The organism is Gilliamella sp. Nev3-1, from assembly GCF_001690435.1.
Classification (GTDB): Bacteria; Pseudomonadota; Gammaproteobacteria; order Enterobacterales; family Orbaceae; genus Gilliamella; species Gilliamella apicola_C.
Map to the genome: position 1 here is coordinate 1 of NZ_LZHN01000057.1, position 57,671 is coordinate 57,671.

At 33.5% G+C, this 57,671-nt stretch carries 52 protein-coding genes, 2 tRNA genes and 1 pseudogene (1 of these 55 running past the window's edge); 29 read left to right on the forward strand and 26 right to left on the reverse strand.

The window, feature by feature from the left end; translation table 11 throughout:
• On the forward strand, nt 1-1,008 hold a 1,008-nt coding region (locus A9G40_RS15010), incomplete at its 5' end, for a phage tail fiber protein (protein WP_218057982.1).
• On the opposite strand, the gene A9G40_RS08055 is transcribed toward A9G40_RS15010, so the two are convergent.
• The 8 genes from A9G40_RS08055 to A9G40_RS08090 form a co-directional block, all read right to left on the reverse strand.
• Nucleotides 1,009-1,227, reverse strand: coding sequence for a hypothetical protein (locus A9G40_RS08055; RefSeq protein WP_141675229.1), 219 nt, complete (start codon nt 1,225-1,227; stop codon nt 1,009-1,011).
• Nucleotides 1,228-1,233: 6 nt separating this feature from the next.
• Complete coding sequence (locus tag A9G40_RS08060; RefSeq protein ID WP_065582625.1) at nt 1,234-1,455, reverse strand: hypothetical protein; 222 nt, start codon at nt 1,453-1,455, stop codon at nt 1,234-1,236.
• Between the two features lie 91 nt (nt 1,456-1,546).
• Nucleotides 1,547-1,753, reverse strand: coding sequence for a hypothetical protein (locus tag A9G40_RS08065; RefSeq protein ID WP_065582626.1), 207 nt, complete (start codon nt 1,751-1,753; stop codon nt 1,547-1,549).
• Nucleotides 1,740-2,015, reverse strand: a complete 276-nt coding sequence (locus A9G40_RS08070) for a hypothetical protein (RefSeq protein ID WP_065582627.1) — start codon at nt 2,013-2,015, stop codon at nt 1,740-1,742. Before A9G40_RS08070 ends, A9G40_RS08065 begins: the two co-directional genes overlap by 14 nt.
• Entirely contained in the window at nt 1,994-2,875 is an 882-nt protein-coding gene (locus A9G40_RS08075; RefSeq protein ID WP_065582628.1) for a tyrosine-type recombinase/integrase, read from the reverse strand. Before A9G40_RS08075 ends, A9G40_RS08070 begins: the two co-directional genes overlap by 22 nt.
• Nucleotides 2,876-2,923: 48 nt before the next feature.
• On the reverse strand, nt 2,924-3,490 hold the full coding sequence (locus A9G40_RS08080) for a hypothetical protein (RefSeq protein WP_065582629.1): 567 nt from the start codon (nt 3,488-3,490) through the stop codon (nt 2,924-2,926).
• Between the two features lie 1,347 nt (nt 3,491-4,837).
• Entirely contained in the window at nt 4,838-5,152 is a 315-nt protein-coding gene (locus A9G40_RS08085; protein WP_218057983.1) for an NINE protein, read from the reverse strand.
• 126 nt (nt 5,153-5,278) lie between these two features.
• Nucleotides 5,279-5,860: an IMPACT family protein gene (locus A9G40_RS08090; protein WP_065582630.1), complete on the reverse strand. Its 582-nt coding sequence runs from the start codon at nt 5,858-5,860 to the stop codon at nt 5,279-5,281.
• A gap of 53 nt (nt 5,861-5,913) precedes the next feature.
• Between A9G40_RS08090 and nfi the strand changes: the two genes are divergently transcribed.
• The gene (gene nfi / locus A9G40_RS08095) at nt 5,914-6,585 is read left to right on the forward strand and encodes a deoxyribonuclease V (RefSeq protein WP_141675230.1); all 672 of its coding nucleotides are present in this window, start codon (nt 5,914-5,916) and stop codon (nt 6,583-6,585) included.
• Between the two features lie 70 nt (nt 6,586-6,655).
• Nucleotides 6,656-7,324: a tRNA1(Val) (adenine(37)-N6)-methyltransferase gene (locus A9G40_RS08100; protein ID WP_176700463.1), complete on the forward strand. Its 669-nt coding sequence runs from the start codon at nt 6,656-6,658 to the stop codon at nt 7,322-7,324.
• 26 nt (nt 7,325-7,350) lie between these two features.
• Here A9G40_RS08100 and A9G40_RS08105 read toward each other — a convergent pair whose 3' ends face one another.
• From A9G40_RS08105 to lolB, 5 genes are all read right to left on the reverse strand, one after another.
• Entirely contained in the window at nt 7,351-8,760 is a 1,410-nt protein-coding gene (locus A9G40_RS08105) for a basic amino acid/polyamine antiporter (RefSeq protein WP_065582632.1), read from the reverse strand.
• A 46-nt stretch (nt 8,761-8,806) separates the two neighbouring features.
• Nucleotides 8,807-9,577, reverse strand: coding sequence for a dimethylargininase (gene ddaH / locus A9G40_RS08110; RefSeq protein ID WP_065582633.1), 771 nt, complete (start codon nt 9,575-9,577; stop codon nt 8,807-8,809).
• Nucleotides 9,578-9,865: 288 nt separating this feature from the next.
• Nucleotides 9,866-10,417, reverse strand: coding sequence for an adenine phosphoribosyltransferase (gene apt, locus A9G40_RS08115; RefSeq protein WP_065582634.1), 552 nt, complete (start codon nt 10,415-10,417; stop codon nt 9,866-9,868).
• 241 nt (nt 10,418-10,658) lie between these two features.
• Entirely contained in the window at nt 10,659-11,501 is an 843-nt protein-coding gene (gene ispE / locus A9G40_RS08120; RefSeq protein WP_176700465.1) for a 4-(cytidine 5'-diphospho)-2-C-methyl-D-erythritol kinase, read from the reverse strand.
• A 9-nt stretch (nt 11,502-11,510) separates the two neighbouring features.
• Nucleotides 11,511-12,131 (reverse strand): lipoprotein insertase outer membrane protein LolB, encoded by a 621-nt coding sequence (gene lolB / locus A9G40_RS08125; protein WP_065582636.1) that lies wholly within the window; start codon nt 12,129-12,131, stop codon nt 11,511-11,513.
• Nucleotides 12,132-12,295: 164 nt separating this feature from the next.
• Here lolB and hemA point away from each other — a divergent pair, with 164 nt between their 5' ends.
• From hemA to A9G40_RS08190, 13 genes are all read left to right on the forward strand, one after another.
• A complete protein-coding gene (gene hemA, locus A9G40_RS08130; RefSeq protein WP_065582637.1) occupies nt 12,296-13,567 on the forward strand; it encodes a glutamyl-tRNA reductase in 1,272 nt (423 codons plus the stop codon).
• 35 nt (nt 13,568-13,602) lie between these two features.
• Nucleotides 13,603-13,860, forward strand: coding sequence for a DUF1289 domain-containing protein (locus A9G40_RS08135; RefSeq protein WP_065567531.1), 258 nt, complete (start codon nt 13,603-13,605; stop codon nt 13,858-13,860).
• Between the two features lie 119 nt (nt 13,861-13,979).
• Nucleotides 13,980-14,222, forward strand: coding sequence for a zinc ribbon domain-containing protein (locus A9G40_RS08140; protein WP_065567530.1), 243 nt, complete (start codon nt 13,980-13,982; stop codon nt 14,220-14,222).
• A gap of 100 nt (nt 14,223-14,322) precedes the next feature.
• Nucleotides 14,323-14,409 (forward strand) — tRNA-Leu (locus A9G40_RS08145).
• A gap of 510 nt (nt 14,410-14,919) precedes the next feature.
• Nucleotides 14,920-15,855, forward strand: a complete 936-nt coding sequence (locus A9G40_RS08150; protein ID WP_065582638.1) for a WYL domain-containing protein — start codon at nt 14,920-14,922, stop codon at nt 15,853-15,855.
• Between the two features lie 66 nt (nt 15,856-15,921).
• Nucleotides 15,922-17,016, forward strand: coding sequence for a chemotaxis protein (locus tag A9G40_RS08155; protein WP_065582639.1), 1,095 nt, complete (start codon nt 15,922-15,924; stop codon nt 17,014-17,016).
• A 285-nt stretch (nt 17,017-17,301) separates the two neighbouring features.
• Complete coding sequence (locus A9G40_RS08160) at nt 17,302-18,891, forward strand: hypothetical protein (protein WP_218057984.1); 1,590 nt, start codon at nt 17,302-17,304, stop codon at nt 18,889-18,891.
• The gene (locus A9G40_RS08165) at nt 18,873-19,154 is read left to right on the forward strand and encodes a YkgJ family cysteine cluster protein (RefSeq protein ID WP_218057985.1); all 282 of its coding nucleotides are present in this window, start codon (nt 18,873-18,875) and stop codon (nt 19,152-19,154) included. The genes A9G40_RS08160 and A9G40_RS08165 overlap by 19 nt, the downstream gene beginning before the upstream one ends.
• Before the next feature lie 109 nt (nt 19,155-19,263).
• Nucleotides 19,264-20,067: a DUF3944 domain-containing protein gene (locus tag A9G40_RS08170; RefSeq protein WP_065582641.1), complete on the forward strand. Its 804-nt coding sequence runs from the start codon at nt 19,264-19,266 to the stop codon at nt 20,065-20,067.
• Between the two features lie 70 nt (nt 20,068-20,137).
• Nucleotides 20,138-20,347, forward strand: coding sequence for a hypothetical protein (locus A9G40_RS08175; RefSeq protein WP_065582642.1), 210 nt, complete (start codon nt 20,138-20,140; stop codon nt 20,345-20,347).
• A 676-nt stretch (nt 20,348-21,023) separates the two neighbouring features.
• Nucleotides 21,024-21,251 (forward strand): integrase core domain-containing protein, encoded by a 228-nt coding sequence (locus A9G40_RS14325; RefSeq protein WP_081302203.1) that lies wholly within the window; start codon nt 21,024-21,026, stop codon nt 21,249-21,251.
• Between the two features lie 1,024 nt (nt 21,252-22,275).
• The gene (locus A9G40_RS08185; RefSeq protein ID WP_065582644.1) at nt 22,276-22,542 is read left to right on the forward strand and encodes a helix-turn-helix domain-containing protein; all 267 of its coding nucleotides are present in this window, start codon (nt 22,276-22,278) and stop codon (nt 22,540-22,542) included.
• Nucleotides 22,543-22,641: 99 nt separating this feature from the next.
• Nucleotides 22,642-23,256 carry a hypothetical protein gene (locus A9G40_RS08190; protein ID WP_065582645.1) on the forward strand — a complete coding sequence of 205 codons (615 nt, stop codon included), beginning with the start codon at nt 22,642-22,644 and terminating at the stop codon, nt 23,254-23,256.
• 248 nt (nt 23,257-23,504) lie between these two features.
• Here the strand turns inward: A9G40_RS08190 and A9G40_RS08195 are convergent, their stop codons facing one another.
• The 3 genes from A9G40_RS08195 to cmoA form a co-directional block, all read right to left on the reverse strand.
• Complete coding sequence (locus A9G40_RS08195) at nt 23,505-29,480, reverse strand: alpha-2-macroglobulin family protein (RefSeq protein WP_065582646.1); 5,976 nt, start codon at nt 29,478-29,480, stop codon at nt 23,505-23,507.
• 604 nt (nt 29,481-30,084) lie between these two features.
• On the reverse strand, nt 30,085-31,053 hold the full coding sequence (gene cmoB / locus A9G40_RS08200; RefSeq protein WP_065582647.1) for a tRNA 5-methoxyuridine(34)/uridine 5-oxyacetic acid(34) synthase CmoB: 969 nt from the start codon (nt 31,051-31,053) through the stop codon (nt 30,085-30,087).
• A gap of 36 nt (nt 31,054-31,089) precedes the next feature.
• Nucleotides 31,090-31,821 (reverse strand): carboxy-S-adenosyl-L-methionine synthase CmoA, encoded by a 732-nt coding sequence (gene cmoA, locus A9G40_RS08205; RefSeq protein ID WP_065582648.1) that lies wholly within the window; start codon nt 31,819-31,821, stop codon nt 31,090-31,092.
• Nucleotides 31,822-31,893: 72 nt separating this feature from the next.
• Here cmoA and A9G40_RS08210 point away from each other — a divergent pair, with 72 nt between their 5' ends.
• The gene (locus A9G40_RS08210) at nt 31,894-33,048 is read left to right on the forward strand and encodes a metallophosphoesterase (protein WP_065582649.1); all 1,155 of its coding nucleotides are present in this window, start codon (nt 31,894-31,896) and stop codon (nt 33,046-33,048) included.
• 24 nt (nt 33,049-33,072) lie between these two features.
• A complete protein-coding gene (gene rnd, locus A9G40_RS08215) occupies nt 33,073-34,155 on the forward strand; it encodes a ribonuclease D (RefSeq protein WP_065582650.1) in 1,083 nt (360 codons plus the stop codon).
• 31 nt (nt 34,156-34,186) lie between these two features.
• On the opposite strand, the pseudogene A9G40_RS15310 reads toward rnd, so the two are convergent.
• Together A9G40_RS15310 and mtnN are read right to left on the reverse strand one after the other, a co-directional pair.
• Nucleotides 34,187-34,809, reverse strand: a pseudogene (locus tag A9G40_RS15310) (TRIC cation channel family protein).
• The gene (gene mtnN, locus A9G40_RS08225) at nt 34,806-35,498 is read right to left on the reverse strand and encodes a 5'-methylthioadenosine/S-adenosylhomocysteine nucleosidase (RefSeq protein ID WP_065582651.1); all 693 of its coding nucleotides are present in this window, start codon (nt 35,496-35,498) and stop codon (nt 34,806-34,808) included. The pseudogene A9G40_RS15310 and the gene mtnN overlap by 4 nt, the downstream one beginning before the upstream one ends.
• Before the next feature lie 74 nt (nt 35,499-35,572).
• Here mtnN and A9G40_RS08230 point away from each other — a divergent pair, with 74 nt between their 5' ends.
• Genes A9G40_RS08230 through A9G40_RS14725 form a run of 3 tightly spaced genes read left to right on the forward strand, consistent with a single transcriptional unit; the run spans nt 35,573 to nt 37,468 of the window.
• Nucleotides 35,573-36,364, forward strand: a complete 792-nt coding sequence (locus tag A9G40_RS08230; protein WP_065582652.1) for an SDR family oxidoreductase — start codon at nt 35,573-35,575, stop codon at nt 36,362-36,364.
• Between the two features lie 27 nt (nt 36,365-36,391).
• On the forward strand, nt 36,392-37,261 hold the full coding sequence (locus A9G40_RS08235; protein ID WP_065566975.1) for a co-chaperone YbbN: 870 nt from the start codon (nt 36,392-36,394) through the stop codon (nt 37,259-37,261).
• 12 nt (nt 37,262-37,273) lie between these two features.
• Nucleotides 37,274-37,468 (forward strand): hypothetical protein, encoded by a 195-nt coding sequence (locus A9G40_RS14725; protein ID WP_075538717.1) that lies wholly within the window; start codon nt 37,274-37,276, stop codon nt 37,466-37,468.
• Between the two features lie 44 nt (nt 37,469-37,512).
• On the opposite strand, the gene map is transcribed toward A9G40_RS14725, so the two are convergent.
• Nucleotides 37,513-38,301: a type I methionyl aminopeptidase gene (map, locus tag A9G40_RS08240; RefSeq protein ID WP_065582653.1), complete on the reverse strand. Its 789-nt coding sequence runs from the start codon at nt 38,299-38,301 to the stop codon at nt 37,513-37,515.
• A gap of 211 nt (nt 38,302-38,512) precedes the next feature.
• Between map and rlmC the strand changes: the two genes are divergently transcribed.
• Complete coding sequence (rlmC, locus tag A9G40_RS08245) at nt 38,513-39,679, forward strand: 23S rRNA (uracil(747)-C(5))-methyltransferase RlmC (protein ID WP_065582654.1); 1,167 nt, start codon at nt 38,513-38,515, stop codon at nt 39,677-39,679.
• A 439-nt stretch (nt 39,680-40,118) separates the two neighbouring features.
• Here rlmC and A9G40_RS08250 read toward each other — a convergent pair whose 3' ends face one another.
• Entirely contained in the window at nt 40,119-40,535 is a 417-nt protein-coding gene (locus tag A9G40_RS08250; RefSeq protein ID WP_065582655.1) for a hypothetical protein, read from the reverse strand.
• A 284-nt stretch (nt 40,536-40,819) separates the two neighbouring features.
• Between A9G40_RS08250 and gshA the strand changes: the two genes are divergently transcribed.
• Nucleotides 40,820-42,391 (forward strand): glutamate--cysteine ligase, encoded by a 1,572-nt coding sequence (gshA, locus tag A9G40_RS08255; RefSeq protein WP_065582656.1) that lies wholly within the window; start codon nt 40,820-40,822, stop codon nt 42,389-42,391.
• A complete protein-coding gene (locus A9G40_RS08260) occupies nt 42,384-43,163 on the forward strand; it encodes an endonuclease/exonuclease/phosphatase family protein (RefSeq protein WP_065582657.1) in 780 nt (259 codons plus the stop codon). Before gshA ends, A9G40_RS08260 begins: the two co-directional genes overlap by 8 nt.
• On the opposite strand, the gene A9G40_RS08265 is transcribed toward A9G40_RS08260, so the two are convergent.
• From A9G40_RS08265 to rnhA, 3 genes are all read right to left on the reverse strand, one after another.
• Nucleotides 43,144-44,397 (reverse strand): transglycosylase SLT domain-containing protein, encoded by a 1,254-nt coding sequence (locus tag A9G40_RS08265; protein ID WP_065582658.1) that lies wholly within the window; start codon nt 44,395-44,397, stop codon nt 43,144-43,146. The two genes, A9G40_RS08260 and A9G40_RS08265, sit on opposite strands and share 20 nt — an antisense overlap.
• A gap of 23 nt (nt 44,398-44,420) precedes the next feature.
• Entirely contained in the window at nt 44,421-45,149 is a 729-nt protein-coding gene (gene gloB / locus A9G40_RS08270; protein WP_065582659.1) for a hydroxyacylglutathione hydrolase, read from the reverse strand.
• A 73-nt stretch (nt 45,150-45,222) separates the two neighbouring features.
• Nucleotides 45,223-45,696 (reverse strand): ribonuclease HI, encoded by a 474-nt coding sequence (gene rnhA / locus A9G40_RS08275; RefSeq protein WP_065582660.1) that lies wholly within the window; start codon nt 45,694-45,696, stop codon nt 45,223-45,225.
• 238 nt (nt 45,697-45,934) lie between these two features.
• Between rnhA and dnaQ the strand changes: the two genes are divergently transcribed.
• Together dnaQ and A9G40_RS08285 are read left to right on the forward strand one after the other, a co-directional pair.
• Nucleotides 45,935-46,672, forward strand: a complete 738-nt coding sequence (gene dnaQ, locus A9G40_RS08280) for a DNA polymerase III subunit epsilon (RefSeq protein WP_081295793.1) — start codon at nt 45,935-45,937, stop codon at nt 46,670-46,672.
• 111 nt (nt 46,673-46,783) lie between these two features.
• A tRNA-Asp gene (locus A9G40_RS08285) sits at nt 46,784-46,860 on the forward strand.
• A gap of 744 nt (nt 46,861-47,604) precedes the next feature.
• Here A9G40_RS08285 and A9G40_RS08290 read toward each other — a convergent pair.
• Complete coding sequence (locus A9G40_RS08290) at nt 47,605-48,654, reverse strand: dihydroorotate oxidase (protein WP_065582661.1); 1,050 nt, start codon at nt 48,652-48,654, stop codon at nt 47,605-47,607.
• A 533-nt stretch (nt 48,655-49,187) separates the two neighbouring features.
• Here A9G40_RS08290 and A9G40_RS08300 point away from each other — a divergent pair.
• The 3 genes from A9G40_RS08300 (at nt 49,188) to A9G40_RS08310 (ending at nt 54,631) form a co-directional block, all read left to right on the forward strand.
• The gene (locus tag A9G40_RS08300) at nt 49,188-51,959 is read left to right on the forward strand and encodes a flavocytochrome c (protein ID WP_065582663.1); all 2,772 of its coding nucleotides are present in this window, start codon (nt 49,188-49,190) and stop codon (nt 51,957-51,959) included.
• A 31-nt stretch (nt 51,960-51,990) separates the two neighbouring features.
• Nucleotides 51,991-52,956, forward strand: a complete 966-nt coding sequence (locus A9G40_RS08305; RefSeq protein WP_065582664.1) for an FAD:protein FMN transferase — start codon at nt 51,991-51,993, stop codon at nt 52,954-52,956.
• Between the two features lie 214 nt (nt 52,957-53,170).
• On the forward strand, nt 53,171-54,631 hold the full coding sequence (locus A9G40_RS08310; protein ID WP_065582665.1) for a DASS family sodium-coupled anion symporter: 1,461 nt from the start codon (nt 53,171-53,173) through the stop codon (nt 54,629-54,631).
• Between the two features lie 54 nt (nt 54,632-54,685).
• On the opposite strand, the gene A9G40_RS08315 is transcribed toward A9G40_RS08310, so the two are convergent.
• Both A9G40_RS08315 and ppk1 read right to left on the reverse strand, forming a co-directional pair.
• Nucleotides 54,686-56,176, reverse strand: coding sequence for a Ppx/GppA phosphatase family protein (locus A9G40_RS08315; protein ID WP_081302204.1), 1,491 nt, complete (start codon nt 56,174-56,176; stop codon nt 54,686-54,688).
• Nucleotides 56,177-56,248: 72 nt separating this feature from the next.
• Nucleotides 56,249-57,671, reverse strand: partial view of a polyphosphate kinase 1 gene (gene ppk1 / locus A9G40_RS08320; RefSeq protein WP_065567215.1) — the 3' portion only. It continues 635 nt past the right edge of the window; 1,423 of the gene's 2,058 nt are visible here — the last part of the coding sequence; its start codon lies beyond the right edge, outside the window — the gene reads right to left on this strand; the stop codon is at nt 56,249-56,251.

The following is a 57,671-nucleotide window of genomic DNA, read 5'->3' on the forward strand; positions in this document are numbered from 1 at the left end:
GCAACATTAGTTAAAAAATCAGGCGATGAAATGACTGGAACATTGCGAATCAACGACGGAGATAAATCAGCAATACAATTACAAAACGCTGCTGGGCAAATCTGGCAACAGCGCACATTTGCGGACGGCAGTTTTTGTCTTGAGCGATATAATTCTGTTTTAAATCAGTGGATTAGGTTTTTGAGGTACGTAGAGCCTGAGAATTCATGGAAATTTGAAAATATTGATGATGTCACAATTAATAATAAGTCTGTGTTAAAAAGTGGTGATTATGGTGTTGGGGCTGTTGTTGGTGCGATAGCTGAAAATTTTGATGGTCATCTTGCAGGCGGTTTTTATCAATGTAGCACATCTGATTTCTCTGATTTGCAATTTACGGGCGATAGTGCAGCGACACTATTAACGTATCCGAGCAATAGCAAATCGTGGAAAGTTGAGCAGTTATCAGTAGTTAGTAGTAAAACGCCGAAAATCTATTATCGTTGCGATACGCGAGATGGCAAACAGAAATGGTACGAAGCGATCACAACAGCGAATTCAACTGTAGATAGCAATGGTTTTCTGAAAAAAGCGTCGCCAATTTTGCGGTTGTTTGCGACTGAAAATATTGATGATGTTGATGATTTTAAAAAATCGGGCTGTAGTTTAGTGAATGATTTGGCCGCTGGCGTGACAGCTAAACGAATTGATATTGGTCATTACGAAATCAGCGGTAGTTTAGGTTTTGCAAAAGAGGGGTGGTATATAACGCTACCCGAGGACGCTAACGGCAATAAAAAATTTTTTGCTGAGTACTCAACTGATGAAAACAACATCATCACAGTTAAAACATACACACGAAAATTCGATTTTGAGAGCTGTCAAATCGTTGCTGGTGAGCCAATTGACATAACTGAGGGACGCTGGATAGACATTCGATTAGAAATGCCAGTTGTTGAGGTAATTGAGAATGAAGAGCCGATACCGAGCACACTAAATCCAGTCATTATTAACAATGATGAAAACTAACTAACAAACCACACTATCAATTTTCAACTTCACATACTCAACAGCATCATCTAGCATCACAAAATCAGCTATATCATATAGTGTTTTTGCTGTTTGATAGAACACGAAATTGTGATCTTCGTCGCTGTTGATAATGTAGCATTCGCCCGTAATTTCATTTTCGAAATCCTCGGGCGACATGCGTATGTAAATTGGTAGTGTGTAGTTTATTGTTATCACTGTCTGTTATGCATAAATATATTCAATTTCAATGTTCAACAACTGGCATTGCTCAACAGTCAAAATAATACCTTCGACATGCGAATATCTAGCTGAAAATTGACTGTTAACTGGATAAACACCGTCTACATCCATCTGATCAACTCTCTCGCCGTCATTAATATATAAAATATCCACATTATCGTCGTTTCTCATTCGACCAAAAACTTCATTTAATTTTGCTAACATAACATGTTCCTCTATCGGAAAGCTGGAACCCGTCCAGCGCGGTGTCATTATTGACTTTATGAGATAATTATATATAGGGCGTCCTATACAGTCAACTATTATTTTTGCCTTTTTGTGCTTTTTTTAATAGAGACAATCCTTCAAAAATTGCCTCTTTTTTTGAGCCATAAATTTTACTCATTTCTAGTAATAATTCATTTTCCTCATCTGTTATATAACTAGCTGGCAACCTAGGTAATCCTCGTCGTTGCTCGTCTTGTCTCTTGTTTGCTCTTTTTTGAGCGTCAGTTATTGCCATCACATATTTCCATTTTTTCGTCAAAATAATCGCGATCTCCAGCTACTGATTGATAGCGATATGCGTTTATTTGTCTGTTGTTTTTTGACATTAATAACAGATGATTTTTATCAAACTGCAATTTGTATAATTCTAAAAACGCTAATTTAGCCACGCTAAAAAACGGGGTTTTGGTGCTGAGTGATTTGATTATTTCGCTACCGCCACGCCGTTGTTTTATGATGTAAATTCTATATATATCTAAATTTTCAGATATCTCCATTCTCGACCCCTACTATCATGATATTTATCTGTCATTTTTTGTGATTTATGCCCTAATAACGTCATCGTGTCAAGTCCTTGCTCTCTATATAGTCGCTCAGATAGCGATCTCAGCTCATGAAAAGATGCGGGGTCGCCACTCCATTTTTTACGATCATAAAAAACTATGTCGCGAAGCTCAGCAAAATATCGAGTTAATGAAAATGGCTGAACTTGTTGTCCGTTATTCTCAATCAAATAAATGTTACCAGTACAAATGTTTTTAATTGCATATTCTAGCGTCATATTCATTTTTTCACAGTACAGATTTAATGGTAATGCTATTTTTTCATTAGTTTTGTATTGCTCAATAAATAAAAAACCATTTTTTATATCAGATCGTTTCATTTTTGCTATATCAGAGCGTCGTTGCCCAGTCAAAACGGCTAAAATCATTGCTTGATAAATATACTGTTGATTCGCTTTTTTTGCGTGATTTAAAATTTTTTCAAATTCATCAAATGTTAATCGACTGCGCTTAACTGGAGTTTTTGGATTGCGCAATGGTATTGTTGGATCATGTTCAATCCACCCATTAAAATATGCCTCTCTAAAAACTTCTTTTAACAGTAAATACATCGACTTAGCCGCACTATTTGTACCTCGGTTTATGTATTGATTTATAATATCAGCCAATTCTAATGTTTTTATTGATTGTATCGACTTGCGACCTAGTCGAATGCGCAAAACTTTGATTAGTGAATTCTTGTTATCTAATGTGTGCTGTTTTAGCTGTTTATTTTTCTGTATGCATTGAAATTCATTCAGCCATTCGTTTAATGTTTTTTTATAAAAAATATTTAAAATAGACTTAATCATCATTTTATCTCTCAGAGTTAATATTTAAATTCAATTACAGCATGAGCGCAATTAGCGCTCTAACTCTGCAATTCTGGCTGTGATTCTAGCTAGTTCTGTTTTTAATCTTGCTAATTCAGCCGATTTGTCCTCTGTTTCTGTTTGAATGATTTTGTATTCTATAGCGTCACATTCATCTAAAAATTTAATAGCTCCCTCATACAAATCTAGAATTCTAAAAACAGCACCCTCTTTAATTTCAGTTGTCCAATATTTAATTGAACCGCCTGACACTGCTGATTTTTTTGTGAATATAATTTTTTCACCATTTCTAGCACCACCATCTCGACTATTAGCCTGAGCTATGATTCGACCAGCCAAATAAATCGGACCTAGCTCTGCCTTTATTGTTTTTTTAACAGTAATCTCTACATCGACACATGATTGATCGTAACCATCAGTTCCAAAAACAGATAACAATTCAGCAGTAACAATATTGGCGATTCGGCTATCAAAAATCCATGATTTTTCTTCAAAATCAAATTTGCCACCAATTCTTTTAGCCACTTCAGTGAAATCAGGGTTATATTGAGTTTTTACTTGAATTGTGTTTTTAATGTTTTGAGTTGATACAAACATATTGCGTTCCTCTATCGGAAAGCTGGAACCCGTCCAGCGCGGTGTCATTATTGACTTTATGAGATAATTATATATAGGACGCCCTATATAGTCAACTATTATTTTTGTCTTTTTGTGCTTTTTTATTATGAGCAATAATTAATGGGTTTTATTTGTTATGAATGATTTTTTGATTTGAATGAGTGATGTGAAAATCACTGTAATGATGTATAATTAGTGCGTCTAAGTTCCAATCTAAGCCCTCGATTATTTCACGGTATAGAGGGTTTGTTTTATAAAATACGTAAAAATTTTTGGTCGGTATTTTTGACGGTATTTAAAATAAGTTAATGTTAAATATTTATATTGTTCAATTAGTTGATTTTTGTTTTCGATTCCTGCTGGGGTCAAAGCCCGCCGAAACTGGCACGGTTTTACATTGATATTCGCAATAAACTTTGATGCTCACTATAAATCAATTATAGTAAATTTTGTTGTATAGTAAAAATTACGCCTTATCAAATTATCTAAAGCTTTATCCCCCCTTTTTTTGAGCTGTAAAATAAAACAAATAAAAACATTGTGTTAGTGATTTTTTGCAAAAAGGGTTTTTAGAGGCAAAAATCCTATTTGCCTTTTGGCAAACAAAGTTTATAGTATGTTTGTTTCTAGTTTAACGCCGTGTAGGCGGTTTAAATGACTTTATGATGATAGATTAATTAAGATCTTGAGTTTAACGCCGTGTAGGCGGTTTAAATGGCCAGCAAATTCAAATTGCCAGTTAAAATAACGTTTAACGCCGTGTAGGCGGTTTAAATGTACACGGCGGTAAACTAGAAACGAATATACTATGTTTAACGCCGTGTAGGCGGTTTAAATATTTTTCTTTATTGTTATATAGATCATGCCTGCCACTAATATATAGTCGTATTTCGCTAATTAAAAATTAAATAAAATCAATGGGTTTTCTGAAAGATTTTTATATTTATTTTTGTTAGTTAACTCACATTATTTTTAAGTCAATTCATCTTCTCTTTAAATTAGAAAACATAAAATATTGTAATGTTAAATAAATATGTTAATGTGCCTTATGTTGCTTTTTATCTATAAAAGCAATATTTTTTTATTAAAAATTTTATACAGAAAGTTAAAATAGTCAGTAGAAAGTTATTACGTATTTTTGAAAAAAGCTTTTAATTAAATTTGATGATAGAGGTGGAATTTTTATTAGTATGATTTTATACCATTAAAACAACATAAAGTCAATTTTATACAATATGTTATGCTGTTTTAATGGGACATATTTAATATAATGCGTAAAAATAGCAATTTTGAGTGGCTTAATTACCTATTGCTGTATTACCTATATTATTTATCACTATTGATGAATGCATTTACTGTAACATTTTGTGGTTTATTGATTTTAGAATTATCAATTAAATTAACATAATCAACCATACCACTAGTTAGGAAAAGATCTAAAAACCAACCAATTCCAAAAACTCCAAAAGTAAATAACCAAACAAAACCTGTTATCCACTTACCACAATACATACGATGGATACCCATAAGACCAAAAAAGAACCACAATAAATAAGCAATACCTTTGTTTCGTATGACTTCTCTCCATTTAAAAAAACAAATTGTATACGATAATAAATCGAATAACAATATATTATTCATATAATAACCTTCATAAGAGGGTGTTGGCTAAATTCAATAATAGCTCAATAACGTTAATGAAAAATGGCGTTTTTTCGATGATACCTATATGTATAGGTAGAAAGGGTGAACTAATTTTTCTCTTTTTTATAACTCGATAATAACGCGCCCACGGGTGATATCACAGAGAGTCTTTTGTAATAATTGGGACTTGTCTTGTGTTATTCCTATAGCTACTTTAACACCTTCGGCATCAAAATCTTGTTGTTCAATCAAGGCCCCAAGTTCTTTTAGGCGATTTTCAATAATTGGCCATTCGCTATAATAACAGTGAAATTGAAGCGTAATACGGGCAATGAGTTCAATAAGTTCGCCTTGTTGTAAGCAGTGACTGGCTGCACCGCCATAGGCTCGCATTAACCCACCAGTACCTAGTTTTATTCCGCCAAAGTAGCGAGTTACAACAACCGCAATTTGATCGCAATCTTGTCCTTCAATAGCTGAAAGAATAGGGCGTCCAGCGGTGCTTGTCGGTTCACCATCATCATTAAAACGGTATTGCTGCCCAATTTTCCAAGCCCAACAGTTATGTGTTGCATTGAGATCGCTTATTTGATTAATAAAATCGGTTGCTTGCTCGACAGAGGTAACTGGTGCAGCATTAACAATAAAGCGGCTTTTTTTGATTTCTTCTGTTAAGTTGATTGGATTTACTAATGTATATGGCATATTAATTTGTTACAATTGGTTCATTGCGGTTAATCATACTCAGCAGATTTAAAATGTCTATCAATTTACAACAATTAAAACAAATTCAACAGACGTTAGCCAAGCAAATTAAATTAACAGATGCGTTTAATCAATCCGTTAAATTTATTGGTGGAACCGATGTGGGCTTTGAAAATGGTGGTGATATTACCCGAGCGGCTATTGTTATTCTTACTTATCCAGATTTTAATGTTGTGGAATATCATATTGCTCGAATAAAGACGCAATTTCCTTATATTCCTGGTTATTTATCTTTTCGTGAATATCCTGCGCTTATTGAGGCATGGCAACAAATAATACAGAAACCGGATTTATTGTTAGTCGATGGACAGGGTTTTGCTCATCCTCGACGTTTAGGTATTGCAAGTCATTTAGGTTTATTACTAGATATGCCAACAATTGGTGTAGCTAAAAAAAGATTATGTGGTCAGTTTGAGCCATTGTCAAAACGGGCAGGTAGTGTAACACCATTGCAAGATCAGCAAGAACAAATTGGCTGGGTATTGTGTAGTAAAGATAATTGTAATCCTTTATTTATTTCGGCTGGTCATCGAATAAGTCAAGATAGTGCATTAAAATGGGTAAATTTATGTTTACGAGGTTATCGATTACCTGAACCTACTCGTTGGGCTGATGCGATTGCATCAAATAAACCACTGTTTAAGAAATTTAACCATGATAGCTAGCCACCAAACACCTTTGAGAAAAGACGGTTTTACCTTTAAACGTTTTTTTGTTGCACACAATAAAAGCCCTATGAAAGTTACAACTGACAGTTGTTTATTAGGGGCATGGGTTCCCATTGAGGTTATTCCACAAAAAGTGTTAGATATTGGTACGGGGTGTGGTGTAATTGCATTGATGTTAGCTCAACGGTTAGAAAATACGCATTGCAAGATTGACGCAATTGATATTGATCATCATGCTATTGCACAATGTAATGAAAATAGCAAACAAGCCTCATTTTATTCTATTTGCGCCAAGCATGCAGATATTAATCAATTTCGGCTTGATCAACCAGCTTGTTATGATTTAATTGTAAGCAATCCACCTTATTTTGAATCGGCTGTAGATTGCCGAGATATACAAAGGCAATTAGCTCGTTATACCGAGAGTTTGAGTTATCAGCAATTGATTAATGCTGTTAAACGATTATTAACACCAAAAGGGCAATTTTGCTTAGTTTTGCCTTATCATCTATCAAATCATTTTAGATTTTTGTGTGAATCAAATTTTTTATATTTAACTCAAGTGATGAATGTTAGGTATTCGAGTAAAAAAGATTTTTCGTTGGCGTTGATGGCTTTTTCATTAAGCCGAGCTGATTTGATCATTGAGGATCAACTTTGTATGCGAGATGATGATGGGTGCTATTCGCAATCATTTAGGCAGTTGTTAGCTGATTTCTACCTATTTCGAAAATAGCACCCAGATGTCATCTCAATGACCATTTAATTTGGTAATATATAAAAATAGACAATGGCAATTAGCGCAAGTGTGATGATGAAAAAGGCATACACTTTGTCGTGAAAGTAACTAAATACGGGTAAAGAGCGTTGTTTTCTAGCATAGAGGTAAAAAAATAGCCCTATACTATAAAGTATCATCGACAGTAATAAGTAAGATATACCGCCAGCATAAATTAGCCATACTCCATAAGTCGATCCAAATACACCTATTATGATTAAATAGACTTTACGCCTTTGTATAGCTAATTTGAAAACAAAAAGTGCTGCAAGTAAATAAGGGATGAGCACCATTGAGGTTGATAGCTGGATTAAGGTATTATAGCCCGATTGGTAAAAGTGAGAAAGGATCAGCAAAATTGTTATGAAGCTCGTTGTTAACCATAATGCGTTAGCAGGCGTGCCAGTTTTATTAAGCTTGCCAAAGCATTTTGGCACGGTGTGCTGGTTGCCCTGACCACTTAAAAATAGCATTTCAGCTGCTAGCATTAACCACGATAATAATCCACCACTAACCGATACAATTAAACCAATATTAATTAGGGTTGCTCCCCAGCTACCAATGACACGTTCAATCACTGAAGCCATTGATGGGTTTTTCATTTGGGCAAGTTCTTGTTGTGGCACAATACCAAGAGATAATACTGATACGCAAACAAGCAATAGGCTAGTAATGGCAAAGCCAAAAAAGGTTGCACGGCTAATACTGATGATATTTTTGGCTCTTGCCGCATAAACCGTTGCGCTTTCAATGCCTAAATAAACCCAAACGGTATAGAGCATGGTGTTCTCAACTTGTTTTATAATTGAGCCTAACTGTGGTGTTCCCCAAAAGTCTATTTTGAATGTCGAAATTTTAAATGCAAGGCTAATACAAACGATAAATAAGCTGATGGGTACAATTTTAGCCAGCGTAACAAGGCAATTTAATAAAAAAGCTCGATATATTCCTTTTAGTACAAAATAATGTACTATCCATAATAATAAAATAGCAGTAAAAACAGCTGGCAACGTAGTGCCGTGACCAAAGAGGCTTAAGCAATCAAAAGATCCTAATGCACTAAATAAAATAACTAAGTAACTGGTGCACGACATCCATGCTGATATCCAATAACCCCATGCGGCATTAAAACCGATATAGTCACCAAAGCCTTCTCGCACATAGCCGTATAAACCATCGTTGATTTTGTAAAATCGAATCGATAAATACTGGAATATGCGTGTTAACATTAGCATGCCAAATAGGGTTATTATCCATGCGATTAAAATAGCTCCAGTCCCAGCCCCTTCGGCCATATTTTGTGGTAGGCTAAAAATCCCACTTCCTACAATGCTACCCACCACCAACAGTGTGAGGGGGAGGGTGCCTAGTTTTTTTCTTGCTGGTGTATTCATCTTGTCGTCTTATTATGTGGTTTTAGGTTTGATTAATATCGATAGATTAGAATCGTAACGACATGCAACTTACCCCTCCATCAATTTTTTGATATTCCGAGGTATCCACTTCAATAACCTGATAACCAAGTTGCTCAATTTTAGCTTTAGTTATTCGATAGCCAGCAGGCATAATTACCCGATCATTTACCCAGATGCAGTTAGCAGCATAACTTTCTTGTTCTGGGATCTCAATAATATTAAATTTCTGAAATTCAGGTTTAGTGATAAATTCGCCTGCGGCTAGCAAGTTATTATTTTCTAAATAAGCTAAACCTGTTTTTAGGTGGAGCACTTTTTCGAGTTCAACAACCGAGCCAGTTAATCCGTATTTTTCTAAAATAGCGATCATTTGATTAGCGCCAGCTTGATTGGTTCTTGCTGATAAACCAATGTAATAGTGGTCTTCCACCATCATAATATCACCTGCTTCAACGGTACCTGGTGCGGTAATTTGTTCAACTTTATTAGGATAAAACCGCTCAATTGTACTTGATATAATTTCAGTTTCTGCTCGGCGACTTTCAGCACCTGGTCTTGTAATAATGGCGCAATGTGGCGTGCAAAGCACCGTATCTTCAACAAATACCGAATCAGGAAAGCGTTCATCGGGAGGTAAAATGGTAATATCTACATCACAATGCTGTAATGCACGAATATAATTGTTATGCTGTTCTAGAGCTTTTTTATAATCAGGCTTACCTAAATTTGATAAGGTTAAACCATTAATAAGAGATTTGGCAGGTGTTCTTGCAATAATATGGTTAAATTTTTTCATTTCATCCCTCTTTAAATTAATTGATTAATTATGCTTTATTGTTGAATAATAATTCACTTTTAAAACCTTATCAAGTAGAAAAGTGTATTTATATTCATTTTTTAAATATTTATTGTTAATGTCTTATTTTAATTAAATATTTGAATTTAAATGAAATGAAAGGAAGAAATGCATATTTATTATTTTGTATGCGGTAAAATTAACTAATTACTTTTATTTAAGAAAGAACAAGAGGTAACGGCATTTAAAATGAAAAAAGGGCACCAAATGTGCCCTTAATGATAATTCTTATTCACCATCAAAATTAACTAAAGTAAAGCAATCAATCCCCATATCAGCTAATTTTGTTTCACCCCCTAGATCAGGTAGATTTATTACAAATGCGGCATTTTCAGCAATACCCCCTGCCTTACGAATTAAATTAGCCGTTGCAGCTATTGTTCCACCTGTAGCCAGTAAATCATCAACAATGAGTACACGCTCACCGGGTTTAATGGCATCAGTGTGGATTTCTAAAGTATCTGTACCATACTCAAGTTGATATTCTTCTTTAAATACGTGACGAGGTAATTTGTTAGGCTTACGAACGGGAATAAAGCCAACCCCCAGTGCTAGCGCAATTGGTGCTGCAAAAATAAAGCCTCGAGCTTCTGTGCCAACGACTTTATCAATTTTTTTATTACGATAATGATCAATTAATAACTCAACAGTAGTTTTAAATGCAATAGGATCAGCAAGTAAACTGGTGATATCGCGAAATAATACCCCTTCTTTTGGGTAATTGGGAATGGTAAGAATACTGTCTTTAATTAATGAAAGTTTTTGTTGTAACTGATTCATTTAAATGCTCTCTAAGTCTTTTCTATAAGAGTTGCCAATGTTTCATTATATACCTGCAATCTTTTTTGTTGCAATAACGAAACCATAATATCATACTGAAATCTAGCCATACTTATAACTTAATATATTAATATCATAAGTATGTAAGCCATCAATAGTTAAGTTAATATATATAGTAAAAAATGCTTTGTAAGCTCTTTCAATTTACCAGTTAATGATATTTGTTGATTAAAGTGTTTGTTTAACTTTCATATAAAGGCGAAACGTTTAATGATTTAGTCACAAAACTATGAACTGATAGTGCTTTAAGCTTTGATTGAATCGCTAAAGCTTGTTGTTTAGATTCGCATTGTGTAAAAACACATGCTCCAGTGCCAGTTAATCGAGTTGTGCCATATTGTGAAAGATAAGTAATAATATTATCTACCTTTGGATAACGTTTTCGAACGACATTTTCACAATCATTTTTAAATTCGCTAAACGGTAAAGAAAGCAAATCAGTTATATTCTGGATAGGCGTATCACGGGTTAATTCAGGATCATTAAATACCTTAACTGTAGATATTTCAATATTAGGATAAGCAACTAGATACCAATATTCAGGAATATCTATAGGGGAAAATTGATCGCCAATCCCCTCAGCAAACGCAGCATGTCCATAAATAAAAATGGGCACATCAGCGCCAATTGTGCGGCCAATTTCAATTAATTCATCCAGTGATAAATTTAATTGCCATAACTGATTAAGCGCAACTAATACCGTTGCGGCATTAGATGAGGCACCGCCAAGACCACCACCCATTGGAATCTTTTTATCAATGACAATGTCTACTCCTAGTTTTGTTAGTTTGACATAAGATTTTAATCGTTCTGCGGCAATTATGATTAGATTTTTATCGTCTGGAATATTTGCAAATGATGTCAATAGGTTAACTTGATCATCTTGGCGGAGGGTAAATGATAAGTTATCACAGTAATCAATAAATTGAAATAATGTCTGTAAATTATGGTAATTATCAGCACGACGACCAGTAATATACAAAAATAAATTTAATTTAGCTGGCGATAACCATTGTTTCATAATTATTACCCGTTATCGCAAAACCCAGTTACTAATTTTTAAGCGGATAACTTCATCATCATGTGTAAGCTCAATCGCTGCAGGTAAGTCAATCTTTTTATTTTTATAGGTGTAAGTCGCATAACTTGGAATTTTTAATGTCCATTTGTTATTATTTTGCATAAATACAGTTGAAGTTAATCGCCCAGCATTATCTATTTTGTCTGTATTTACGTTGTCTGAAAATCCTTTTAACCAATTATGTAAAGAATTCAGCGGGATGTTTACATTAGATATTTTTTTCATAAGATTTTTAATATTGACATCTTGATAGCTTCCACCATTTTGATCAACCAATAGAACATTGTCAGGCTCCACTCTTAACGTCAAAATGTTGGTACCAACAGGTGTAGTTAATTTGACTTCGTAATTATCTGTTGACTGTTGGGTAATTAAAAATCGACCATAATTTCGAGATTTATCGCTTATATGAGCTATACTGCCTTTAACTTGGAATGCATTTATTTGCTTGAGATTTTGTTGATGTGCTTGCCATTGTTGTTCAACTGATGCCGTATTTTGTGATTTAGTTGCTTGGCATGCGGTGATAAGTAAAAGCAGCATGATAATAAAAGCATATTTAATTTTAGACATGAAATAACTCTTTAGTTGTTAGTTTCAAAGATTGCAATATTATAACTGATAATTGTCCGAATAAGAAAAAGAACCTTTGTGGTTTTTTATGTATAATACAGATTTTAAAGAAACGCTTAATAAAATAATTATACCTAACAGAACCTACAAAAAGAAGCGATGCAATGTCAATTACAATTTTTGGTGTTAATCATAAAACTGCGCCAGTCGCTTTAAGAGAAAAGCTTGCTTTTCCTACTGAGATTGTCGATAAAGCGCTATACAGCCTATACCAGCACCCTTTGGTTGAAGGGTGTGCTATTTTATCTACCTGTAATCGAACAGAAATTTATCTTAGTTATGAACATCCAACTGACTATCTAAGATTAAAACAATCTGTCGAAAGTTGGTTAGGGCAATTTCATCATATTGATATTAATCTTTATCGAGATTCACTTTATTGGCATGATGGACAAGGTGCTGTTGAACATTTAATGGCAGTGGCAAGTGGTTTAGACTCTATGATCATTGGTGAGCCACAAATTTTAGGGCAAGTTAAACAAGCATATCGTTTTGCTCAACAACAAGCTTGTTTGTCTGTTCAATTAAAAAAGCTTTTTCAAACTACATTTCATGTAGCCAAAATGGTTCGTAGTGAAACCAATATTGGTGCAAATACTGCATCTGTCGCTTATGCTTCTTGTTTAGTTGCTCGCCATCTTTTTGTTGATACCTCAAGTTTAAATATTATGCTTGTTGGGGCAGGGGAAACGATAGAGCTTATCTCTCGTTACTTAAAGCCACATGGATTTAATCAAGTTATTATTGCCAATCGAACTCGCGAAAAAGCATTGAAACTGGCTTCTGATATTGATGCAGAAATCATTTCATTGCCTGATATTGCTAACCGACTTAAGGATGTTGATATTGTGATTAGTTCAACAGCGAGCCCCCTACCTATTATTGGTAAAGGTATGGTTGAACGAACCTTGAAGGCTAGAAATTATCGTCAAATGTTATTTATTGACTTAGCGGTTCCCCGTGATGTTGAAGAAGAGGTTAATCAACTTGATAATGTACACCTCTATACTATTGATGATTTACAAAAAACAGTTGAAAGTAATTTAGAGCAACGAGCCATTGCCGCTAAAGAGGCGCAATACCTTATTCAAGAGCAAGCAGAACATTTTATAAGTTGGCTTAAGGCTAGACATGCGGTTGCTTATGTTAAGCAGTATCGTAGTAATGCTGAAAGTATTAAACGTGAGCTACAAATAAAAGCTTTAAATGCGATCAAACAAGGTGCCAATATTGATGATGTTTTTGCTGAGTTTTCACATCGTTTAACCAATAAATTAATTCATGCACCAACGCAAACATTACTCCATGCTGCGAGACACGATTGCGATGGCTGTTTTAAAGTGCTAAGTAAAGGTTTAGGGTTAAAAGAACATTAGTCAATTTTGGTGTCGCCTAAAGGGGAAATGATAAGTTGGATCAAATAGAATTTTTTGATATTCCAAGTCCTTGTAAGCGTGTTTGTCAAACAGATAAACAAGGTTATTGTATTACCTGTTATCGTTCCAGAGAAGAAAGATTTAAATGGTTAACCTTTAATGATAGGCAAAAACAAGAAATCTTACGCTTGTGCAAACAACGGGCGTTAAGACGACGTTATCTATTATCACAACAGCAACACCAGCATCAGCAATTAAATCCAGTTACATCACAAATTGAGCTCAATTTTTAAGATAAACGTATCTATTTTTAATGCTATCTTGTAATTTTGTTTAACTAGGAGTAGGATTTTTAGCAAGATAAGGCAGGCAATTATTTAACTACCTTTTTAATCTAATTGGAATCTAAAACATGAAAATGTGTATTGCCTGTGGCATGCCAATGACCGCAATTAGTGACTATCCGCTACTTGATATGTCGAAAAGTTATTGTAAGCATTGTGCTCATAAAGACGGCACAATGAAAACATTTGACGAAAAATGGTATGAAGTTGCATTACAATATGCCAATAATCACAATGTAGATAAAGCCGTAGCTAAACAAACAGCTTATATCATTCTTAAAAAATTACCTGCTTGGAAACGTAAGTGGTAGCTTGTTTTTTAGGCAAATGAAATGCCTTACAGCTAATATCTGTTGGCAGATATAGTAAAGCTCAGTATAATGCCAACGTTTACTTGTTTTCACGTTTAGTGCCAGTGTGGCGAAATTGGTAGACGCAGCGGATTCAAAATCCGCCGCCCTTAAAAGCGTGTCGGTTCGAGTCCGACCACTGGCACCAATTTTCTAGAAAGAGCACCAGCTAAAAGCTGGTTTTTTTACGTCTAATGCTGGCTCAAGACAGAATTAGACAATTCTAGCTTGTCAACCCAATTAACCTCTGCTAACTAACCTCACTAATGTGGGTTATGTCGTAGTCATGAAGCTGATCAAAAAACTTCTAAATTATCTTAAGCAGCGATTGTTATTATCCTAAAAGAACAATCGCGTTTTAAAATATGTTTAGATTTGCCTATTAGCATTGATCAAGAATTGATCGGTGATAGCGATCAATAACCAAAAATTGATCGAAATAAACAATATGACATTTTCCCGTAATTCACTAATAATCGATTTAAAAGTAATGATTCCTTTTTTAAAAAATTCTTTTTTTATTCCGTAGTTTGGAAAAACAATTTGTTAATTTAATACTATATTTAATGAAGGTGTATATTGCCTTATAAAAATTAACTGTTAAAAGAAAAAGCACAATATTGCGATTTGATAAGGGATCACGATAGGTAAATAGAAAATGGCACGAAAAAAAGATCCAAATGTTAGTGCAGGACAAAAGTTGTTGAAAATGTATCACATTTTACTATCAGAAAATAAGCCTCATTACCAATCAGATTTGGTGAAAGCTCTTAATTGTTCTCCTCAAACAGTTATTCGGTTAGCGTTTGAAATAGAACAAGCTAATCCAGAATGTTTTCAAACTGGTACAGAAAAAAATCGTCGCTGGTATCGCCTGCAGGCTAGGCATAAAAATACACTTGGGTTAGATTATCAAGAGTTGCAATATCTTAGTATATGTCAAGAGCTATCAAAACCATTTCTTCCAGAAGAAGTGATAAAACGTATTGATAAAATATTACTACAATTTTCTATGCTGTTATTAGAGTCTGATTCAGCCAAATGCTCACCAATGAGCAAATCGATTGTTTTTTTGAGTAAAGGTCAAATTGATTATACAGAAAAACTTGATCTAATTGAAAACATATTAAACTGTATTGAAAAACAATTCTTTTGTCATATTCATTATATCGCTAGTGATAGTAAAGAAGGTAAAAGCTATTATTTTGTACCCCAAAAATTAATTGCAATGAATAATGCGCTATATGTTTATGGTGCAATTACAAATAATATCGCGACAGAATTAGTACACACAATTTGTTTAGCTATTCATCGAATAAAAAAATTAGATCTAATTAAGCAAACTACATCTATTTCAATATCATCGCTCAATATAAACACATTCGGTTTGCCATGGCACGAGCCCCGAACTTTTTCTATTAAATTTACAAAAGATGCAGCTAATTATGTTAAAGAACGAATTTGGTGTCATGGGCAAAAGATTGAACAAATTGATAATGGTGAAATCATTCTTACCGTCACCACTTCGAGTGAACCAGAATTGAAAGCTTGGGTTCGCAGTTTTGGCAAAAAAGCGACGATAATTACAAATTAATTTTTTACAGTAATACAAATAATGAAATACCTTTTAATAAACATAACTTTTAAATGAGGAAATAAAATGCCAATACCTTTTATTATTGCTGGTGCAGCCGCAGTTGCCGCTGCTGTGGGTGGAAAAAAAGCATACGATGGATATCAAACAAAATCAGAGGCCGATGACATTATTGAACGAGCCAAAAGTAGATATGCGGTTAGAGAAAAACAACTAAAAAATGTCTCTGAATCTACAGAAGAAAAATTACAAAATTTAGGTGAATTAGAGCTAAAGATCGGTGAATCTTTTGGCGAATTTAAGACGATATCCCAAGAATTATTAAATAAATTGAATCAAGACAGTGATAAGGATATACAACTATCAATTCCAGAATATAAATTGAAAAAAATTGAACAATTAGCTTTATCTGCTATGGACTTTTTAGGTACGGCTGTTGCATCAGGCGCAGCTGGTGCTGCAGCAAGTTTTGCCGTTTATAGTGGTGTAATGGCTTTTGCTGCAGCATCGACAGGCACTCCAGTTGCTGCTTTATCAGGCGCCGCTGCTTATAACGCAACAATGGCTGCTATTGGTGGTGGTGCGCTTTCTGCTGGTGGTTTGGGAATGGCTGGTGGAGCTATGATTTTAGGTGCGGCAGCAGCAGCTCCAGCTCTGCTTATTGCTGGTTGGGCTTATGCAAGCCATGCTGAAAAAGCATTAGAAAATGCAAAAAAAGCTAGAAAAGAAGTTGATGAAGCAATTAAAAAAATGGATTTAAGTGAAAACTATTTGCAAAGTACAAATGGTTATGTTGAAAAAATCCATTCTTTATTAGACACAATTAATAAAACGTTTAACGTGTATTTTTGTAAATTAAAAAAACTGCATGAAAAAATAGTAATAAATGGTGGTGAAAAGGTAGCAAATGCCTTGTCTGAAAAAAGTCTTAGGATTATTCATAACGGTTATTTATTAGCAGCGCTTATGACAGATATTATTAGTACTCCTCTTTTTGTTCTTAAAGAAGCATCTTCAGATGGCGCTATAGAGATAGAAGTTGATGAAAACGGGTTCAATGTTATCAATCAAGAAGGTTTAGATAGTGTTTTATGTGATAAATATGATGAATATAGCAACTTCAAAAATGAGAATGACGAAACAGATTTTATGATTTTGTAAAATTTAGATTTATGTTGTGGTTGCAGATGAGATTTATAACGATATAGGTTGGGTTTAGCTAAATTATTATGATCTGCTCTGCTCATTATTAATGACAGTAGTAACTTATATTTTATCAATGAAACATTAAATAAGTTTAAAAAACTCTCCCAGTGGGAGAGTTTTTCAACGCTTAAAAAGTGAATTAAAAATGAAAGATAATCAAGTTACTGTTGGAAAAGTAATGGGTAGCTCAAAAACAGCCGGCTGTATAAAAATTTTAATAAATCTTTTTAAAAGAGATTAATGATGAGAGATAAAACAATGACCAAAACAAAAATGGATTGGTGTGAAGCGTTACATAATACCGTTGTCAAATCGTTAGTTACTTCATTTGGTTTAGATTTTTTGTTATTCAAAGACAGGGTTGGTGGTGATGTCGATACTATTCATAATGCACGCAAAAATATTTATGCCACAGATAAAGAAAAACAAAAGTATGAAAACCTTGAGCAGTATGATTCACATGCATATCATTCTCATGAAAATTATATTAAGGCAAATAGGCAAGGAAAAAAAGATCATCAAGCAAATATCTTAAAAGATGCCTATACAGGCGAAATATTTGGTCAAAATGATAAAAAAAACCTAGATCATGTTATTGCTGCAAATGAAATTCACCACGATAAAGGTCGAGTTTTAGCCGGATTATCAGGAACTGATCTTGCTAATGACAGTAGTAATTTATATTTCACCAATGAAACATTAAATAAATCTAAAAAAGCAAGCTCAATGACTGAGTTTGTTGATAAGTTAAAAAATGAACAAGCTCAAACTATACAAGAAATAGCTGAATTAAAACAGAAACCTTTGTTAACTGATCAAGAAAAAAATAGGCTTAAAAAATTAGAAAATAGAGAAAAAGCAAACTTTGACAAAATGCTTGAGATAGATAAAAAGGCTCGGGCCAAATATGAAAGGACTGTCAATATTGCCTATTACACTAGTAGTAAATTTGCTATAAATGTCGCTGGTCAGTCAGTAATATCTGGTTTTAAAATGGGTACTAGGCAGATGCTCGGGCTTATTCTTGCCGAAGCGTGGTTTGAACTACGAGATCAGTTCCCAGCAATTTATGAAAATAATAAAAATAAATTTTCGATTTCAAATTTTCTAGTTGATGTTTGCGATGTTTTTAAAGCTATATGGGATCGTATAAAAATTAAATTTTGTGATTTTTTAAATTCTTTTAAAGATGGCGCTATTAGTGGTGCACTATCCAGTGTGACAACAACTATTACAAATATTTTCTTCACAACCCAAAAAACGCTGGGAAAAATGATTCGTGAAATGTGGGGACATATAACTCAAGCTATTAAATTAATCTTTTTTAACCCAAATTCATTATCTTTAGGTGAATTAGTCAAAGAAACATGCAAAATTATAAGTTCAGGAATTTCTATTATTTGCGGTACATTGATTTATAGTTCATGCGCACAATTATTTTCCTTCCCATTTGGCGCTGAATTATCCGCATTTTGTAGCGCTGTGGCTACTGGTATTTTAACATTAGCATTTAATCATTATCTTGAACAGGGGGATTTATTTAAAAAAATCTGGGCATTTCTCGATAGATTTAAAGATAACTATCAAAAAACATTATGTTTTTTTAGAGAGGCAAATGCAGAATTAGATGCTTACTTAAAAAAATTTGCAGAGCTAGAGTTCAATTTAAATACACAACAATTGGAGACATTTACATTACATCTCACCGCGACTAATAATGAGCTAGAACGAAGTTTCATTCTAAAAGAAGAAATAGAACGAAGAAAAATTGAATTGCCTTTTGAGGCAGCAAATATGGCATCAGTAGTTTCATGGTTGGAATCATTATGAATGCGGCACCATTTCCTTGTTATCAATGTGGGACATGTTGTTGCAATGTTAATCGGGCGCAAGAAACCCAACATCTTGATAATGGTAATGGGACTTGTTTCTATTACGACCATCAAACCAAATTATGTACTATTTACGAAGACAGACCAGAAATTTGCCGTGTAGATAAACAATACCAACTCAATTATAAAGATAAATATAGTTGGGTAGAGTTTGTCGAAATGAATATGATTGCGTGCAAAGTATTAAATTCAAAGGGGTAGCTAAACTAATTTATAGTTAAATGAAGCGAGAAAATATTTTCAAATTCCGTATGAAGGAATTTGTTATTGATATAGTGTTTATCATTATAAATAAGTGAGGAAAATATTAATGGCTGTTTATAGGGAAGATTCGGATTTAACGTTTTTAAAAAAATGCAGTAATGAGGATTTAGAATTATTAGTTTCTATATTAACAATTGATCCTAATGATAACACCTCTCGGTTTACTGAAACATTAACAAGCGATACAAGCTATAAACGCTATTACCCTAATCATCAATTATATTGGAAATCTATTGCAGCCGAGCTTCAAACATTTGGTGCCAATTCTGGAATGACCCTATTAAGGCAAGGGAAAGGGGTATGCTATCGTGAAATATTAATTGATGTATGTGATAAAACTAAAATCAATTTAAATGAGCCACCGTCGTTTTTTATTGAAAAAATTGAAAATGTTTTATTAAATTCACTTCTCAAGCAATCATTAGAAAATATGGAACAGCATGAGCTTAAAAAACTAGCAGCTGAACTAGGCCATATCAATCTTCACCTTCCACCAGCTGTGCTAATGCTAAGTATTCAAAAATCAATAATGTCTAACCCATTAATATGGAATAGCTTGATTTTTAGCATGTTAGGAAACTTAGGCTTTAAAATAGGAAATATAATGGCAACGATGTTTACAATTATTCCTAGGCTTCATCCAATATTGGCGGCATTAACAGGACCTATTGGTTTAGCAATAAGTAATTTATGGTTACTGTCTGATATTGCTGGCCCTGCTTATCGTGTAACAATTCCCGCTTGTTTATATGTAGCGGTATTAAGAAAAAAACATAACGACTCCAACATAATTGATCAACTATTAAGAAATGGTGGAAATATTAAAAAGTTTATGGGAAAAAGCTTTTAATAAACCTTTTTATGTTTTTTTAAACAGAAATAGTTATTTACCAATAAAACGAAATAATAAGGAGCTAAATATGCCAATTTTTAAATTAATTAGTGTAGGAACTGGACTTTTATTAACCACAGTAGCCATATATAAAGCACAAGATAAAATTGCAGAAGAATGTGAAAAAGATGAAGATCTTAAATCTATCAAAACAGAAAGTAGGGTATTAGCAGGTTTTATAACATCTATCGTTATAGGTGGAGGCATCAACAAGGTCATCAATCGTACTTTTAATTAATTATTATAGGATAAAAATACTATGAAGAAGTTTATTTATTCAATTTTATTATTTACTTTTTTATGCAATACGTCTAGTGCAACTACAAGTAAATATTCATTTTAAAAAAATATCGTTGAAGATAGTAATGGGCGATTTATTGAATATAAAACACAACTTAATGATCAATTCAGTTTTTCACTTTTTGTTGATACAAAAAATGAAACTGTAATACCTATCATCATCTCTAATAATTTAAAAAGATATCAAGCAGTAAATGTGGAATTGTGTGAAGAGGAAACGGATAATTGCGGGCGAGCCCCAATATATGGTGATTTTTTAAATGAGTTTGTTGATAAAATTAATACATAAATAGTATGTATGGAGTATAGAGTTTATTGATAAAGATCAATTAATTTCAACTGGCACAATGCCCATACCCCAACTAGGAGATTTATCTAGTTATGCTGATATTGATGAAACGGATTTTGATGGATTTCTCCCATCTATTATTTGGCAACCAGATGTTAAGGCATATAAATAAAATATTACACTGCTAGTGAGTTTGCCGGCAAGAAGCATTACCCGTTACTTAGATAAGCTAGCCGAACATCATGGGGTTTCATTAAAAATACGGGCCGATAATGGGGCAGAATTTACAGGAAAAACTTTTATAAACTAGGCTAAATCACATGATATAGTCATTGATTATATAGAGTCAGGTAGCCTTTATCAAAATGGCTATATTGAACGATTTAATCGTACCTATCGCACTGAAGTGCTCGATTTATATCTATTTAATAATCTAGAACAAGTAAGAAAGGTAACCGAAGAATGGCTAACCATTTATAACACCGAAAGACCGCATGAGGCATTAAATAACATGACACCGATTGAGTATAAAACACTAAAACAAGCAGCATGATTTTCTACATGAGTTGTGTACTATGTTTAGGGTATTTATGCAATTTTTGCTGTAAATACAATCATATAGCCCGCTTTTTGTTTCTTTTTTTACTTGATTTTATGCTTGAAGTAATTCATCGTCTGATAATGTCGCCATGTTCATCTGTGTCACCTTTTGGAGTTAGTTTCTTTTTTAAATCCAGCTCTTCACATAGTGCGAAAGCATCAATAATTGGTTGCAATTGTTGCAACCTTTTTTTAGATCACCCATTTCTCTATCGGTCAAATTGTCGTAATTCATATCCCACGTGTGGGTAAATTGACTATCTACGTTATAAATCGTTGTTGTGCACTGTTCGATGCTCTAATCAATAAGTAACAACCGTTTTGATTTAGTTTTAAATTGTTAAACGTTGATCTGGCTAAACTGCGCTTACTGCTTAATATTTGGTGAAACTTACGCAATAGACTGAGTGGATTAATTGCTTGAGTGCTTTGTGTTACATTCATCTTCATCACCTATTAATGGTTGATGCAACTTAATTATTTTACTGTTCGACTTCTTAACCCAGACCCTCGGGGGGGGTTGATTGATTTGAATATAAATTATTTTCGAAACGCCGGCGTATTTCGAACTTAAATAGACTGCGTAGCTCATTATTCCACTCCTTTAATGTCATTTGTTAGATTGCCGTTAAAACCACGGCAACCCTCAATAGTGAGAGCGACCATATTACTCAAAAACGTTTCTCTGCTTGTTTTACCCACTTTACTGTTTTTTTTGCGGATCGGGAACTCGTCTCTTTGAATTTTGTTTTTAACTGACGCTATAGGTATACCCGTCAGTTCAGCAAATTTTTGTGTAGTAACAAAAGGGACTTGTGGTGCTATTGCAATTTTTGGAATTATGGTTAATAATCCTATATTTAAACTTATTGATGTTTATTGGTGCTTGCTTTACGTCCGATTTGTTATGTTTTTTGGATTGCCATAGCACATTGTTGTGTTTCAATAACAATTTGTTAATATTTTTGAGGTTATAAATGGAATATGATTCAAATATTCGAAATATTATTGAACGCATCATGATTGCTTATGAAAAAACAATAAAAGGAATTGCAGATCTAATGAATGCCTCAGCGAGCGTAATAGGGAACAGGATCCACAGGAGTGCGTTTCCACATGATCTTGTCTTGAGTTGTATTGTGGATACAGGAATAAATCCGCAATGGCTTTGTACGGGCGAGAGCGCTCCGACATTGACCGCATCAAATAGAAAAAATCAATTGGTGTTACAAATGAAGCATTAGAAAAATTAGAACGTATTGCAACACGAAAAAGCCGTGGTGCTATTATTGATAAAGAATCTAATGTATTAAAGACTAAATTGATTTGATAGGAAATAAATAATGTCTACAAAAAAATCTAAGATCACAGTGAAAAAGGTTTTTATTTTTAGTTTAATAATTTTTGCCACCTATATCATTACTTTTCCTAAAGACGATTCACCACCTAATTCAATTATGGTTACTTTAGGTGGTGTTTCTCTTTGTTCACTTGCTATTTGTGGTTTAATTTTGTTAGGCCGAGCAATCTTCGGACAAGGCAACAGAAATGGACGAATTGAAAAATGTAGGGCTTGTTGTTGTACTAAAAAAGCTTCAGTTCAAACTGCTTCACATAACTATTCAAACTATACCGATAATAATGAATACGAACAGAAAGAACAAGATTTTGAAAAATTTAAAAATAGCTTAACCACAATTTGGAGTTCAGGCTTATTTTCAATTTCATTTGAATATTCCGATGGCAAAAGAGAGTTATTATTAGATAAAGTGCAAATAAACTCATATAACGAAGTTTATTTTTCTGGTTACTGTTTTGACAGCAACGATGAACGTACATTTAAAACAGACTGCTTGGAATCTTATATTGAATATGCAGAAAAAGCATACAGCCCACGCCGCTTTTTAACCGAAGCCCTTGGGTTGGATTTGGAGTATGTTAAAGAGTTGAGAGTTTAATTAAAAACTAGCTTTATTCTAATAGCTGGAAAACTTGAAAGAAAAGGGGGCGATTACTGATGATGAGTATCAGCTATTGCAAGGTAGTATATTAAAGAAAAACTAAATTTAATTATCGAAAAAGGAAAAAATTTTAGCTAGGCTAAAAAGCTATGTTTCAAAACATAGCTTTTTTTATATATTCAATATATATTGAAAAAACGGGCTTAAGCCCGTTTGGAAAATGGATAAGTAGTTGTAAAACTATTCTACGGAATGATACTTATTTTTTGCCCACCTTTTGATACGGCTTGAATATCACGATCATACATTGCTTCACCAAATGCAGGTGGAATGCTATAGATTCCTACATTAGTTGCTTTTATTTGATAAGTGAATTCTTGTATTTTATTATTATAAGTTGAACCATAAATAATAACACGATCTTCACGTACATCTGTATATTCAGGATACCAAGTGTGTTTTCCTGTTTTTATACTAATTGGTGAAACCCAGCCATAATTTTCATCATAATCATCTTCTTCATAGTCATCATATTCTTCATTATCTTGAATATATTCGTCATAATCTTTTTCCTGAGAATTTATTGGTTGTTGTACTACTTCAAAACCACCTGGTAGTAAATCAACGATGGCAATATTAGTTGCACCTTCATCTGCTAGTGCTCGGATTCTAACTGTTACGTTAATTTTATCGCCAAGTTTGACTTGTTCAAGAGGTTTGCCATCAAGATCAGTAAATTCACGATATACTTCAAGCCCCCGTTTAATTGGCTCTTTAGGGATATCTTTGTCATAACCTTGTTCAAACAACATATACCAAACAGGTAAGCTTGATTTATTAGTTAGGCTTAATTGTGCATCTTGATCATTAAACTTACCTTTAGCTAAAATTCCACTTAAATTTGCAATAATTCTTTGTTTTTCTCCATCTTTTGATATTGCATTAATTTCAAGAGTATCTTTAGATAAATTTGATTGTTCAATGCTCTGCGAATAACTACTTAAAGCCAATATTGTCATTGCAGCTGATTGAGTAGTATATTTTTGTTTATTCAGCATGATAACCATATTTTCTAATGCTTGTGCAGGAATATCTTTTGCTTTTTCAGGGAAATGTTTGCTAATTAAATAGATTTTTCCTGCATTAACGACTAATGGATCATAATAGTTGTTTAGCCACCAAGCACGATCATATGCAGCTTCTAATTGTTGCCAAATAGGTTTGATTAATTTATTTGCTTCTTTATCCATCTTTAACATTTTATAAGATGAAGCTAAATACATTGCTGTTATACCTTTTTTCCATGAATCATCTTTTCGATTAAGATTGCTAATGGTAGAGGCTAAATAGCTTGTTGTAACTTGATTTTGCCTTGTTAATAAGTAGATGGCATAAGCACGGACTCTTAAACCATAAGTACTAGTATCACTAGATTCAGCAATTGTTTGCAAATATTTATTAGCATTATCAAGCATTTTTGGGGGAACTTGATAGCCCATTTCTTTTGCTTCAAGCATAAAGTTTACTGCATATAATGTAATAAATGGATCAACATTATAAGTTGAGTACCATAAACCAATTGCACCTTCACTATTTTGGCGAGATTGCAGCACTTGGAATAATTCTGATAATGGAGCTATTCCTTCTTTTGAAGCCAGATCAAAATCACGATATTTACTCGCTATTAAAACAGGAATTGCACGGCTTACAATCTGTTCAGAACAGTAGTGTGGGTAATCCTGCAAATAGGTACTTAGGCCTTTACTTAGTATAAATGGTGAATAAGATGCAGCAGCTTCACGTTTACTTAAGTTACTATACATGTTTCTAAAATCAGTAAACGTTTGTTTATGATCTGCCATTCTTCCCATTTTGGTAATTAATCTGTATTCAGTTAATGGTCTTATTGAAAGGCTAATATCACGAGTAATTGTTATATCATTATAGTTGGCGGAAAAGTGAAGATCGCCATTACCAAGTTTATCTGTTGCTTTAAAGTTAAATTTTAAAACCCCATCTCTGCCACTAGCCAATTCAATGGTTTTTTTATTATCACTCGTGATTAATAGGTTAGGAGTGGTTGAAACTTTAACATTAATAGGAATTGTTTTATCACCAATATTTTCAATAAGATTAGTTACGTTTAGGGAAACTTCAAACTCATCATTTGGTGCAGCAAAATATGGAGCGTTAGGTTGCAAAACAATATCATTATGTACTGTTGTTGACATTTGAGTATGTCCCATTGTTTTGTCACCAACCGATACTGCCATGATACGAATTTTTCCATTAAAATAATCAGGCACTTTATATTCAACGGTTTTATCTCCATCGACATCGATAATACCTGACCAATAAGCTATTGGTTCATCTATTTTCCGTTTAAATGGATTTAAATGATTTGATAAGACATCATCATTATCACCATCACCACCGGGTGCTGAAACTGTTATTAAATGTCGAAATTCTGGCAATATAAGATCTAGAATTTGCGAAGTTCTTACAGATAGTGCTTTTTTGCGTAAGAAGCTATTTAATGGATCTTTCAGTTTATAATTTGAAACTTGCAAAATCCCTTCGTCTACGGCAAATACAACTGCTTTTTGTGGCGTATTTGTGTGTATTGTAATTGATAGTGTATCTCCTGGTTTTATTAGTGATGGTGCTTGTAATACGATTTTATCGTTAAATTGATCATTTGAAATTTTGAAAGGTATAACACCGTAACTAAGTGGACTCATAAAAATTTCATCTGAATTTGGATCACGAATAAATTGGACATTAATATAACCATTACCACCAATGTCTTTTGGTAGGGTTATTTTTTGTATTGAGCTTGTTGTATCTGTGTGGAACCACTTCCAAGCATACACTTTGTCACGCTCAATAGTAATAATACCGCTACCTACATAAGGAGCTGTGATTGAGACTTCTATTTCATCACCTGGATTATATTGTGTGTCTTTAATTTTTAATGAAAGCTCCGCATTACGGTCTAAATTACGAGTAACATTCGCTTTACCTACAATAGAATATTTACCTTGGTAAAGTAATTCGTCATTATTATTTTTGATTTGAATAATATAATTACCAGGATTTTTACTATCTAATTTATATCTAGTTTTATCCTGATTAATCTTAAATGGTTGTTCAGATAGAACCGATTCTTTACGGCGTGATTCATATTTATAAACTCCTGAAGATTGTCTAACTAATACCGATAGATATTTTTCTTCAATTAAAATGAGTTTTAGATCAGATAACTCTATTTTTTCTAAAGTCGGATTTATCGCTATAAAATCAATATGACGGACTGAATCTCTGTTAATATATCTTAAATTGCCATCCGCTTTTGCACCGACTAAATAATCATTTGGTGATATAAAGGTGCTTGCAGTTGTCGCAACGCTTCGTCCACTATCAGGCTCAAAAACATCGGTTAACATTCTTAGCGTGTAGTTTCCTTCAAAGCTTTGTATATTGTCATTGAGATTGAGTTTTACTATACCGTTTTCATCTGTTGTTTTTTCATCTAATTCAACTTTAAAACTATTTCTTTCACCAGAAATATTTTGGTAGAAATAGTAATCTTCATATTTTTTGAAATAAGGTGTTGATGGTTCAAGAATTAATGTATTTGTGACTCGACGATTAGTTGCATCAGTACCGATTAGGTTTTTGGCTTTAATCTCAGCTTGGATATTTTCAGGTTTTAACCAACCATCTTTTATTTCTGGCAATAATTTAAGAGAAACAGCAGTTTTATCTGGTTCAAATTCACGAACTACAACCGAACTTGAGCCTAATAGGATTCGCGATTCATCATCATCATTTTTTAAATATAAATTAATATACCAATCACCAGTAGGGGATTCATAGTTAGTTTTATAGCTAAGTTCATTAAATCCTGATTTGTCCAGTACAATTGGTTTTTTTAGTACTAAATTGGATTTCGGATCGTAAATTTCCGCTTCTACAGAAACTCCTGCCAATGAATTAGTCCATTTTTGTGCTCTTACGATAGTACCGATATGAAATGTGTCACCAGGGCGATAAACTCCTCGATCTGAAAAGATATGAGCTCGTAATTCTCCTCCTTCGATAGTTTCACGAATACCGCCGATATCAAAACGAGATAGATTTAAATTCCTTTCATAACTTTTAATTGGTAAAAATGATAGGTCACGGCCTTTTTCAACAACGTATAAAAGTGGTTTGATGCCTTGATAATATTCAGACAATGGAGCAAAACGGACATGTCCATCGCTATCAGTCATTTTAGACGTAATTGTGACCCCATTCATTCCAAGTACAGAAACTTTCGCACCATTAATTGGTTTGCCAGAGCTTATTGATTGAATAAAGAGATCATTGGATTGATCGAGCGACTTTTTGGCTATAATACCTAAATCGGTAACAACAATAAAGCGAGAAGCTATAAACTTATATTTAGCGTCTTTTTTGTCTTTTCCATAAAGTCTTAATAAGAAAACACCACGATTTTTATTGCCATTTGTATTGGCTGTTAAGTAACGAGTTAAGTCGACATTTGTGTATTTAATTTCTTCTGGAGCACCTTTAAAATTTTCAGTCACTGTGTATTTTTCCACAAAATGATCATTATTAAGCTCTCCAAAATCCATATCTGTAAATTCATAGTTTGTATTAAATGCCACCAAATGTTGAAGTTGCGATGGTATAACGCGATCTATTTCTAGCTTCATATTTTCTACGTTGCGCGAAACGATAGGTAGTTTCTTCTCACCTGATAGGGATAACAGCGATCCTTTTGCCGCAAAATCAAGATAGGTTGGGTAGTTAGGCACGGTTAATACTTGGTGATACTGTTCTTTTAGAAAGTAACCATCTTGAGACGATAAAGGTTGATTAACTTCAATATATAACTCAGAATTTTGTTCTGTTTTAAATTCAAAACTAATTTGGTTTTGATAAGTAAGTTCAGTATCAATTGGCTTTATTGATAAAGGTATGGCTTTTTTGAGTATTTCTGGCGTTACATTGAATTTTGTTTCATAACGGTAAGAATTGTCGTTGTAATATCGTTCCTTATATGAGCGACCTTGATTTTCAGGTAATTTCCAGACTTTAATAGCTTTCGATACATCCTCTGATTTAACCGCATGGCTTAATGATAAAATTAATACTTGTTGTATTTTTTCATTACTTTTTTCAACTAGGGTAAGCTCTGTTTTGGTAACGCTTAAATGATATTTATCGGGTATATTTATTGTACTTGTTATATCAGAATCTATTGGTCTTCCTTTTAACGTTGAAGTAACACCTTTATTAATTGTTATTTTCAAATAACCGGCTTTATCAAGCAAAGGAATAGGTGCGCTTTTTACATAGGCAATTTTGTCATTATTTCCATAGGTAACGGTAAAATTGATGTTTTTTAAGAAGTTATTATTTTCATAAAGCGATAAAATGATGTTTTTCTCAAAACTTTCTCTATCAACAGAATGGCTAAATTCGATTGTATTAATAACATTTCTAGTATTAAGTTGTGTTGGATCTGAATAAAGTTCACCATGATTTCTGAAATTATAATTAAAACCAGGTGAAAAAAAAGTTTTATGGCTTTCTTTAAGCTTACTATTTTCAGTTAATAATTTTTCCTGATCTAGTTCAATAGTATATTCAGTGTCAAGTGGCCATGTTGTATTTTGGGGCGTAAAAATTAGGGTTGAATCGTTCTGCCATTTCCATCGCCCCTCAATATTTGGTGAAATGGAAATACCTTCAGTTATTTCTGCTTTATTAAGTGATTCTAGCGGAACAGGAGAACGAAGTGAGTCAGTAATAAATTTAATCGATAAACTGTCTTGATTTGTAGTCGGAGCACTCAATTTAGGATAATAGGTACTAACAACAATAGAAGCTGGCTCAATTGGTTTAGGACGGTTTAAATACCAATGATAAGTATAATTACCAGAAAAATAAGCAATGAACCCAAAAATAATACTTGCACCAATTAAGGTTTTTATTTTATTTAATGCTGAACCAATTCTATTATAAAATGCTTTTGCATTAGGTAACCAGCTGGGTGTTGACCATTTTATATCGCCAATAATTGGGCTAAATAACCAAAAAATACCTTTTATTAAAACCAATAAAAAAATGATAAAATAGCTAATTATTTCCTCAATTTTTTGCAAAATATAAAAAGGTAGCTGCAAGATTAGTTTAAGCAATCCCATTGTTTATTCCCTATTTTTAATATGTAATTTTTGAAATTAATTTATTATGTTTAAACATTTATTTTTCTGAAAACTTTTATAAATTTTCTGACAGTTTATTTTTTATAATGAGCGATAATTTCCAGAAAATCTTTATATAGTATAATTATATGAATGAAAAATCTACTTGTAATATACCTAATTGTTTGAGTTAAATATAAATATTCAGCGCACATTAGCTAACTTTTTATTTTTACAAACCATTTAAGCTGAAATTTTAAGCCAATTTAAATGAATAAGTGATAAGAGGAATTTTAATAGAACAATAATTGAGTGAGATGATTATAGACATTAGATATGATCGTAAGTACGTCATACATTTAAAATATGATAATCTTATCTTAGGTAATAAGATTACATATTGCTATCATAAAGCTGGTCGGTAGCCAACCAACTTTCTTTTAATTTAATAATATGTTAGAGAATTTTACAAAGTGTTTTGCATTGGATAACTGTATATTCTTCATCAAAATGTAATAAGCTAGCCACTCTTGTTTTAGGTTATTTTTACACATTTAACTGTAATGTTATATTACAGCTGTGGCTACCTTTATACTGATTTATCTTATTTTTTAGCGATAAAAACAGCCCGCATTGGCGCAGGGTATCCTTCAATGGTTTTGGTTGGATCACCAGGAGCTAAAAAATCAGCAAGCGAATCCGATTCCATCCATTCAGTTTTGCGTTGTTCATCTAAGCTAGTTTGTGAAATGTCGATCACTTTTATATCCGAAAAACCACATTTATTAAGCCAATTAATCATGGTTGGAACCGATGGAATAAAGTAGACATTACGCATTTGTGCATAGCGATCACCTGGCATTAATGCTTGATGTTGATCCCCATCAATAATTAAAGTTTCCAGAATTAATTGGCCTCCTTCAACTAGCTGATCTTTTAATTGGAATAAATGATCAAGTGGAGACCTACGATGGTATAAAACTCCCATTGAAAATACCGTATCAAAAGCATTAAGTTTAGGGAGTTGCTCAATGCCTAAAGGCAATAAATGCGCTCTTTGATCGTTGCCAAGAAGTTTACGAATAGCTTCAAATTGGCATAGATAAAGCGCCATTGGATCAATTCCAACAGCCAGTTTTGCGCCTGCACCAATCATTCGCCATAAATGATAACCACTATTGCAACCTACATCTAAGACAATTTTTCCTTTTAGGCTATCGATATGATTAATTAGGCGCTCCCATTTCCAATCAGAACGCCATTCAGTATCAATATCGATACCATATAAGTGAAAAGGGCCTTTACGCCATGGCATCATGGTTTTCAGTAGTTGGGTAATTCGTTGTTGCTCGCCTGAAGATATAGGATATTCACTATTGACAGTTACACTATGCAGTAAATCAATTTGAAAAGGGGCCTTAGATGGTAAGTGTTTAATACTATTTAGCCATTGATTGAAGCGGTTATCGCTATTTTGTCTTTGCCAATTTGCGAGCTGAGCTGGCAACACTTCTAGCCAGTGGCTAAGTTTATTTTTTGCAATAATTTGGTAAAAATCACCAAAATCAATCATTTTTTCATCCTTATCAGTTGCGCTGAAATTAATTGGCTATTTTATGGCAATAATAGATCCAAAATTAAAACATTGAAACCATGTATCAATATGTCTAAAACCTGCTTCAGATAGTCGCTGTTTATGCTTTTGGATTGTATCTGTTAGCATGACGTTTTCTAACATATTACGTTTTTGACTGATTTCAAGTTCACTATAGCCATTAGCACGTTTAAAATCATGATGCATATTAAATAACAATTCATCGACTGTTGTATCGCTAAAGCTAAATTTTTCCGAGAGCACTAAAATACCATTAGGTTTCAGTGCGTTATAGATATTATTCAAAACACGTTGGCGTTTTTTTGGGGTTAAAAACTGTAAAGTGAAATTGAGCACCACCATTGATGCATTTTGCATATTGATGTTGCAAATATCATCACATATTATATCCACAGGTGTATTGGATTTATAAGACTCAATATGCCTTTTACAGCGTTCAACCATAGGTTGGGAGTTATCGACTGCGATAATCTGGCAATTTTCTTGAGTAATATGACGACGAATAGATAATGTAGCAGCGCCTAATGAGCAACCCAAATCATAAATTGTTGAATTGGGTTGTACAAATCGTTCAGCTAACATACCGATCATTGATATTATATTAGAATAACCAGGAACAGAACGTTGCACCATATCAGGAAAAACTTCTGCAACTTTATCATCAAACGTCCAATCGCCTAGTTTATCAATCGGTGTTGAGAACAATTGGTCTTTTTTAATATTCATAAAACTAATTGGTACTATAGAAATTAATTTTGTTATTATAGCATTTTTTTATATTCAACTGCTCGGATAATTATGGGGTTTGTCAATTTTATTACTATTTTTATAGTATTTGTGGTTAGTGTTTTAGCAACTATCTATCTGGGAAAACGATGGCTGTTTTGGTTTGATTTTTATATCACAGGTTGTTGTCGGTTTATTTATTGGATTGTTGTTTTTATAGCGGGACTATCGCTCATTTTTTTAAAAATAGTGAATAGTATTTCAACTTATTGGTTACCTTTGTTTTGTAATATTATTACTGGCTTAATAATTTGTTGCTTTTTTGTATTGCTTATTTTTGATACTGTACGTTGGCTAAGTAAAAAACAAGTAAAACCTAATCTATGGCTTAAAATTGCATATATCGTTATAGTAGTATTATTATTTTGCTTTGGTCACGAAATGGCAATTAACCCCAAGATTGTTTATTATCAGGTTAAGATAAATAAACCAGCTAATACCGAACATTTACGTATTGTACAGCTTTCTGATATTCATATTAATGAGTTAACTACACACCAATTTATTCAACAAATGGTTGATGATGTCAATAAGCTTAATGCTGATTTTATTGTTATTACTGGAGATACATTGGATAAACGCTTAAAACCTTTTATCCAAAATGATTTTGATCTGCAATTTCGACAATTAAAAGCTAAATATGGTACTTATGTCATATTCGGTAATCATGAGTATTTAGCGACAAATGAAGTAAATAACCGAGAAGAAGATATTATTGACGCTTTTAGGCAAGCTGGTATGAAAGTCTTAAAGGATGATATTATTTCTTTTGATGATTTAGGTATCACGATAGTTGGCCGAGACGATTTTTCTTCATTTCTCTATGATGTGAAACGGGCATCATTGTCCGATTTGATTATGTTTACTGATACCAATACACCAATTATTTTACTCGATCATCAACCCAAAGATCTTAATGAACCAGCAGAATTAGGTGTTGATTTGATGATTTCTGGACATACCCATGCAGGACAAATATTTCCGATCAATCTCATTGAAAAATTAATGTATAAAAATACCTATGGTTTGTACCAAAATCAAGATCATCATTTTACTAGTATTGTCAGTAGTGGGTATGGGTTTTGGGGGCCACCAATTCGCCTAATGACACGTTCTGAGATTGTAGTAATTGATGTAGAATTTGATAAAAGCATACACAAAGAATAAACATATTTTAATAGGAGTTTGATTTTGCCTTATCAACTTATTGTAACTAATGATCAGTTAGCTGATTATTGTTCAAAAATTGAAAATAGCTCAGCAATTGCTTTAGATACTGAATTTGTTCGGACTCGAACTTTTTATCCTCACTTAGGACTATTACAAGTGTTTGATGGCAAATATGCTGCGTTAATTGATCCTATTAATATTACTGATTGGCAACCTTTTTTAGTGATGTTAAATGATCCTAAAATTGAAAAATATTTTCATTCGTGCAGTGAGGATATCGAAGTCTTTCTTCATCATTTTGGTATTGTGCCAGCTCCAATTATCGATAGCCAAATATTAGCTTCTTTTTTAGATAATCCTTTAAGTAGTGGTTATGCTAGCTTGATAAAAAAATATTTAGAAGTTGAGCTTGATAAGAGTGAAACCCGAACAGATTGGTTAAAACGGCCCTTAACTGAAAAGCAGTGTAACTATGCTATTAACGATGTATTATACCTTTTTCCATTAATCAACATCTTAAAGGAAAAATTAACTACTAATCATTATTTACAAGCAGCTTATCAAGAGTGTCAAATGGCAGTAGATCGGAAATGTGAAATTATAGATCCAAACGATGCTTATTTAAACATTAAAAATAGTTGGCAACTGAAAGGTAAAAGTTTAGGGCAATTGTATAAATTAGCGAGTTGGCGATACAAACTGGCCAAAGAGCAAGATATTGCTTTAAATTTTGTGATTCGTGAAGAAGTATTATGGAAAATAGCTCGTTACTTGCCCACTTCATTAGCTGAACTTGACAAGCTAGGTGTAAAGGGGAAGGAAATTCGGTTATATGGGCAAGCAATTTTAGATATTTTAGCGGCCCCTACACCCGAAATTTCAACTATCTGTCGAGTGAATAGTTACCCCGATTATAAAAAAATTACCGAAGAACTAAAACAAGCAGCACAGACTATTTCTTTAAAAACAAAGCTTAATGAGGATTTATTGCTTTCTCGGCGTTTAATTAATCAGTATGTAAAATGGAAAGTAGACAAAAAGGGCAATGAGCCTGAATTATTAACAGGCTGGCGTAAATCTCTATTTAAACAATATTGCTCTTAATTATTGGTTGTGTGTAAGCTTAATTTGAGCTTTAAATATTTCTTAATCCAATAATAGGTAAAGCGAGTTTACGATAAATAGCCAATAATCGAATAATAAGCGTGATAATAATACCAATCAATGTTGAATATTCCAATGGGAGTTTTAGTGCATTATAGGTGATAACATGAGCTATACCGCCAATTAAGCAAGCCGTAGCATAGATGTCGGTTTTAAATACCATTGGAATATCTCGATAGCACATCTCTAAGAATACCGCCACCAACACCCGTCATTACTCCATACACACAGCTCTAAGCTGTTTACATTAGAGTCAATGGCTTTATTCACATCGATGCCTACAAATACCGCAAGCCCGATAGCATCTAATACAGAAAATAACCATTTAGGTATCGTGATTGAAGGTGAATAACGTAATAAAAGCATTGTCACTAACGAGGTAACGATAGCAACATACAAATCAGTCGAATCAGAGATCCAAAAGATTGGTCCATGATTTAAAACTATATCGCGAATGGTGCCACCACCAATGGCGGTGATGACAGCTAAAACTAAAGCGCCAATGGGGTCCATCTCTTTTTTGGCTGCTAATAATACGCCAGAAATAGCAAATACAATAGTCCCTAATATGTCAAACCAGAAAAGATAATTCACGCAAGCTCACTTAGCATTGCTTCAACTATCAACGACGATTGTTTTGCGGCTAATTTTAAAAAGGCTTGAAAATCAACAGCAGATTCACTATCTCCATTATCTGAAATAGCTCGAACAACGACAAATGGTACTTTAAATAACCAACAAACATGCCCAATGGCAGCTGCTTCCATTTCAACAGCAATGGCATGAGGGAAAGTTTGTTTTATTCTTGCCAAATTGCTTTTACCATTGATAAATGCATCGCCACTACCAATAGAGCCTTCAATTGCATTAACGCTGTGTTTTTCGATACAATTTTTAGCTAATGATTGGTATTTAGGCTCTGCGGCAAATGCCACAGGGCAACCAGACATTTGCCCTGGTTTGTAGCCAAAAGCGGTTAAATCAACATCATGGTAAAAAACATCTTTTGAAACAATAATATCACCAATATTGAGGCTAGAAGATAGCCCGCCAGCCGACCCTGTATTGATAACGGCATCAACTTTATAATTGTTTAATAATAATGTTGTTCCTGATGCTGCAGCGACTTTACCAATACCTGATTGCAGTAACACAATGTCACAGCCCGCAATTTGCCCACAGTGAAAATCACAACCTAAATAGTGCTCAACATGATAATTGGTGATTTTACTTTTTAAAATGGCGACTTCTTCTTCCATGGCTGCAATAATGGCGATTTTCATACGATCCTCTGGGCTTTTGGGTAACTTTAATTTAGATGTGCTATCATAATTTGAGAAGATAAATTTGACAATATATGAATCAATCGGAGCTGAAATTGCGAACAATTTTTATCACAGGGTGCTCAAGTGGAATAGGGCTTATTTCGGCAATTGCATTAAAAAAACGCGGTTATCGTGTTATAGCGTCGTGTCGAAAATTATCAGATCAGCAAAAACTTATCGAGCAAGGGTTTGAAACAGTGTTGCTTGATCTTGATAATCCAGAATCAGTTAAACAAGCTGCCCAAACGGTTATAGCCTTAACAGAAGGTAAATTATATGCGTTATTTAATAATGCCGGTTTTGGTGTTTATGGACGATTAAACACGATCAGCCGTGAACAATTAGAATCTCAATTCTCTACGAATTTTTTTGGTGTACATCAGTTGACGCAATTATTACTTCCTGCCATGCTGGCACAAAATGAAGGGCGTATTATTCAAACAAGTTCTATTGTTGGAATAGTTGCAACGCCTGGGCGAGGGGCTTATTCAGCGAGTAAATATGCATTAGAAGCGTGGTCTGATGTATTAAGGCTGGAATTGGCTAAGACCAATATCAAGGTTTGTTTAATTGAGCCAGGACCATTAAAAACTTACTTTTCGAATAATGTTAATCAGGTTGAAAAGGAAAAAATTGTAAAAAATCCGCCTATAGCTAAACGGTTCACTTTACCGCCTGAAGCCATTTTACCTTATTTATATCATGCGTTAGAGCACGCTAAGCCAAAAATCCGTTACAGGGTAACAAAAATAACTAAGATAGCAGCTATTGCTAAACGTTTGCTTCCTGATAGATTAATGGATAAAATTCTAAACAACAAGTAATAACCGATCATATCCCTAGGACATAATATGCAAAATCAATTTATTTTTGATGTTAATGAGCAAAATATTCAAGAGGTGATTGAACGATCATCTCAATCTCCCGTGTTGTTTTATTTTTGGTCAGCAAGAAGTCCAAATTATGAGGCGATGACTCAAATATTAACTAAATTAGCTAATCAACATCATGGGCAATTTATTTTAGCGAGTGTTAACTGTGATGAGCAACAAATGCTCGCAGCTCAATTTGGATTACGAGCGATCCCAACCGTTTACTTATTTCAAAATGGGCAACCTGTTGATGGATTTCAGGGGCCACAACCTGAGGAAGCAATTAATGATTTTCTAAAAAAAGTGCTGCCGAATGAGGATGAACTTAAGTTAGTTGAAGCACAAAATTTATTTAATGAAAAAAAATATCAAGAAGCTTTGCCTTTATTAAAAGAGACGTGGAAATCGTTAACTGACCATCTAGGTAAGCCAAGAACTGATATTGCACTATTGTTGATAAAAGCGTATATACAATTAAAACAATTAAGCGAAGCAAAAGAAGTGCTTGCAACCATCCCTTTGCAAGATCAAGGTGCTGATTATCATAGTTTGCAAGCAGAGATCGAACTGCTTGAACAAGCGGCTAATTCGCCAGAGCTTCAGCAGTTACAAAATCAACTAGCCAAGCAACCAGGCAATATTGAACTTATGATTCAATTAGCGTCACAATTAATGTCGGTAGGCCGCCATGAGGAAGCACTTGAATTGCTTTTTAACCCATTAACTAAAGATCTTAATGCTGGTGACGGACAGTTAAAAAAAGCGTTACTTGATTTACTTGCAGCACTAGGTACAAGTAATCCACTAGCAAGCGGTTATCGACGCAAGTTATACACATTATTGTATTAAAAACTAAGCGCTATGAAATTTAAATTAGAACGAATTTTTAAGAGATTGCTGATAATGTTGTTAAGTACAAATCAGGGGACTGCAATTTCCTGTGCTGCTTATATTAAATCTCTGAAAAAAGATATACATAGAAGTAAAATAGATGAGTTAAATAAAAAGTTAGCGCAAAAAAACGCTAATATAAATATTATAGATAGAGATTTATAAAATGGGGAGATTCAACAATAACATATTGTTGAATCTTTTTTTACTTAGTGTTCAATAATACGAGGAAAATCTTCGTTGCTACGTAGCGTCAACACTTCAACACCATTGTCTGTCACTAAAATGGTATGTTCATATTGCGCAGAAAGACCATGATCTTTCGTTTTGACAGTCCAACCATCTTTCATGGTTCGAGTGCGCCAGTCACCAGTATTTACCATAGGTTCAATCGTAAAGGTCATACCTGGTTTTAAAATGACACCGCCATCATCTGCATCATAATGTAAAACTTGTGGTTCGTCATGATAGACTTCACCAATTCCATGGCCACAATATTCACGTACCGATGAGAAACCGAACTTATCTACATACTTTTGTATCGTTTTACCAATTTCTTTTAAACGAATACCTGGTTTTATGATTTTAATTGCTTCGTAGAGACTTTCTTGTGTAACTTGGCATAGCTTTTCACCTGCAATTGTTGGCTTTCCTGCAATATACATTCTAGAGGTATCACCATGAAAACCATCTTTGATAACAGTCACATCGATATTTAAAATATCACCATCTTTCAGCTTTTTATCAAAACTCGGGATGCCATGGCAAACAACATCATTAATTGAAATACAGCTCGTGTGTTGATAACCATGGTAACCAATATTAGCAGGCACGGCTTTTTGTACGTTGATAATATAATCGTAACAAATTTTATCTAATTCACCTGTACTAATGCCTGGTTTTACATAGGCTTCAATCATTTCTAAAACTTCAGCCGCCAGCTTACCAGCTATGCGCATTTTTTCGATTTCTGCGGGGGTTTTTAACTTAATAGACATTAAATTCTTCCTGTAATAGTAATGACAATATCCTATCATACACCGCTATTTCGTCAAATCATACTAGCGGATTAAATGGGTATTTTACTTAATATTTTTATAAAAAAGTTTCAAGCAGCAATATGTTTTAGTATAAAATAAAAAAAGAATACTTATCTATTAGAATGAATCCAATCCAGAACAATTCATTATAAAAAAGGTTTTTATATTAATGCAATGTCGTTTTTATCAGCAAAAAAAATGTTTTTCTTGCCAGTGGTTAGACCGCCCATATCACATACAATTAGCCGAAAAACAAAATAAGCTGTTACAACAATTAAATCAGTTTAAACCAACCGACGTCAAAGAACCATTTGCTAGCCATGAAACCGCTTTTCGTAATAAAGCAAAAATGGCGGTGCTAGGTACTGTTGAAAAACCTATTTTGGGTATACAAACGGAAAATGAGATGGTCGATTTATGTGATTGTCCTCTTTACTCAAATAGTATGCAAAATATTTTAAAACTGGTTCGAACTTTCATCCGTAAACAAGGGCTTGTGCCTTATAACATCAATAAGCGGAAAGGGGAGTTAAAATTTGTTATCATTACCGAAAGTAAAATAGATGATAAAATCTGTTTTATGATCCGATTTATTTTAAAATCGCACAAGTTTGTTGATAAAATAAATAATTCTTTCAAACAATTACAAGAAAAAATTCAAAACTTATTGGTGGTATCAATAAATATACAACCTAATCATGCGGCAATATTAGAAGGCGACGAAGAGTTAGTTTTAACAAAGAGCCCATTCCTACCCATGACCTTAAATGGTGTTCCTCTTTTTATTAAACCTAAAAGCTTTTTTCAAACTAATACTGATGTTGCCAGCAATCTTTATAAAACAGCAAGTGACTGGATTACAAATTTACCTATCTATTCTATTTGGGATCTGTTTTGTGGCGTAGGTGGTTTTGGATTAAGTTGTGTCAGCCAAGGAATAAAGAAAAACATTCAATTAACAGGGATTGAAATTAGCCCAGATGCAATTGAGTGTGCAACAAAATCTGCTAATAATCTGGGGTTTAAACAGTTAATTTTTAAATCGCTTGATGCTACCCAGTATGCTATTGCTGAACAAAAGATTCCTGATTTAGTATTGCTAAATCCGCCACGGCGGGGAGCTGGCAAAATGCTTTCACAGTATTTAGAACAAATGTCACCTAATTATATTATGTATTCAAGTTGTAACTTATCTTCACTTGTTGAAGATTTAAAATGGTTAAATAATTATCAAATTACTAAATCGCAATTATTTGATATGTTCCCACATACTGCTCATATGGAAGTTTTAATTTTGTTGAAAAAAAAGAGTGCACATGAAGATAAAAAGCTTTAATTTTTCCATAAGTTCAGCGCTAGAGTTGTTGAATAAATGCTAGGTGTAACTATTGGCATCATCTAAATTTTGGTTTTAAAAAGCATAGCCAACAAGTTTTTTAAATCGCCAGTTTTATGTAGTAAAGCGACAACCTAATCGTAAATTTAAATATAAAACAGCGATAATCCCAGTTCATGCAGTTGTCTCTAATTTATTGAACCACCTATGGAGCACTGATTGCTTTAACAAGACGTTGGGGTAGGTGGTATCGTATTTGCACGGCAAATGATTGAGAAGCAAACGAGCAAGTCTATTACTATCAATTAATCATTGTGGAATGATTCAAATCGGATATTTCTTGGTTCATTGCCACATAATACATTTGATTCCTATATTGATATATAGGTAATAGTAGTTGTGCCTTAATGCCCAAATTGATAATTATTTTTTATTAATTTTAGATTATCGTACCTTTATAAACATAAATTGGCCTCATTGAACCACGTTCTCCATTTTCAGCAAGGCAAAAAGTAAAATCTTTATTTACAAAATAAATGGGCCGAAATATCCCATCATTTCTATTTTCAAGATAGGATAAAAACTTTTCTAAAGAAGATAAAAATAGATGTAGATTGTTGCCTTTTCCATCAATTAACACATAACCCGATATGTTTTTATCTATATCAAGATTATTAATATCAATTGCCCCTTGAGGCGCAATATATTGGCTCCATAAGGGACGATGCGTTTTTATATCTTTTTTTATAAAAGGCTTTCTAAAATTATGAATTATGGCTTTTCTAATTTCTATTGCTTTATTTCTCTTAATGTTAATACCAAAAAAGTGGCTATATGTCGAAAACAATGTGTTCATGTCAATATCCTCAAACCTTAAGTACATAACCATAGACAGGCTACACTAATTAGTACCAGTTTAATAAGGTCATTGTTATGATTAGTAAATACTATCTATGCAATAGATAAAAATTTATCTCGATAGTTTTAACTATTGATAATAGGTAGCATTATTTTTTATTTTATTTCTACAACACGTGTTATTTATTTTAGCCATTCACAAAATGCCAAAATGATCTATAGTAACGAGTAAATTATGATAATATTAACCTTATAAAAACTTAATGTAGGAAAAGCAAGATTATGATTCCTGATGTCTCAAAAGCACTTAGTTGGTTAGAAAAACACTATACCATTTTACAAGGTATTCAACGAGGTCTTGAACGTGAAACTTTACGCATTTTGCCTGATGGGTCATTGTCAAAAACGTCATTTCCGCCAAAAATTGGGGCAGCATTAACTCATCCGTGGATAACGACTGATTTTGCCGAATCAATGTTAGAGTTTATTACCCCCGTTAATAGCAATATTGACTATATGTTGACATTTTTGCGCGATTTGCATCGTTATGCTAGTGTAAATATCGGTGATGAAATGATATGGCCTTTAAGCATGCCTTGTTTTGTTGCTAATGAAGAAGATATTATTCTTGCGAAATATGGTACCTCAAATGAAGGACGCTTTAAAACAGTTTACCGAGAAGGGTTAAAAAACCGTTATGGCGCAATGATGCAGACAATTTCGGGTGTTCATTATAATTTTTCATTGCCCACTGCATTTTGGCAAGCAAGAGATGGAGTAAAAAATACCGAAGAAGGTAAAGTGGTCATTTCGGAGGGCTATTTTACGCTAATTCGCAATTATTATCGTTTCGGTTGGGTTATTCCTTATTTATTTGGTGCATCGCCATCGATGTGTTCTTCATTTATTCAAGATCCACAAAAAGCTAAAGCATTTATTGAGCAGACTAATGGAAACTGTTATTTACCTTATGCAACCTCATTAAGATTAAGTGACATAGGGTATACAAATAATGCACAAAAACAGCTTGGTATTACGTTTAATCATTTAGATACCTATGTTGAAGGCCTAAAACGTGCAACTCATACTAAGTCAGCAGAATTTGCTAAGTTAGGTATTAAGGTTGATGGTCACTATCGCCAATTAAATGACAATGTTTTACAAATTGAAAATGAGTTTTATGCACCAATTCGACCTAAACGAGTACCAATGGCAGGGGAGTCACCGTCAGATGCTCTTTTGCGTGGTGGTATTGAGTATATTGAAGTGCGAGCATTAGATGTTAATCCTTTTTCACCGGTGGGTATTACCGAAGAGCAAATACGCTTTATTGATCTTTTCTTAATTTGGTGTGCATTAGCACCTGCTCCTGAAATGAGTAGCCAAGAGCTTGAATGTGCTAAACTAAATTGGAATAGAGTCATTATGGAGGGTCGAAAACCAGGGCTTGAAATTGGTATGGGGTGTGATAGCTATCGAGAGCCTTTGGCTAAAGTTGGGCATGAATTATTTAAAGACTTATTGCGTGTTGCTGATGTTTTAGATCATCAAGACGATGAAAGAAGCTATCGCACTGTCTGCGAGCATTTAGAGTTAATGTTTGATCAACCTGAATTAACTTTATCAGCAAGAACATTGCAAGCAATAAGTGATTTAGGCACGGAAAAATTTGGTTTAGCTTTAGCAAGTCAATATAGAAAACAGCTTATTGCTGAGCCTTTAGCATTATTAACTGATGGCGATTTTGTTCAACAACGTAATTTATCTATTGAAAAACAGAACAAAAAAGAGCAGAGTGATACTTTATCTTTTGATGAATATTTGAAGAATAAATTGAACGGAAAAGATGTTTAAAAAACGACATTATACATTACGATATCAGGCAAGTAATGAAGTTGAGTTAATCTTGCCTAATCAACCAATCATAGTAAATAAGCCGTTAATCGATCAAACTTCCTTTTCGGTTTTAGTTTGGAATATTTTTAAACAAAAAAAAGCTGATTGTATCGATATTCTTAAACAACATGCTGATAAAACTAAACTGATTTTATTACAAGAAGCTCAAACCACATCACCGTTACTTAATTTTATTTCACAACATAATAAAATTGCCGATCATGTTCCAGCATATTGTTTTAACGATATTTATGCTGGCGTAATGACAATTTCAGATGTATTACCAGCTTCTCTTTTTTCTTTCAGAGAAAGAGAGCCATTAATTCGTGTCCCTAAATCTGCTTTAATTACTATTTATCCTATCAACAATTCTAAAAAGCAATTATTAGTTGCGAATGTTCATGCTGTAAATTTCAGTATTGGTGTAAAAGCCTACCGCCAACAAATACGTATGTTATTAATTCGAATAAAAGAGCATAACGGTCCAGTTATTTTAGCTGGGGATTTTAATGCATGGAGCAAACAGCGACTAAATTTGTTGTATCATCTTGTGCGCTCAATTGAGCTAAAGCCTGTTAATTTTCCTGTGGATATTCGAAAAACATTTATGGGAAGACCACTTGATTTTGTTTTTTATCGAGGATTACAACTTAATGCTGCTGAAATCATTAGTACAACAGCTTCAGATCATAATCCTCTATTAGTCAATTTTAGATTGGATTTGCATTAGCAAGATTGATTGTTAAGATATCGCCTTCTTGTACTTTAGAATTCTTAAGATTATTCCACTGCAATATATCGGTAATCTTTACACGATAACTTTGAGCGATGGAGTAAAGGCTATCACCTGCTTTGACAAGATAGGCAATCTTTTTCACATTTCTAGAAAAACTCTCTTTACGTGCAATACTATTGTTTTGCATAAAGCCAGATTTAAATTCAAATGGCATATTAGTACGAGGAGTATCTTGTAGAAGTTCTGTAACCTCATTGACAACAAGGTTATCTTCTTGTAATTTTTTAAATAAATCTGCCGCATGAGCATAAGGAACAAGCAAATGGAAAGGACCATTTACTGTTTGTTGCACATACCCTGCATTATATGTTGTTAACTCATCAAGCGATAACTTAGAGTATTTAGCAATTTTAGCTAATGAAATATTTTTAGATATATCAATTCTAACAAGTGAGTTTTCATAATTACAATCAGGTAATTTAATTCCATATCGTTTATTATTCTTAACAATATCAATAATTGCCAAAATTTTAGGAACATAATGCATAGTTTCTGTCGGCAATTCTAGTGACCAATAATTAGTTGGTAAACCTTTAGCCTGATTTTTTTCAATGGCTCTTCTTACTCGACCTTCACCTGCATTATAAGCCGCCAAAGTTAATAACCAATCACCGTTAAAGCGGTTATTTAAATTTTGTAACAAAGAAATAGCCGAGTTAGTGGATGCAATAAGATCTCGACGAGCATCAAATGAACTACTTTGTTGTAGCCCGTATTCTTTAGCTGTAATTGGAACAAATTGCCATAGTCCCGCTGCTTGTGCTGATGATGTTGCAAGTGGGTCATAAGCACTTTCAATAAGAGGAATTAAAGCTAGTTCAGCAGGTAGATTATTTTTACGAAGTTGATTTATTATGTAATAGACATAAGGCTCTGAACGTGAGGCAATCGTTTCAAATCCTTTAGGATTACGTAATAATCGTTCTCTCTCTGCATTAACGCGACTATTTTCTGGAATATATGCGTCAATCTGATTAAGCATATATTGCCATGGATTTTGCGTGATAGATGCATAATTACGAGAACTATTTATATTATTAGCTGTGTTTCTGGAATACTTTATTTTAACTATAGGATTATATCGCGGTCCATTATGTTGGCATGCGATTAAAAACAAACATAACGCTGTAAATATTAATAACTTTTTCATTGGTTCGTAAGTTTTCATCTAAATTGAGTTAAATATTATACCTAAAAAATGTCTTTTTGGCTCCTAAAAAAAACAAACAAATCTAATTCATTGTTAAAATTGAATTTATTTTGCAATTGATTTTCATGGCATCGCAAAAATAAATTAATTTGTTTTTCTTTAGATAAAATAGACGGTAATGTTTGCGATTGTTTTGAAATCGAATTTAAGTAGCTTTTGATGTTTTCATCATCGGTTAGCATTTGAGAGGCAAATGCTAAATTGGATAGAGTATATTCATGCCCTGCACAAACTAAAGTATCGTTAGGTAGTTTTTTTAAATGATTTAGCGAATCTAACATTTGCTGATAAGTACCTTCAAAAACTCTACCGCAACCCGCTGAAAATAAAGTATCTCCAGAAAACAAAAAAGGCTTACAGTAATATACTAAATGACCAAGAGTATGCCCTGGTACAGCAATGACAGTAAAATTAAAATCACCAATACAAACGCTGTTTTGATTAATAAGATAATTAATTGGTAAATCAATTTCGCTAGGGCCGTAGACTTCAATATTTTGATATTGATTTTTTAATTCATATACCCCACCAGTGTGATCGTTATGGTGATGAGTAATTAAAATTCCAAGGGGTAATAATTGATGTTTATTAATATAATTAATCACAGGTTCAGCTTCGCCAGGATCTATAATCACAGCTTGATTATTAGGATTAGTTAGAATCCAAATATAATTGTCTTTTAAGGATTTAATACTATGTAATTGATACATATTGCGTTTATACCATTAGTTATTTTTCTAAAGCAAGTTAATTTATATTTGTTGAATAACACTATTTTATAAGTTAATTATCTACAGATTGTTCAAATATCGTATCTTGTAAAGTAGGGGATTGGGCTTGTGTTCTAGCTATAATGTCACAACGTTCATTTTCAATATGCCCTGCATGACCTTTTACCCAAATCCACTCAATTTTATGAGGTTGCACTAATTCATCAAGTCTTTTCCATAGGTCAACATTCTTTACCGGTTTTTTGTTGGCTGTTTTCCAGCCATTTTTTTTCCAGCCATTTATCCAATTGATAATACCATTACGCAAATATTGGCTATCAGAATATAGTTCAATTTGACAGGGATGTTTTAATTTTTCTAAAGCAACAATCGCAGCTAATAATTCCATACGATTATTCGTTGTTTTAAAAAAACCTTCTGATAATATTTTTTCAGTTTCTTTATATTTTAAAATAGCTGCATAACCACCAGGACCTGGATTACCAAGGCAAGAACCATCTGTATATATTTCTATCTTTTTTAGCATGTTCTGATTTCTTTTCTCAATATTGTTGATCAAATTTGTTGTTTTAGTTAAATTTTTTATTCCAATTGAAAGAATGCAATAATTGGGCTTTATTTTATTTGTTGATTTTCCCCCACAAATTTAACCATTTGACCTTATTTTGTTTATCAAGTATCAGGTATCAACATTAAAGGGTTTTGATGTTAGACTATACCATTAAAAACGTTTTTCCCCAATTACTGATATAAAAGAGAAGAAAGTGATACATAATCCTACACGCCAAATCGTATTAGATACAGAAACAACAGGTATGAATCAAGAGGGTAATAATCATTATGAAGGTCATAAGATTATTGAAATAGGTGCTGTTGAAGTCATAAATCGCCGATTAACGGGTAATCATTTCCATGTTTATATTAACCCAGAACGTTTGATTGATCAGGAAGCTTTTAAAGTCCACGGTATAAGTGATGAATTTGTTAAAGATAAACCTATTTTTAAAAATATTGCCCATGATTTTATTAAATTTATTGATGGTGCAGAATTAGTCATTCACAATGCCTCGTTTGATGTGGGCTTTATGGATTATGAATTTCGTCTTTGTGGATTAGATTTCAAAACTGCTGATCATTGTCTTGTCACTGATACCCTGTCCATGGCAAGGCGCCTATTTCCAGGTAAACGTAACAACTTAGATGTATTATGTGAACGCTATCAGATCGATAATTCTCATCGAACATTGCATGGTGCTTTACTAGATGCCGAAATTCTAGCTGAAGTTTATTTAGCTATGACAGGGGGGCAAACGACGTTATCTTTTAGTTCAGAAGACAATAATTTATCTTCATCTGAACCTAATGCAATAAAAAGAGTAGAGCGTAGTGGTGTTCCTTTAAAAGTCATTAAAGCAACAGAATATGAACTTTCCGAACATGAGGCAGTTTTGAAGAAAATTGATAAAAAATGTGGCGGTGCATTATGGAATTCGTTGCAATGATTGTTTTGTATTCAATTAAATTTCAATTTAAAATTTTTTATTGACGAGACTAAAAATAATCTTTAATATTGCGCCTAATTTAGATGTTCTTCATCTAAGTGACTAAAAAGCGGAGCGGTAGTTCAGTTGGTTAGAATACCTGCCTGTCACGCAGGGGGTCGCGGGTTCGAGCCCCGTCCGTTCCGCCAATTCCATACAGTAGTTATACCAATCAAATTTTCCATTATAGTCTAATGACCTCTACGAATATGCTAATAATTTTTGTCAAAAGTTGCCATGCTTATTGTGTTTTCTAATTTTTAAAATTAACTTTCATCCAATTATATTGAAAAATAAAAAATCCGTATTATTTCCGTCAAAAATTTCAGGTAGATGTGAGTTTTAGTATAAAATCATTGCCCAGCCCATATATAATTTGCTAAATTTTATTTAAACTTTTTTAAGCAAACTTGGCTATCTAAGTAAGTGATGCGCTAATCAATGTCTAGAATTTAAGCTACACCTCTTGTAATGTAAAATGATTTTCTACAATTAATATTTCCTGAATATATTCAAAATCTCTAATTTATGTAAGGATAGTCTTTTTTCTTCAAAGTGATTGTATATTTCATTAGCGATTATTATTTTTTTTAAATGATCAATCAGTAATAGATAAGCAAATATTATTGATATACTGTTTTTTAGTTAAAGAGTAAATGGCGTCAAAATATATTTGAATTTTATTAGAATATATTTTTTAAAATTCGACAATTAGCGGTTTCTATATCCCGTACAACAATTTTAATCATTTATTTTGTTAAAAATGGCAACTAGTTATTTAGGCATCTTTATTGCTATATATCATCTTGTATTATCAATTTAAGACGAATTGTGAAAACAAGGTTACAGTAGTAAGTTACACTGTAACCTTTATAGACTATGGTTGGCTGATATTAAAGGCTTTTTTTGATCTCTATTGCTAGCAATGGGTTCCACATAGCACCTGTTGCGCTCATAACTGCATCAGCACCATTGTCTATAAATTGACGATAATGCTCGCTAGTGCTAACGCCGCCTACACCAATAATAGCAAATTTTAGATCCATCTCTTTGCGATATTTGGCTAAACGGTTCACCATATCTAAACCAGCCCAACGAATGGCATTACCACAGATTCCGCCTTCTTTCCTGTTTTCGCCTAAGGCTGGGTGACCTTTCGCATCAACGGGTTTTGCCGATAACGTATTGATGGTGCTTAAACCATCAATAATAGTACCCACACGAGTTAATAAAGAAATAATTCTTTCATTATCAGGAAAATAGGCCAGTTTTAAAATAAGAGGGCGATCAGGCACTGCTGTTTTTATCGCATTTACAATTCGTTCAACTTTATCTACATCAAAACATAGTAGCTTGCTTGCCCCTTCGTTCGGGCAACTTAAATTTGCTTCAAGAATAGGTGCATTAGTTTCATGTACTAATTTTGCCGCTAGAGCATAATCTTTTTCTATTTCTCCATGCCCTTGTGTACCTTGGAAACTACCGATTACACATTGTCCATGACCAGCCGATTGTACCGCATCGGCCATATCGGGTTGCCAAATATCGGGTGAAAATGAAGGCACACCAAATGAGTTGGTAATTGATAGAGGTTGATTATAATTAGTATCTGCTAATACTGTATCTAAGTTGCACGATAGTTTACCTTTAGGATGAACAGACAAGACATTAGGTAATGGATGACATTTATGAAACTTAGTTCGAACTGTTTTATACACACATAAATCAAATCCATAAGCAAATGCTGCTTTGATATAATTGGCATTTAATAATGGGCCTGCGGGCATACCGAATGGTAAATTGACATCAATATTTAAGAACGTTGCGGGTTTTGTTGGAATCTGTTGTGATTTATCTAATTGTGCAAAAAGCCCAAAGGGTCCTTGAGCATAATTATCTTCATAGCTTATACTTGGATTATAAAAAGGTGTTAAAGATTTCATGCTATCTCCTGATTATGCGCTTTCTTAAAGTAAAATTGATTTTTAGCTTTGAATTTATAACGAGAATAAAAAGAAAAGATTTTTGCAACAAAAAAAATCCTCCATGAAGGAGGATTAAAAAACAGGGCAGAAAGAGAATTAAAAGTGGGTTTCAATGTTAAAAGCTCAATCGGTGTTATAAACATATACGATATTCTCTTTGTGTTAGTTTCAAGACATTCTATCTAAACAAAATTAAAGTTCAACATAAAAATAATAGAAAATATGTAACTAAATGAAATAGTTACAGTGTTTTTTTTTAGATTTTTTCTGCTTGGATATATTAAATTTAATGATTTTTAATATGAAAACGAAGTAATTTTGTCGATTCTAAAAACGATGCATGCCTAATTCATTAATAAATATGTAAAAAATACTGTCGAAAAATTGATACTTAATGTATTGATAGACTGAATTTACATAGAGAATTGTTGTTTGGGATGCTATCATAATTGCCAATAAATGAATTCAAATAAAATAATTAGGTATATCAAATGACAAATCAATTTACATTTAAGTCGTTAACGTTACCAAATGGGGTAGAATTAAAAAATCGCATCATGATGGCGCCGATGACAACCTGCTCAGGTTTTTATGATGGTTCTGTTACGCATGACTTGATTGAATACTATCGGGTAAGAGCTGGTGATATTGGCACAGTGATAGTCGAATGTGGCTTTGTTGATAATAAAGGATTAGCTTTTCCTGGCGCAATTGGCTTAGATAGTGATGATAAAATTGAGGGATTAGCAAAAATAGCTAAAGTTATCAAAGAGCAAGGTTCTAAAGCTATTATTCAAGTTTATCATGGTGGACGAATGGTTGAGCCAAAGTTAATTGGCGGCCAATCACCAGTAGGCCCGAGTGCCATTGCTGCTCCACGCCCGAATGCTCCAACTCCCGTTGAATTAACGGCTGAAGAAGTAAATGAAATGATTGACAAGTTTGGTCAAGCTGTGCGTCGTGCTATTCAGGCTGGTTTTGATGGTGTAGAAATTCATGGCGCAAATACTTATTTAATTCAACAATTCTACTCACCTAATTCAAATCAACGTAATGATAAATGGGGGGGGAGTCGTGATAATCGTACTCGATTCCCGCTTGCGATTTTAGATATCACACATAATATGATTCAACAATATGCAACTCCTGAGTTTATTGTTGGATATCGGTTTTCCCCCGAAGAGCTAGAAGTCCCTGGTATTCGTTTTGATGATACCATGTATTTGCTTGAAAAACTGGCTGCAAAAGGGCTTGATTATGTTCATTTCTCAATGGGGTCGATTTTAAGACCTTCGATCGTTGATACCGAAGATACAACACCACTAATCAATAAATATGTTGCAATGCGATCTGAGCAATTAGCTAAAATTCCTGTTGTGGGGGTCGGTAATGTTGTTAATCAAAGTGATATCGATGCAGCTTTTAAAAATGGCTATGATTTAGTTGCTGTCGGTCGTGCTTGTATTGCTTATCCTGATTGGGTTAGTCGCATTAAAAAAGGGGAAAAGTTAGAACTATTTATCAATAGTGATAAACGGGAAGAGCTTAATATTCCTGAGCCTTTATGGCATTTTTCCCTTGTTGAAAGTTTGATTCGTGATGCTAACCTTAATGTGAAAAAGTTCAAACCAGGTCAGTATCAAGAGAAAGTTAATGATGAATCTTATGAATTTTTAATTAACGTTGAGTTAGGTAAGGATTTAATAAAAGATATACAATTAGTTAATGCGCAAAATTTTGATAGTGAAGTTTTAAATAATTTTACTGAAATTAAACATAGAATTATTGATTCAAATAGTCCACATGTTGATGCTATCTCTGGAGCAACAACACAATGTGAAGCATTTAAGAAAGCTGTAACTAAAGCAATGGCAAAATCTAACAAAGACGCAATTATTGCCGAAGGGGGGGATCCTGATGATCTTTCTTTTGATGTTGTCGTTGTTGGTAGTGGTGGCGCGGGGCTTGCCTCAGCTATTCAAGCACATGATCATGGCGCAAAGGTTGTTATTGTTGAGCAAATGCCGGTGATTGGTGGTAATACTAATAAAGCTTCGGCAGGTATGAATGCTGCGGAAACTAAATTCCAAAAACTCAAAGGCATTGTCGATAGTAAAGAGCTTTTTTATAAAGAAACTATGGCAGGTGGAAAAAATAAAAATAATCCTGACTTATTACGATACTTTGTTAAAAATGCACCAGAGGCTATCGATTGGTTAGATAATAATGATATTGAATTAAGTGGTATTACAACCACAGGGGGAATGAGCATTGATCGAACCCATCGCCCAGAAAGCGGGGCGGCAGTTGGTGGTTTTTTAATTAGTGGTCTAGTTAAAAATATCAATAAGCGTGGTATTGAAGTTATGTTAGATACTGCGGTTACTGAAATTGTCACTGAGAACAATAAAGTCATTGGCGTTAAAATTTCCGAAGAAGATGGCTCAACTCACGTGATAAAAACTAAGGCCGTTATTATCGCAACAGGTGGATTTAGTGCTAATACTGCCATGGTTGAAAAATATCGCCCTGATCTTAAAGGTTTTGTTACCACCAATCATAAAGGTGCAACGGGTTCTGGCATTATGATATTGGAAAAACTTGGGGCTGGAACTGTTGATATGGGTGAAATCCAAATTCATCCAACAGTAGAACAAACATCTTCTTACTTGATTTCTGAATCTATTCGAGGTGGTGGGGCGATACTCGTATCGCAAAAAGGCCAACGATTTGTTAATGAGCTTGATACCCGAGATAAAGTATCAGCAGAAATTATTCATTTACCTGAACATTATGCTTATATCTTATTTGATCAACAAGTTCGTGATGAAAATAAAGCGGTGGAAGAATATGTCTCAAATCAGCTGGTCACTCAAGCAAATACTCTTGAAGAATTAGCACAAGAGTTATCAATTGATAGTCGCACATTAGCTAACACAGTAGCGCGCTATAATCAGTTTGCCATTACTAAGCACGATCAGGACTTTGGCCGAACAACGGGCATACGTCATCCTATAGAAAAAGCACCTTTTTATGCAATAAAAATTGCCCCTGGTGTTCACCATACTATGGGCGGTGTGACTATCAATACTCAAACACAAGTTTTAGATGCTAATAAAAATGTCATTCAAGGTGTTTTTGCTGCAGGCGAAGTTGTGGGGGGAATACATGGAGCAAACCGAATAGGTGGTAATGCGGTTGCAGATATCATTATTTTCGGTATGCAAGCAGGTAAAAAAGCTGCCTATTATATAAAAAGTTAATTGAGTTGTAGCAATTTGGGGCTTGTTTAGTATGTTAAGGTCGAGTTATAAATATACTCAAACTTTAATGGGAACAACGGTGTCATTAACGCTTATAGAGCCTAATGACACCGTTGCACGGGCCGTTTTTGACAGCATTAAATTGCTTGAAGATAAGTTGACTGTAAATAGGTTAATATCAGAAGTCATGTCAATCAATTTAGCTGCGGGCAGTCACCCTGTTACTGTGAGTCGCTCGGTATTTTCTTTGATTGAACAAGCACAAAAAGTCAGTTTGCATTTCAATAGTTGCTTTAATTTTGCCATTGGTCCTTTAGTTAAACTTTGGAAAATTGGTTTCAACGGGCAACAAGTTCCACCAGCAAAATTGATTAAACAGCGATTATTGTTAACAGATCCTAATAATATTGAGCTAGATACAAATAATCGTTCTGTTTTTTTGAAAAAATTCGGCATGGAAATTGATTTAGGCGCAATTGCTAAGGGGTATATTGCCGATGTTGCCAAATTAATTTTACATAAATATCAAGTTTATCAAGGTATTATTAATTTAGGTGGTAACGTATTAACTTTAGGTAGCCCTTTAACCAATGAAAACAGCTATTGGCATGTGGGGCTAAAAAAACCATTTGCAACTGATGATAAGTTATCAGGAGTTATTAAAGTTAAAAATAAGTCTGTTGTAACATCGGGGATTTATGAACGTTTTTTTATACAAAACAATCATCTCTATCATCACATATTAGATCCCAAGACAGGCTATCCATTAGATAATGAACTAGACAGTGTGACAGTAATATCCAACTCTTCATTAGAAGGTGATATTTACTCAACGGTATTTTATGGATGGGGACTTGATAACAGCAGAAAATATTTACAAAAGCATCAAAACTTATCAGCTATATTTTTGTTAAAAAATAAAACAATAGCATTAATAAACCCAGATAATTTTGTTTTTCAACTAATTGACACTCAGTACAAAATAATCACCGATTAATCAACAGGCTTAGCATCAAAAAATGATAAAAATAACGATTATATTAGATCTTTGTTTTTACTGTTTTAATTTAATAACAGCTTAGTTTTAATAAAAAACAGTCAGAAAAACCATTGATTTTATTGAGGTTTTTCTGGGTGGATTTGTGAGTTTAAAAAAGAAAGAATTTACATCGGTGTAATAAAATTATATTTAAATTAAAAAGGGAAATACTATGAACGTAGTAAAAAAACCGCCAGTAAAATGGCTACCATTTATAATTATTGCGGCAATTTCAGCAATACTTTGGTTGTTTATATCTCCTCCTCAAGGCATCAGTCAAGAAGGTTGGCAAACAAGCATTATCTTTATTGCAACAATTGCGTGTATTGTTGCTGAAATTATGCCAATTGGTGCAATCGGCTTATTAGCCATTACGGTATTTGCAGTATTGAGACCAACGGGAGCCGAAAGTGCTAAAAACGCTATAGAGATATCATTAAGCGAATTAAATAGTGGGTTAATTTGGTTAATTGTTATTGCTTTTATGATTGCTCGCGGCTTTATTAAAACAGGTTTAAGTAAACGTATTGCCTATTATCTTGTGAAGATCTTAGGTAAAAATACATTGGGACTTGCCTATGGTTTAGCTGTCACTGATATGGCCTTAGCGCCAGCGATTCCAAGTACAACTGCACGTGCTGGTGGGGTTATTTACCCAATAGCTGAAGCATTAGCTATCAATTTTAATTCTAGCCCTAAGGATGAATCAAGAAACCGTATTGGTACATTTTTAATGTTAACTATTAGCCATATCAATGACATTACCTCGGCAATGTTCTTAACGGCGTTTACTGGAAATTTATTAGCTGCTAAGTTAGTGACAAAATCACTAGATATCACATTAGGCTGGGGACAATGGTTTATTGTAGCTATTGTTCCATGCTTAGTTTCATTTATTATTATTCCTTTAGTTATCTACTTTTTAACTAACCCAGAGCTAAAAAAGACACCAGAAGCACCTAAATTAGCTGCTGAAGAATTGAAAAAAATGGGATCTATCACCGTTAAAGAAATCATTATGGGTGGAACAGTTATTCTATTATTAGCACTTTGGATTTTTGGTAAAAACTTCAATATTGATTCAACAACAACTGCCTTTATTGGTTTGACTATTTTGCTTTTAACCGGTGTATTAAGTTGGGATGACATCAAAAGTGAAAAAGCAGCTTGGGATACATTAATTTGGTTTGCGGCATTATTAATGATAGCAGGGCAAGTCAATAAACTTGGTGTGACAAAATGGTTAGGTGATACAATAGGTAGTGCAGTGCAAGGTTATTTAGGTGAAAGTAGCTGGTTATTAGTGCTGATTGTTTTATGTGTTGCGTATGTTTATTTGCACTATCTTTTTGCCAGTGGTAATGCGCATATCGCCGCTTTATTTCCAGTTTTCTTATCGATAGCTATTGCTCTTGGCGTACCCACATTTATTGCAATTTTTGCTTTAGTTATTTGTACTAACTATTTTGGTTCAATTACACAATTTGCCAATGCAAGAAATCCGCTATTATTTGCTGAAGGTTTTGTTCCTGTAAAAACTTGGTGGAAAGTCGGGTTTATTTGTAGCATTATAAATTTGGCTATCTTATTTACTGTGGGTATTTTATGGTGGAAAATAATCGGTCTTAGCTAATAACTAATTATATACACTAAAGATTATATACCGCCACATTGACTGGCGGTATTTTTATACTGAGTTAATTTTATAGCGACAAATTTTAATTGATAATTGCCAATCATCAATCGGTTTCCAATATTTTTGTTCTTGCTCTAAATCCAATAAGATTAATTTATTCTTTTCGACAAAATCTTGATTAACTTCTAACGTTATCTGGGTGGGTCTATTTTTTGATAATTTTAATTTAAATGCATCAAGATTTAGATCGGTATTTCGCTGATTATTTATTAGAATAGATAATCTAAGCATTTGCATGGCTGATATTATATGCTTGTATTCAAACAAGCTGAAATAAGGGATTTCATCAATATTAATTGATTTTCGATGATAACGAACAAGCGTTGCTAAAAGTAATTGTTGCTCTTCATTAAACCCCGGCAAATTACTATTCTTTAAAATATAACTCGAATGTTTATGAATCGAGGTAAAGTTGATTTTTAACCCAACTTCATGCAACTGCGCAGCCCAATACAATATAGATTCTAAGCTAGGTGGAATAACGATTTGTGTTTGTTGTTGCCATTGAGAAAATAAAAATTTTGCAGTTTTAACCACTTGTTTTGCATGGCGTTGATCAACGTTGTAATGATCGGAAAGTAATTGAGCCGTATTTTGTCTAATATCTCGGAAATTAGGACCATCAATGAGTTCATAAAGCACGCCTTCACGTAATGCACACGGACTAAAGCGTAAAGCCTCTAAGCCTAGGGCATAAAAAATACCACAAAATATTGCCAGCCCACTAACAAATATGCTTTTTCTTTCATTAGAAAGTGAAGGGTAGTTAATATCTTGGCAAGATTTAAATTCCAAAATATAACGAATTAAATCATCTAGCCTTTTAGGCGTAATAATTCCATCACAGACACCAATGTCTAATAAAATACGATAAATAGCTTTAATCGTTCCAGATGATCCAAATGCTACAGTGATTTTCTGCTTTTTAATAATATGAATCATACTTTCAATTTGTTGTTCGGCGGCAAGCCTTGCTCGTTGAAATGAATCAAAATCGATTTTTTGATCATGAAAGAATTGCTTAGCATAAGTTACACACCCCATGGGACGGCTAGCTACAAGCAATGGTTTTAAATCATTTCCTTTTCCTATTGCTATTTCAGTCGATCCACCACCGATATCTACTACAAATTTGGTATCAGTTGACGATGTTGATTCTGTCGTCATGGCACCTAAATAAATAAGGCGAGCCTCTTCTTGACCTGAAATAATTTCAATAGGAAAAGGAAATACTTTGGCTGCAGCCATCAAAAATTGATGCTTATTTTGGGCAACACGCAAAGTATGCGTCGCTATAACACGAACATGTTCAGCTGGAAATCCTTTTAATCGTTCAGCAAATAATTCAAGGCACTGTACTCCTCGTATAATGCTTGATTCATTGAGCTGGTTATTAGCATTAAGCCCCGTTGCAAGATGAATGTTTTTTTTATTTTTATAAATAATTTGCATCGCGCCATCAATGATACGGACTATAACCATATAAAAGCTGTTTGAACCAAGATCAACTACGGCATATTCATTGAATTTGTCCACTTTAAAATCCTCAATTCATTATTCAAATGATTCTAACCGTTTCAAATAATCATAAATGGCATATTGGGCTCTGGTTTTTTTCTTATTGCCTCTTTGCACATAATTGTTGGTGGCATCTTTATCAATAATGCGAGCTTTTACGTTATCATTGCACTGTATATCAAAAATATTATGAATAGTTGATTTTATTATTGGATCGAAAATTTTTACACCCACTTCAATACGGTTATCGAGATTACGAGGCATCCAGTCTGCGGAAGAAATATATGTATCTTTTCTTCCATCATTTTCAAAAATATAGACACGAGCATGCTCCAAAAACTGATCAACAATACTGGTGACCGTGATATTTTCACTTAAGTTAGGAATTTGCGGTACCAATACACAGGTTCCTCTTACTACCATTCTAATTTTTACTCCAGCACATGATGCGCGATATAGTTGATCTATCATATCTTGATCTGTTATTGCATTTAACTTTAAATAGATACCAGCGGGTTTCCCCACTTTTGCATTATTTATTTCCCGTTCGATAAACTCATAAAATCGTAATCGTGTATTTTGCGGTGAAACAAGCAAATGGTTGAATGATACAGGTTTGAACGGGTTTTCAATAAAATTAAATACTTTTCTAACTTCATCGGTAATGGCTGGATCTGCGGTTAATAGTGAAAAATCGGTATAAATGGCCGCCGTTCTTTCATTAAAATTACCAGAACCAATATGAGCATAACGAACAATTCCATCATCTTCTTTACGATCAATTAAAAATAACTTGGCATGGATCTTAAGTTTTGGTTGTGAATAGATGACTTTAATTCCGCTACTAATTAGCCGTTTTGCCCATTTTATATTTGCTTCCTCATCAAATCTTGCCTGTAACTCAACCACTACAGTAACTTTTTTACCATTATTAGCAGCATTAATCGCAGTATGAATAAAACGTGAGTCTTTAGCTACTCGATATATGTTCATGCGAATATGCGTAACAGAAGGATCAAATGAGGCTTGGCGCATAATTTCAAGAACATGCCCAAAAGAATAGTAAGGATAATAAAGTAAAACATCGCGATCTTTTATTGTATCAAAAGCATTACGAAATTGTTTAAATCGATTATAACTTAGGCTTGAAATTTTTTTATTTAATAGCTTCTTCTGTCCAAAATCAGGAAACTTGACCAGATCTTTAAAATTAGGATAGCGACCGCCAGGCATCGCCTCTTGTTCAGTTAATCGTAATTTATTAATTAACAATTCAAATAATGCTTTTGGCATATCTTTTTGATAAGTAAAGCGTACAGGCTGTGCCGTTAAACGTTGTTTTAAACCTTGAGACATAAGCTCAAGTAAACTATCTAATTCGGTGTTTAATTCGTATTCTGCATCCCTATTGATATTAATTGAATAAGCATTTAATTCTTTGGCATCAAAAAATATTTTA

What these genes read in the sequence shown, in the direction of transcription:
- A9G40_RS08060 (WP_065582625.1), bottom strand. Translation starts at nt 1,455, where the DNA reads ATGTTAGCAAAATTAAATGAAGTTTTTGGTCGAATGAGAAACGACGAT.
- A9G40_RS08065 (WP_065582626.1), bottom strand. Translation starts at nt 1,753, where the DNA reads ATGGCAATAACTGACGCTCAAAAAAGAGCAAACAAGAGACAAGACGAG.
- A9G40_RS08070 (WP_065582627.1), bottom strand. Translation starts at nt 2,015, where the DNA reads ATGGAGATATCTGAAAATTTAGATATATATAGAATTTACATCATAAAA.
- A9G40_RS08075 (WP_065582628.1), bottom strand. Translation starts at nt 2,875, where the DNA reads ATGATGATTAAGTCTATTTTAAATATTTTTTATAAAAAAACATTAAAC.
- A9G40_RS08080 (WP_065582629.1), bottom strand. Translation starts at nt 3,490, where the DNA reads ATGTTTGTATCAACTCAAAACATTAAAAACACAATTCAAGTAAAAACT.
- A9G40_RS08085 (WP_218057983.1), bottom strand. Translation starts at nt 5,152, where the DNA reads ATGAATAATATATTGTTATTCGATTTATTATCGTATACAATTTGTTTT.
- A9G40_RS08090 (WP_065582630.1), bottom strand. Translation starts at nt 5,860, where the DNA reads ATGCCATATACATTAGTAAATCCAATCAACTTAACAGAAGAAATCAAA.
- nfi (WP_141675230.1), top strand. Translation starts at nt 5,914, where the DNA reads ATGTCTATCAATTTACAACAATTAAAACAAATTCAACAGACGTTAGCC.
- A9G40_RS08100 (WP_176700463.1), top strand. Translation starts at nt 6,656, where the DNA reads ATGAAAGTTACAACTGACAGTTGTTTATTAGGGGCATGGGTTCCCATT.
- A9G40_RS08105 (WP_065582632.1), bottom strand. Translation starts at nt 8,760, where the DNA reads ATGAATACACCAGCAAGAAAAAAACTAGGCACCCTCCCCCTCACACTG.
- ddaH (WP_065582633.1), bottom strand. Translation starts at nt 9,577, where the DNA reads ATGAAAAAATTTAACCATATTATTGCAAGAACACCTGCCAAATCTCTT.
- apt (WP_065582634.1), bottom strand. Translation starts at nt 10,417, where the DNA reads ATGAATCAGTTACAACAAAAACTTTCATTAATTAAAGACAGTATTCTT.
- lolB (WP_065582636.1), bottom strand. Translation starts at nt 12,131, where the DNA reads ATGTCTAAAATTAAATATGCTTTTATTATCATGCTGCTTTTACTTATC.
- hemA (WP_065582637.1), top strand. Translation starts at nt 12,296, where the DNA reads ATGTCAATTACAATTTTTGGTGTTAATCATAAAACTGCGCCAGTCGCT.
- A9G40_RS08140 (WP_065567530.1), top strand. Translation starts at nt 13,980, where the DNA reads ATGAAAATGTGTATTGCCTGTGGCATGCCAATGACCGCAATTAGTGAC.
- A9G40_RS08150 (WP_065582638.1), top strand. Translation starts at nt 14,920, where the DNA reads ATGGCACGAAAAAAAGATCCAAATGTTAGTGCAGGACAAAAGTTGTTG.
- A9G40_RS08155 (WP_065582639.1), top strand. Translation starts at nt 15,922, where the DNA reads ATGCCAATACCTTTTATTATTGCTGGTGCAGCCGCAGTTGCCGCTGCT.
- A9G40_RS08160 (WP_218057984.1), top strand. Translation starts at nt 17,302, where the DNA reads ATGATGAGAGATAAAACAATGACCAAAACAAAAATGGATTGGTGTGAA.
- A9G40_RS08165 (WP_218057985.1), top strand. Translation starts at nt 18,873, where the DNA reads ATGGTTGGAATCATTATGAATGCGGCACCATTTCCTTGTTATCAATGT.
- A9G40_RS08170 (WP_065582641.1), top strand. Translation starts at nt 19,264, where the DNA reads ATGGCTGTTTATAGGGAAGATTCGGATTTAACGTTTTTAAAAAAATGC.
- A9G40_RS08175 (WP_065582642.1), top strand. Translation starts at nt 20,138, where the DNA reads ATGCCAATTTTTAAATTAATTAGTGTAGGAACTGGACTTTTATTAACC.
- A9G40_RS08185 (WP_065582644.1), top strand. Translation starts at nt 22,276, where the DNA reads ATGGAATATGATTCAAATATTCGAAATATTATTGAACGCATCATGATT.
- A9G40_RS08190 (WP_065582645.1), top strand. Translation starts at nt 22,642, where the DNA reads ATGTCTACAAAAAAATCTAAGATCACAGTGAAAAAGGTTTTTATTTTT.
- A9G40_RS08195 (WP_065582646.1), bottom strand. Translation starts at nt 29,480, where the DNA reads ATGGGATTGCTTAAACTAATCTTGCAGCTACCTTTTTATATTTTGCAA.
- cmoB (WP_065582647.1), bottom strand. Translation starts at nt 31,053, where the DNA reads ATGATTGATTTTGGTGATTTTTACCAAATTATTGCAAAAAATAAACTT.
- cmoA (WP_065582648.1), bottom strand. Translation starts at nt 31,821, where the DNA reads ATGAATATTAAAAAAGACCAATTGTTCTCAACACCGATTGATAAACTA.
- A9G40_RS08210 (WP_065582649.1), top strand. Translation starts at nt 31,894, where the DNA reads ATGGGGTTTGTCAATTTTATTACTATTTTTATAGTATTTGTGGTTAGT.
- mtnN (WP_065582651.1), bottom strand. Translation starts at nt 35,498, where the DNA reads ATGAAAATCGCCATTATTGCAGCCATGGAAGAAGAAGTCGCCATTTTA.
- A9G40_RS08230 (WP_065582652.1), top strand. Translation starts at nt 35,573, where the DNA reads ATGAATCAATCGGAGCTGAAATTGCGAACAATTTTTATCACAGGGTGC.
- A9G40_RS08235 (WP_065566975.1), top strand. Translation starts at nt 36,392, where the DNA reads ATGCAAAATCAATTTATTTTTGATGTTAATGAGCAAAATATTCAAGAG.
- A9G40_RS14725 (WP_075538717.1), top strand. Translation starts at nt 37,274, where the DNA reads ATGAAATTTAAATTAGAACGAATTTTTAAGAGATTGCTGATAATGTTG.
- map (WP_065582653.1), bottom strand. Translation starts at nt 38,301, where the DNA reads ATGTCTATTAAGTTAAAAACCCCCGCAGAAATCGAAAAAATGCGCATA.
- rlmC (WP_065582654.1), top strand. Translation starts at nt 38,513, where the DNA reads ATGCAATGTCGTTTTTATCAGCAAAAAAAATGTTTTTCTTGCCAGTGG.
- A9G40_RS08250 (WP_065582655.1), bottom strand. Translation starts at nt 40,535, where the DNA reads ATGAACACATTGTTTTCGACATATAGCCACTTTTTTGGTATTAACATT.
- gshA (WP_065582656.1), top strand. Translation starts at nt 40,820, where the DNA reads ATGATTCCTGATGTCTCAAAAGCACTTAGTTGGTTAGAAAAACACTAT.
- A9G40_RS08260 (WP_065582657.1), top strand. Translation starts at nt 42,384, where the DNA reads ATGTTTAAAAAACGACATTATACATTACGATATCAGGCAAGTAATGAA.
- A9G40_RS08265 (WP_065582658.1), bottom strand. Translation starts at nt 44,397, where the DNA reads ATGAAAACTTACGAACCAATGAAAAAGTTATTAATATTTACAGCGTTA.
- gloB (WP_065582659.1), bottom strand. Translation starts at nt 45,149, where the DNA reads ATGTATCAATTACATAGTATTAAATCCTTAAAAGACAATTATATTTGG.
- rnhA (WP_065582660.1), bottom strand. Translation starts at nt 45,696, where the DNA reads ATGCTAAAAAAGATAGAAATATATACAGATGGTTCTTGCCTTGGTAAT.
- A9G40_RS08290 (WP_065582661.1), bottom strand. Translation starts at nt 48,654, where the DNA reads ATGAAATCTTTAACACCTTTTTATAATCCAAGTATAAGCTATGAAGAT.
- A9G40_RS08300 (WP_065582663.1), top strand. Translation starts at nt 49,188, where the DNA reads ATGACAAATCAATTTACATTTAAGTCGTTAACGTTACCAAATGGGGTA.
- A9G40_RS08305 (WP_065582664.1), top strand. Translation starts at nt 51,991, where the DNA reads ATGTTAAGGTCGAGTTATAAATATACTCAAACTTTAATGGGAACAACG.
- A9G40_RS08310 (WP_065582665.1), top strand. Translation starts at nt 53,171, where the DNA reads ATGAACGTAGTAAAAAAACCGCCAGTAAAATGGCTACCATTTATAATT.
- A9G40_RS08315 (WP_081302204.1), bottom strand. Translation starts at nt 56,176, where the DNA reads ATGGTTATAGTCCGTATCATTGATGGCGCGATGCAAATTATTTATAAA.